Annotated in this window: 35 protein-coding genes and 1 pseudogene (1 of these 36 cut by a window edge); 23 read left to right on the forward strand and 13 right to left on the reverse strand. The window is 72.6% G+C overall.

What is annotated here, in order from left to right; genetic code table 11:
- The 9 genes from ACFYXA_RS10655 to ACFYXA_RS10695 all read left to right on the forward strand — a co-directional run.
- Positions 1–829: the 3' end of a hypothetical protein gene (locus ACFYXA_RS10655; protein ID WP_389030691.1), read on the forward strand. 4,301 nt of this gene lie to the left of the window's left edge; only the last 829 of its 5,130 coding nucleotides appear in the window; its start codon lies beyond the left edge, outside the window; it ends in the stop codon at positions 827–829.
- 52 nt (positions 830–881) lie between these two features.
- Entirely contained in the window at positions 882–2,081 is a 1,200-nt protein-coding gene (locus tag ACFYXA_RS10660) for an AAA family ATPase (RefSeq protein ID WP_389030694.1), read from the forward strand.
- A gap of 4 nt (positions 2,082–2,085) precedes the next feature.
- On the forward strand, positions 2,086–5,964 hold the full coding sequence (locus ACFYXA_RS10665) for a DUF5682 family protein (protein ID WP_389030697.1): 3,879 nt from the start codon (positions 2,086–2,088) through the stop codon (positions 5,962–5,964).
- Positions 5,961–7,802 carry a hypothetical protein gene (locus ACFYXA_RS10670; RefSeq protein ID WP_389030700.1) on the forward strand — a complete coding sequence of 614 codons (1,842 nt, stop codon included), beginning with the start codon at positions 5,961–5,963 and terminating at the stop codon, positions 7,800–7,802. The genes ACFYXA_RS10665 and ACFYXA_RS10670 overlap by 4 nt, the downstream gene beginning before the upstream one ends.
- A gap of 76 nt (positions 7,803–7,878) precedes the next feature.
- The gene (locus tag ACFYXA_RS10675; RefSeq protein ID WP_389030703.1) at positions 7,879–8,448 is read left to right on the forward strand and encodes a DinB family protein; all 570 of its coding nucleotides are present in this window, start codon (positions 7,879–7,881) and stop codon (positions 8,446–8,448) included.
- 142 nt (positions 8,449–8,590) lie between these two features.
- Positions 8,591–10,102, forward strand: a complete 1,512-nt coding sequence (locus tag ACFYXA_RS10680) for a hypothetical protein (protein ID WP_389030706.1) — start codon at positions 8,591–8,593, stop codon at positions 10,100–10,102.
- 120 nt (positions 10,103–10,222) lie between these two features.
- Entirely contained in the window at positions 10,223–11,500 is a 1,278-nt protein-coding gene (locus ACFYXA_RS10685; protein WP_352247054.1) for a MoxR family ATPase, read from the forward strand.
- 86 nt (positions 11,501–11,586) lie between these two features.
- Entirely contained in the window at positions 11,587–12,807 is a 1,221-nt protein-coding gene (locus tag ACFYXA_RS10690) for a VWA-like domain-containing protein (RefSeq protein WP_389031684.1), read from the forward strand.
- A gap of 105 nt (positions 12,808–12,912) precedes the next feature.
- A complete protein-coding gene (locus tag ACFYXA_RS10695) occupies positions 12,913–13,815 on the forward strand; it encodes an amidohydrolase family protein (protein WP_389030709.1) in 903 nt (300 codons plus the stop codon).
- A gap of 31 nt (positions 13,816–13,846) precedes the next feature.
- Here the strand turns inward: ACFYXA_RS10695 and ACFYXA_RS10700 are convergent, their stop codons facing one another.
- Positions 13,847–15,277 carry a cytochrome P450 gene (locus ACFYXA_RS10700; RefSeq protein WP_389030713.1) on the reverse strand — a complete coding sequence of 477 codons (1,431 nt, stop codon included), beginning with the start codon at positions 15,275–15,277 and terminating at the stop codon, positions 13,847–13,849.
- A gap of 420 nt (positions 15,278–15,697) precedes the next feature.
- On the opposite strand from ACFYXA_RS10700, the gene ACFYXA_RS10705 reads away from it, so the two are divergent.
- A complete protein-coding gene (locus tag ACFYXA_RS10705) occupies positions 15,698–16,882 on the forward strand; it encodes a type III polyketide synthase (RefSeq protein ID WP_389030716.1) in 1,185 nt (394 codons plus the stop codon).
- A gap of 102 nt (positions 16,883–16,984) precedes the next feature.
- Here ACFYXA_RS10705 and ACFYXA_RS10710 read toward each other — a convergent pair whose 3' ends face one another.
- The 3 genes from ACFYXA_RS10710 to ACFYXA_RS10720 all read right to left on the reverse strand — a co-directional run bounded on the left by ACFYXA_RS10710 (position 16,985) and on the right by ACFYXA_RS10720 (position 21,271).
- Positions 16,985–19,174, reverse strand: coding sequence for a SpoIIE family protein phosphatase (locus tag ACFYXA_RS10710; RefSeq protein ID WP_389030719.1), 2,190 nt, complete (start codon positions 19,172–19,174; stop codon positions 16,985–16,987).
- 169 nt (positions 19,175–19,343) lie between these two features.
- Positions 19,344–20,285: an SMP-30/gluconolactonase/LRE family protein gene (locus tag ACFYXA_RS10715; RefSeq protein ID WP_389030722.1), complete on the reverse strand. Its 942-nt coding sequence runs from the start codon at positions 20,283–20,285 to the stop codon at positions 19,344–19,346.
- 206 nt (positions 20,286–20,491) lie between these two features.
- Positions 20,492–21,271: an MBL fold metallo-hydrolase gene (locus ACFYXA_RS10720; RefSeq protein ID WP_389030725.1), complete on the reverse strand. Its 780-nt coding sequence runs from the start codon at positions 21,269–21,271 to the stop codon at positions 20,492–20,494.
- Positions 21,272–21,408: 137 nt separating this feature from the next.
- Between ACFYXA_RS10720 and ACFYXA_RS10725 the strand changes: the two genes are divergently transcribed.
- Positions 21,409–22,326, forward strand: coding sequence for an AraC family transcriptional regulator (locus ACFYXA_RS10725; RefSeq protein WP_389030728.1), 918 nt, complete (start codon positions 21,409–21,411; stop codon positions 22,324–22,326).
- A gap of 53 nt (positions 22,327–22,379) precedes the next feature.
- On the opposite strand, the gene ACFYXA_RS10730 is transcribed toward ACFYXA_RS10725, so the two are convergent.
- On the reverse strand, positions 22,380–23,105 hold the full coding sequence (locus ACFYXA_RS10730) for a class I SAM-dependent methyltransferase (protein ID WP_389030732.1): 726 nt from the start codon (positions 23,103–23,105) through the stop codon (positions 22,380–22,382).
- A gap of 197 nt (positions 23,106–23,302) precedes the next feature.
- Between ACFYXA_RS10730 and ACFYXA_RS10735 the strand changes: the two genes are divergently transcribed.
- Positions 23,303–23,575 carry a hypothetical protein gene (locus ACFYXA_RS10735; RefSeq protein ID WP_389030734.1) on the forward strand — a complete coding sequence of 91 codons (273 nt, stop codon included), beginning with the start codon at positions 23,303–23,305 and terminating at the stop codon, positions 23,573–23,575.
- Positions 23,576–23,609: 34 nt separating this feature from the next.
- Here ACFYXA_RS10735 and ACFYXA_RS10740 read toward each other — a convergent pair whose 3' ends face one another.
- A complete protein-coding gene (locus ACFYXA_RS10740; protein ID WP_389030737.1) occupies positions 23,610–24,404 on the reverse strand; it encodes an SDR family NAD(P)-dependent oxidoreductase in 795 nt (264 codons plus the stop codon).
- Positions 24,405–24,750: 346 nt separating this feature from the next.
- Between ACFYXA_RS10740 and ACFYXA_RS10745 the strand changes: the two genes are divergently transcribed.
- Complete coding sequence (locus tag ACFYXA_RS10745) at positions 24,751–25,227, forward strand: hypothetical protein (protein ID WP_389030740.1); 477 nt, start codon at positions 24,751–24,753, stop codon at positions 25,225–25,227.
- A gap of 25 nt (positions 25,228–25,252) precedes the next feature.
- Here ACFYXA_RS10745 and ACFYXA_RS10750 read toward each other — a convergent pair whose 3' ends face one another.
- A complete protein-coding gene (locus ACFYXA_RS10750; protein WP_389030743.1) occupies positions 25,253–26,392 on the reverse strand; it encodes a PucR family transcriptional regulator in 1,140 nt (379 codons plus the stop codon).
- An 87-nt stretch (positions 26,393–26,479) separates the two neighbouring features.
- Between ACFYXA_RS10750 and ACFYXA_RS10755 the strand changes: the two genes are divergently transcribed.
- From ACFYXA_RS10755 to ACFYXA_RS10770, 4 genes are all read left to right on the forward strand, one after another.
- Complete coding sequence (locus tag ACFYXA_RS10755) at positions 26,480–27,535, forward strand: ferredoxin reductase (RefSeq protein WP_389030746.1); 1,056 nt, start codon at positions 26,480–26,482, stop codon at positions 27,533–27,535.
- Between the two features lie 7 nt (positions 27,536–27,542).
- Positions 27,543–28,661, forward strand: coding sequence for an acyl-CoA desaturase (locus ACFYXA_RS10760; protein ID WP_351088866.1), 1,119 nt, complete (start codon positions 27,543–27,545; stop codon positions 28,659–28,661).
- 353 nt (positions 28,662–29,014) lie between these two features.
- Positions 29,015–29,671: a hypothetical protein gene (locus ACFYXA_RS10765; RefSeq protein ID WP_389030750.1), complete on the forward strand. Its 657-nt coding sequence runs from the start codon at positions 29,015–29,017 to the stop codon at positions 29,669–29,671.
- A gap of 45 nt (positions 29,672–29,716) precedes the next feature.
- On the forward strand, positions 29,717–30,178 hold the full coding sequence (locus ACFYXA_RS10770) for a DUF5958 family protein (RefSeq protein WP_389030753.1): 462 nt from the start codon (positions 29,717–29,719) through the stop codon (positions 30,176–30,178).
- Here ACFYXA_RS10770 and ACFYXA_RS10775 read toward each other — a convergent pair.
- On the reverse strand, positions 30,124–30,678 hold the full coding sequence (locus ACFYXA_RS10775) for a hypothetical protein (RefSeq protein ID WP_389030756.1): 555 nt from the start codon (positions 30,676–30,678) through the stop codon (positions 30,124–30,126). The genes ACFYXA_RS10770 and ACFYXA_RS10775 overlap by 55 nt on opposite strands.
- Before the next feature lie 549 nt (positions 30,679–31,227).
- Between ACFYXA_RS10775 and ACFYXA_RS10780 the strand changes: the two genes are divergently transcribed.
- The 4 genes from ACFYXA_RS10780 (at position 31,228) to ACFYXA_RS10795 (ending at position 34,333) form a co-directional block, all read left to right on the forward strand.
- A complete protein-coding gene (locus ACFYXA_RS10780) occupies positions 31,228–31,767 on the forward strand; it encodes an ArsR/SmtB family transcription factor (protein ID WP_389030759.1) in 540 nt (179 codons plus the stop codon).
- Positions 31,764–33,062, forward strand: a complete 1,299-nt coding sequence (locus tag ACFYXA_RS10785) for an MFS transporter (protein WP_389030762.1) — start codon at positions 31,764–31,766, stop codon at positions 33,060–33,062. Before ACFYXA_RS10780 ends, ACFYXA_RS10785 begins: the two co-directional genes overlap by 4 nt.
- Before the next feature lie 237 nt (positions 33,063–33,299).
- Positions 33,300–33,800, forward strand: coding sequence for a DUF1772 domain-containing protein (locus tag ACFYXA_RS10790; RefSeq protein ID WP_389030765.1), 501 nt, complete (start codon positions 33,300–33,302; stop codon positions 33,798–33,800).
- An 80-nt stretch (positions 33,801–33,880) separates the two neighbouring features.
- Positions 33,881–34,333 carry a hypothetical protein gene (locus tag ACFYXA_RS10795; RefSeq protein WP_389030768.1) on the forward strand — a complete coding sequence of 151 codons (453 nt, stop codon included), beginning with the start codon at positions 33,881–33,883 and terminating at the stop codon, positions 34,331–34,333.
- A 101-nt stretch (positions 34,334–34,434) separates the two neighbouring features.
- On the opposite strand, the gene ACFYXA_RS10800 is transcribed toward ACFYXA_RS10795, so the two are convergent.
- Positions 34,435–35,025 carry a TetR family transcriptional regulator gene (locus ACFYXA_RS10800; RefSeq protein ID WP_389030771.1) on the reverse strand — a complete coding sequence of 197 codons (591 nt, stop codon included), beginning with the start codon at positions 35,023–35,025 and terminating at the stop codon, positions 34,435–34,437.
- A gap of 121 nt (positions 35,026–35,146) precedes the next feature.
- Between ACFYXA_RS10800 and ACFYXA_RS10805 the strand changes: the two genes are divergently transcribed.
- The gene (locus ACFYXA_RS10805) at positions 35,147–36,277 is read left to right on the forward strand and encodes an FAD-dependent oxidoreductase (RefSeq protein WP_389030774.1); all 1,131 of its coding nucleotides are present in this window, start codon (positions 35,147–35,149) and stop codon (positions 36,275–36,277) included.
- Here ACFYXA_RS10805 and ACFYXA_RS10810 read toward each other — a convergent pair.
- The 4 genes and pseudogenes from ACFYXA_RS10810 to ACFYXA_RS10825 all read right to left on the reverse strand — a co-directional run.
- Positions 36,268–36,444: a hypothetical protein gene (locus tag ACFYXA_RS10810; protein WP_389030777.1), complete on the reverse strand. Its 177-nt coding sequence runs from the start codon at positions 36,442–36,444 to the stop codon at positions 36,268–36,270. The genes ACFYXA_RS10805 and ACFYXA_RS10810 overlap by 10 nt on opposite strands.
- A 164-nt stretch (positions 36,445–36,608) precedes the next feature.
- Entirely contained in the window at positions 36,609–39,422 is a 2,814-nt protein-coding gene (locus tag ACFYXA_RS10815) for a SpoIIE family protein phosphatase (RefSeq protein WP_389030780.1), read from the reverse strand.
- Between the two features lie 34 nt (positions 39,423–39,456).
- Positions 39,457–39,996 carry a hypothetical protein gene (locus tag ACFYXA_RS10820; protein WP_389030783.1) on the reverse strand — a complete coding sequence of 180 codons (540 nt, stop codon included), beginning with the start codon at positions 39,994–39,996 and terminating at the stop codon, positions 39,457–39,459.
- A gap of 1,175 nt (positions 39,997–41,171) precedes the next feature.
- A pseudogene (locus ACFYXA_RS10825) lies at positions 41,172–41,297 on the reverse strand (ricin-type beta-trefoil lectin domain protein); the annotation flags it as partial.
- A gap of 594 nt (positions 41,298–41,891) precedes the next feature.
- Here ACFYXA_RS10825 and ACFYXA_RS10830 point away from each other — a divergent pair.
- Positions 41,892–42,447 (forward strand): acyl carrier protein (locus tag ACFYXA_RS10830; RefSeq protein WP_389030785.1); only part of this gene is annotated, 556 nt, incomplete at its 3' end.

Genomic DNA, 42,447 nt, shown 5'->3' on the forward strand with positions numbered 1-42,447 from the left:
CCTGGCCGCGCTGCGCCGCCGCGTCGCGGACCCGGGACTGCTGCTCGACCTCGACGTCTCCTGGGCGGAGAAGGGCGGTTCGACGGCGGTCGGGCTGCGCAAGGCGTACAGGCTGAGCGACGGCGGCGGTTCCGGCGCCGACGGTCTGACCCCGCTGGGCGAGGCGCTGGTCCTGCGTCCGTGGTACGGCGAGCAGGAAGCGGTCCTGGTCCGCCCGGCCGCGCTGTCCGGGCCGACGGACCCGGTGTTCGGGCTGGTGGAGGGGCTGGTCGGGCCCGGGCGTGGCATGGGCCTGCGGGCTCTGCGCACGATCCTCGACGACGAGCTGGCCCGCGCGTGCGCGGCCGGAACCGGTGGCGGGGAGTTCGCCGGGCACGCCCATGACCCGACCGTCAGCGTGCCCGGGCTGGTGACTGAGGTCGCCGAGGCGCACCGACTCGGCGAGGACGCGGCGGCGCTCTACCTCCAGCTGCTGGCCCTGCCGGATCCGACGGACCGCAACTGCGCCCGCTGGACAGGCTGGAAGCCCGCGCGGCTGAAGAAGGCCCGGGCCGAGCTCGCCGCCACCGGCCTGGTCGTGGAGGCCAGGCGGCCGCGTGCCGGGCGCACTCTTTTCCTGCCCTGCGGCTGGCGCGATCTGAAGGCTCCCGCGCTGCCGGTGGAGATCTGGAAGGAAGGCCTCTACCCGGTCTTCGGCCCGGCGCGCGCCGTCCCGCTGCTGCCGGTGCCGGAGCTGTTCGAGCGGGCGTGGGCCCGCGTCCGGTCCGGGGACGCCCCGGCGTACGAGGAGCTCACCACCCGCGCCACCCGCAAGGGCCGACGCCGATGACGTCCGTCCCCCGCACCCGTCCCGCCCGCCCTACCCGGAAGAACCCGCGCCGATGACCACTGTCCCCGCCTCCCTGTCCGACCCGGGCTCCGCCTCCGAGTCGGCGTCCGCCCGCCAGATCGTGCCGCCCGAGGAGCGGTACGCCGACGAGCTGGCCTTCCTCGCCGCGTACGACGACGGACCGCGTCCGCCGGCCTGGCGGCTGACCCCGCGCGCGGTGGTCACATTCGTCATGGGCAGCGACGGCCGGGCCCTGAAGCTGCCCGACGGCGCGCACGCTCCCGAGGGGGTGCCGCGCCGCCTCGTGGTCGAGGGCAAGTTCGTCGGTGACCGGGCACTGGTCGAGCGGTGTGTGGTGACTCTGGCGGGCGAGCGGGGCCTGCTGCTCGTCGGCGAGCCCGGCACCGCGAAGTCGATGCTGTCGGAGTTGCTGTCGGCCGCGGTCTGCGGCACCAGCGGCCTGGTCGTGCAGGGCACCGCCGGCACCACGGAGGACCAGCTCAAGTACGGCTGGAACTACGCCCTGTTGCTCGCGCAGGGCCCCAGCCGTCAGGCGCTGGTGCCCTCGCCGGTCTTGACCGCGATGCGGCGGGGCGGCATCGCCCGGGTGGAGGAGGTGACGCGCTGTCTGCCCGAGGTGCAGGACTCCCTGGTGTCGCTGCTCTCCGAGCGGCGCATCGCCGTTCCCGAACTGTCCGGCACGGACGACGCGTTGGCGCACGCGGCTCCGGGCTTCAATCTCATCGCCACCGCCAACCTGCGGGACAAGGGCGTCTCCGAGATGTCCGCGGCCCTCAAGCGGCGGTTCAACTTCGAGACGGTGGGCCCGATCTCGGACCTCGACTCGGAGACGGCGCTGGTGCGCGGTCAGGCGCGGGCCTCGGTGGAGCGGGCCGGGGCGCCCTTCCAGGTCGACGACGCCGTCCTGGAGGCCCTCGTCACCGCCTTCCGGGACCTGCGCGAGGGCCGGTCCGCGGAGGGGTGGGAGGTGGAACGGCCGTCGACGGTGATGAGCACCGCCGAGGCCGTGTCCGTCGCGGGCGCGCTGGCGCTGGCCGCGGCGTACTTCCCCGGCGACCGTGACGTGCTCGGCCTGCTGCCCGGGCATCTGCTCGGCGTGGTCCGCAAGGACGACCCCGCCGACGCGGCGCGGCTGCGCGGCTACTGGGACGGCCCGGTCCGCCGGCGCGCCGAGCAGGGATCCGCCACCTGGCGCACCCTGTGGGACCTGCGCACGGTCCTGGAGGGCTGACGCCGTGTCCCTCTCCCCCGCCCCTGCCCTGTCCGGCCCCGGCGACGGCGCCGAGAGCGGGACCGGCACGCCCGCCGGGGCCCTCCTGACCCTGACCGGCACGCCCGCCGATGTGCTCGCGACCCTGACCGGCACGCCCGCCGAGGCGCTCGCCGCTCTCACCGGGCCTGACGCGCCGTATCTGATCGGCGTGCGGCATCACGCGCCCTCGCTGGCCGCCGCCGTGCCCGCGCTGCTCGACGCCGCGGAGCCGGACGTGCTGCTCGTCGAACTGCCCGCCGAGATGCAGGAGTGGCTGCCGTGGCTCGGACATGAGGAGACGGTGGCCCCGGTCGCGCTCGCCGCGGCTCCCGGGGGCGGGCGGGGTGGCGAAGGGCCGGCGTTCTATCCGTTCGCCGACTTCTCGCCCGAGCTGGCCGCCGTGCGGTGGGCCGCCCGGCGCGGGACGCCAGTGGTCGCCTGTGATCTGCCGCTCGCCGACCGGGCCTGGCAGGAGGGCCGGCGGCATTCCGCGTCCGGGGGCGGGAGGCCGGGGCTCGCCGGGGCGTTGCGGGCCCGGTTGACGGGGCGGCCGGGCGACGATCTGTGGGACCGGCTCGTCGAGGCGACCGCCCCCGGCTCCCCGCCCGAGGCGTTGCGCCGGGCGGCGCTGCTCACCGGGTGGGCGCTGCGCGCCGACGCGGTCGCGCAGGGCGGGGTGCCCGGGGTGGATCTGCGGCGCGAGCGGTGGATGCGGGCCCGGCTGGCCGAGGCGACGGCGGGCGGACAGCGGGCCGCCGCCGTGGTCGGGGCCTTCCACGCCCCCGCGCTGGTGGGACCGGTCCCAGGGGACGCGGCGCCGCAGGCGCCGGACGCGACGGGCGGTTCCGCGTGGACGACGTCGCTCATCCCCTACGCCTACGCCCTGCTCGACGAGCGGTCCGGCTATCCGGCGGGCATCCGGGACCCGGAGTGGCAGGACATGGTGCTGCGCGCGGCCGGCGAACCGGCGGCGCTGGAGGAGGCGTTGACACGGGCGGCCGTGCGGGTGTGCGCGGAGCTGCGCGCCCTCGGGCACCCGTCGGGCCCCGCCGACGCCCGCGAGATCGTCCGCCTCGCCTCCGACCTCGCCCGGCTGAGGGGCCTGCCCGCCGCCGGCCGGGGAGAGCTGGTCGAAGCGGTGCAGACGGTCCTCGCCCAGGGTGAGCCGTACGGGCGGGGCCGGGCGGTGGCGCGGGCTATGGAGCGGGTGCTCGTCGGCAGCCGTACCGGGCGGCCCGCGCCGGACGCGCCCCGCAGCGGTCTCGCCCCGGCGGTCGAGGACGAGGTGGCGGCGCTCGGACTGCCCGGGCCGGCGCAGGGCGGCGAGGGACGGGCCCGTGATCTGCGCCTGGACCCGCTGCGCTCCGACCTGGACCGCCGCCGCGAGCTGCTGCTGCGCCGGCTGACGGTGTGCGGGGTGCCGTACGGGGAGGCCAGGGAGGTCGTCGGCGCGGGCGGAGCTGAGGCGCTCACCTCGCGCTGGGAGGTGCGCTGGACGCCGGCCACGGCCGCGATGCTGACCGCCGCCGGGATGCGCGGCGTGACCCCGGCGCAGGCCGCCGAGGGCGTGCTGCGTGAGCGGCGGCGCGCCGAGCGGGACGAGGGCGGACCGACGGCAGCGCAGGTGTTGGCGGGACTGGCGGGCGCGGCGGAGTGCGGGTTGGGCGCGCTCACGGACGAACGGCTCGACGACGTCGCCGAAGTCCTGCCGCCTGCCGGCACCCTGCCCGAACTCCTCGCCGGACTGGCCCTGTTGGACCGACTGCGGGCCGGCCACTTCGCGGGGCTCGATCCTGCGGAGCGCGCGGACCGGGTGGCCGACGCGGCCGAGTTGCTCACCGCGGCCGCGGTCCGGCAGGTGGACGGACTGACGGGGTCCGAGGACCGGGCCGACGCCCATGCCCTGCTCGATCTGGCCCAGCGGGCCGACCGGTCGGGCGGCATCCGGCTCACCGATGCGCTCGGCCGGCTGGCCGCCGACGGCTCGCCGCTGATGCGCGGGGCGGCCGGCGCCGTCCGGGTCCTGCTCGGTCACGAGGACGCCCGGGACTTCGGTGAGCGCGTCGCCTCATGGGTCGACGGGGCCGTCGACCCTGACGCGCGGTCCGCGCTGGCCGCGCGCCTCACCGGGCTGCTGACCGTCGCGGGCCCGCTGCTTGAGGCGGCCGTGCCCGCGCTGGAGCCGCTGCTCGACCGTATCTCGGAGCTGACGGACCGGGAGTTCCTCGACCGGCTTCCCGCTCTGCGGGGCGGGTTCGACGCGCTGAGCCCGGCCTCCCGCGACCGCCTCCTCGCCGCCGTCGAGGAACGTCTCGGCGGCACACGCGTGACCGACACGGAGGGCGTCGACCCGATCGCGCTGGCCGCCTGGACCCGGTCGGACCTCACGGCTCGCGAGGCGCTGCGTGAACTGGGGCTGTTGCCTGCCGGGGGCGCTCGGGGCGAGGGCAGGGCGGGAGCGTGGGACACGCCCCGGGCGGACGCGACACAGGCGGGCGTGATCCAGCCGGACGCGGCCCAGGTCGACCGGATCCAGGCGAGCGCGGCGGCCTCGGTCGCGGCTGACGCAGGGGCGACCGTCGGAGTCGGCGGGGACGCAGGAGGCGGGGTTGACGCCGAAGCCGGGAGCGGCGCCGGAGCCGCGAGTGACGTCGGAGCCGGGGTCGACGTCGGGTCAGGCACCGGCACGGCATCCGGCCGCCGGAGCGACACCGGGGGCGTCTCCGCCCTCGCCGTTCCTCCGGAGGACGAGCGGCTCCTCGCCCCCGCCGACCGCTGGCGGCTCGTCCTCGGTCGGCGGGGGGATGCGCTGCCGCCCGCCGCCGCCTCGTTGGCGACCGCCCTCGACGAGTTGTACGGCAGCGGGCGCGGCGAGGGCAGCCGGGGCGAGCCGTCCGGCCCTGGCGGGCGCGGTGGCCGCGAGGCGCCGTATCCCGGCGTGCGGGAGTGGTCGCAGGAGCTGGCCGCGCTGTTCGGCCCCGGCATCCGGGAGGAGGTGCTGGCGGCGGCCGCCGCGTCGGGCCGCAGGGACGTGCTCTCCGAACTGGACGCCGACAGCGTGCGCCCCTCCGTGGACCTGCTGCGGGCCGTGCTGCGGCACGCGGGCGGACTGCCCGAGGGGCGGCTGGCGGCGCTGCGTCCGCTCGTGCGGCGACTGGTCGAGGCGCTGACGCGTGAGCTGGCCACCCGTCTTCGGCCTGCCCTGCACGGCACGGCCCTGCCGCGCCCCAGCCGGCGCCCGGGCGGCGGCCTGGACCTGCCCCGCACCCTGCGGGCGAACCTGGTGAACGCGCGCCGGGGCCCCGACGGCAGGGTGCACGTCGTTCCCGAGCATCCGGTCTTCCGCACCCGCGCCAAGCGGGCCGCGGACTGGCGGCTGATCCTGGTGACGGACGTGTCGGGGTCCATGGAGGCGTCCACGGTGTGGGCCGCGCTGACCGCCTCCGTGCTGGCCGGGGTGCCCACCCTGTCGACGCACTTCCTGGCCTTCTCCACCGAGGTCATCGACCTCACCGGGCACATCGACGATCCGCTGTCGCTGCTCCTCGAGGTCAGCGTGGGCGGCGGCACGCACATCGCGGCGGGGCTGCGGCACGCGCGTGAACTGGTCACCGTCCCCTCGCGAACCCTCGTCGTGGTCGTCAGCGACTTCGAGGAGGGCTATCCGCTGGGCGGACTGCTGGCCGAGGTCCGCGCGCTGGTCGGCGCGGGCTGCCACGTCCTGGGCTGCGCGAGCCTCGACGACACTGGCCGGCCGCGCTACTCGACGGGCGTCGCGGGCCGGCTCGTCGCCGCGGGCATGCCGGTCGCCGCTCTCAGTCCGCTCGAACTCGCCCGCTGGGTAGGGGAGAAGATCGCATGAACCCGGGCCTGCCTCCCGTCGACCCGTCCGTCACCGCCGAGCTCGTCGGGGCGCTGTCGCCGCGGCTGCGCAAGCGGCTGGACGCCGGCGTCGCCAAGCTCGCGGCGCGGCCGGTCGTCCGCGAGGGCGACATCGTACGGATCGCCGTCGACGACGACACCGAACTCGTCCTGCACACGGCGGGCGGGGCGGTGAACCGCGCGGACGCCATCCGCTGCGGGTGCCTGCTCGCCCCGGACTGCCTGCACCGCGCGGCGGCGGCCTCGGCCGCACCGGTGGCCGTCGACGACGACGCTGCGGCCCCCCTGAACGCCCCCAGCGCAGCCGCGGCCCCGGCCGACGAGCAGGCGAACGCGCCGCGAGGCGACACCGAACCGCCGCTAGGTGAGGCGGGGCCGCCACAGACAGGGGGCGCAGCACCAGCCCCCGACACCGCCACGCCCGCTCAACTCGCCGCTGCCCGCTCGGTGTTCGAGGCGACGGCCGCCGTCCTGGAAGCCGGGACGGATGGTGCCGGGGCCGTCCTCCAGGCGGAGTTGCTGCGCGCCGCGCACTCCGCACGGCTCGCCGGACTCCCCCGGATCTCCGCCTCGGCGGTCGCCGTGGTCACCGGGGTGCGCGCGGCCCGCTCCGCCGACCCCGCCTACCGGCTCGCCGACCTGGCGGACACCGTGTGTGACGCCCTTGCCGTCGCCCACCGGCTGCCGGCGGCCGCCGGGGCGGACCTGGCCGGGCTGCGCGGCACCGCACGCCAGCCGTACCGTCCGGACGGCTCGCTCCGCCTGTACGGGCTGTTCTCGGAGGCCGTCCTCACGGCGACGGGGTACGCGGGCGCGGTCACCTGGACCGCCGACGCCGACGGCCGCCTCTACACGGTGTCCGACGTGGCGCCGGGCGGCCCCGGCCGGGCGACCGGCGCCGCCGACCGCGCCGTACGGATCGGAGACACCGCCCTGACCCCCCGTGAGCTGTCCCGTGCCGGACTCGCGGTGTCCGGTGCGACCGTCTCCCCCACGGGCCGGCTCGGTGCCGGGGCGGGGGTGCGGGCGGTCCGCGCGTCCGGTGCGTCCTGGCACGAGGGGCCGACGGCCCGGCTGTGGGCGGTTCCCGTCGCCCAGCAGGTCGGCCGGGCCCTCGCGGGCGGGCCGGAGGCGCATGGCCTGCTGTTCCTCGACGTGACCCTGGCGGGCACGGTCCGGGAGGCGACCGGCGAGTGTCTGCTGGCCGACTGCGAGGGACTGACGCTCCGGTTGGCGGCGGCCCACGACGATCCGGCCCTCCCCCACCGCGACAACCTGCGTCTGCTCGCCGCCGCGCGGGGCGCCCGGTTGCGGATCGTCGCCAGGCTGACGCCCGGCCCGCTGCCCCGCGCCCTGCTGCTCGCCGTCGAGCACCCCGCCGACCGCGCCGCCCGGGTGGACCTGGGCCTTGACCGCCTCCAGCACGCCGACCTGCCCGCGTCGGAAGGCGCCGTCCCCGTGCCCCTGCCCGCCCCCGCAGCGGACGAGGCGCCGCTGCACCTCCTGCGCCGCCGGGTGCACCAGACGGTCTCCGGCGGACGCCGCGTCCTGGCCCTCCCCGGCGGCGGCGCGGGCGGCGACGGCGGCCGGCTGCGCCGCCTGGGCCTCGCCACGGCGGGCGACTGTCTCGACGGGCTGCACGCGGCCGCCGCCGACCGTTCCCGCGACGCGTTCGGCCGCCTGCTCCCGGCGGACACGGACCGCTTCGCCCGCGCCTGGCTGGCCTCCGCCGTCTACCTGCGGGAGGTGGAACGGGCGCTGTGCGCGGAGGCTTGGAACGCGTCCGGAGAGACGCGTTCCTCCACCCTGGCCGTCTAGGTCACAATCTGACCTATACGGCTCCTACTGTGGTGCTTGTCCACGGAACGACACCGCCGACGAGCCGGAGATCACGATGAACGCGAACCAGCCCCTCGCCCCCGACACCACCGGCCAGGACACCGCGGCCCCGGCCGCCGCCGGCGAGCGCGCCGACCTGCTGGCGGCCCTGGCCCACCACCGGAACTTCCTCCGTCTCACCACCCGCGACCTCAGCGACGAGGACGCCGGGCGGCGCACCACCGTCAGTGAGCTGTGTCTGGGCGGGCTCATCAAGCACGTCGCCTCGGTCGAGCGGAAGTGGGTGGACTTCATCCTGGAAGGCCCGTCGACGATGGGCGACTTCGACCAGATGACCGAGGCCGACTGGGCACGGCGTGCCGACGAGTTCCGGATGCTGCCCGGCGAAACGCTGGCCGGGGTGCTGAAGGAGTACGCCGAGGTGGCCCGCCGCACGGACGAGCTCGTCGCCACCCTGCCCGACCTGAGCGTGTCCCATCCGCTGCCGGTCGCCCCGTGGTTCGAGCCCGGCGCCCGGTGGTCGGCCCTGCGGGTGCTGCTGCACATCATCGGCGAGACCTCCCAACACGCCGGCCACGCCGACATCATCCGTGAGGCCCTGGACGGCTCGAAGAGCATGGGCTGAGCAACCGGACAGCCGACAACCGGGCCCGGACGCCCGGACGTTAATCGAGTGACAGGTCACGCGGACGGGCACTACGCTCGCCCGCGATGACCACTCACTCCGACATCAGATCGGGGGTCCCGTGCGCGCAAGGTGAGCGCTGATGCTCACTTCGACCGCGGACGGGGATCCCCGCCTTTCGTTCTGGCTGCGCGTGCGCGAGTTCGCCGTGCCGCCCTCCATGATCGAGACCGCCACCGCCCGGCGGCACGCCGGGGACTGGGCGGGCGCGTGCGCCGCAGCCGGCGTCGACGTCGATCTTCAACTCCGCGCCGTGGCGCGCGCCCACGGCCGGGAACTCACCGCCCGACTACGGGCCGACCTGCGGAACCTGGCGCCGGACCTGCTGCGCTGGCACATGCCGAGGATCGCTCCCGACGGCCTGCTGCGCCCCGGCCTGACCCTCACACTGGCGCGCTACGACGTCGACGACGACGGCACGGGCCACGGCAGGCCCCGCCCGCTGCACCTCGTGGCGCGCACGCCGCCGGCCTGGGCGGACGCCGGTCAGCGGATCAGCCTCGCCCTGTGGGACGGGACCGGCCGCACCGCCGGCGTCGGCCGCCACCCGCACCCCCGTCCGCACCGGCGTCACCGCCTCGACCTGCACCGTCACCTGTGGGACGCGCGCAGGACGGACGAGCTGAGGGCACGGTCGGGGGCGGACCGGCCGGAGACCGGCCCCGGTGAACCACAGCTCCAGCTCCTGAGTGCGCTCCCCGGCCCGCCCGGTCCCCCTGAGCTCCCGCCTCACCCCGATCCGTGGGACGCCCCGCCTCTCGCCGGTCCCCCGCAGGATCGTCGCCGGACTGTCCGCCGGTGGGCCGACGAGGCGCAGATCCTGCTGCGCGCGGAGGGCCGGACCGCCGGCGTCGGCGCGGTCGTCGTACGGTCCGGGGCTCGGCAGCGGCTGCTCCTGGAGCTGCTCGCGGGCGGCAGCGGGCCTCCCGTCCCACGGATCACCGTCGCGTCCAAGGACGCCGTCGGCGCCGGGTTGCCGGTCCTGCCCGAGGCGGCGACCTGGGAGCTCCCTGATCTGGCGCTGCTGCGCGCCGGTGCGATCGAGGCGGACCGGCTGCACCCGCTGGTCGCCTCGGCGCTGGTGCCGGGCCACATGCCGCCGGCCGAGCCGCGCCCGTCGCCGGACCGTGCGGGCGCGCCACGGCTGGTGGAGTGCCGGGGAGCCACGCACCGGATCGGTCTCGTCGACGGGGCGCTGGCCCCGCTCGACCACGATCCGGACGAGCTCAGGCGGGAGGAGCTGCTGGTCGCGCTGACCGGCACTCCGCTCCCCTGTCTCCAGGCCGTCGACGAGGCGCACCGCCGCCCGGACTGCCTCACCGGCGTCCGCGAACGGCTCGACCACGGTGACATCGCCGGCGCGCTGGCCGTCGTGGAAGGTCTGCTCGGCCCGGACGCGGTGGTGCGCGGCGGCCCCTTGCGGGACGCGCTGGAGGACGCCGCCCTGCGGCGGATCACCTACGGGCTGTACCGGGCGGGCCTCTCCGACCCCCAGCCGGCCCGCTTCCGCAACGACGACCGCGGCAAGCACCGCCGGCGCAACACCCGTTCAGGCCGCAGCCGTTCACACCCGGACGGCCGCGCCTTCTACTGACCCGCGCCGGCTCGCCGGGCACGACGACCGGCCAATCCGGCAACTATCCATTCTGTTGCTAGTTCTGACGCCCCGTCACTCCTTGTCATTCCTCTCCGAGATACCCGAAGGTGATCACCCATGCCCGCACGCACCCCGTTCGCCATGGACTCCGTCCTCCTCTCCGCGCCCGCCGATGCGTCTCAACTCGACCTCGCCGACTCCCTGTTGCGTCTGCTGCGCGACACCGGGACCGAACCGCGCCCCGACGACCAGCTGGAAGCACTGACGCTCGCCGTGGCGGCCGATCTGCCCGTACTCCTGTGGGGTGAGCCGGGCATCGGCAAGACCGCCGCGCTCACCCAGCTCGCCTCGTCCCTGGATCTGCCGTTGACCACGGTGATCGCGAGTGTGCACGAGCCGTCCGACTTCTCGGGACTGCCCGTCATCGGGGACGATCCCGCGGAGCAGGGCGTCCCGATGGCCCCGCCGGACTGGGCCGTACGGCTCGTGCGGGCCGGGAAGGGGCTGCTGTTCCTGGACGAGCTGTCCACCGCGCCGCCCGCCGTCCAGGCCGCCCTGCTGCGGTTGGTGCTGGAACGCCGGATCGGCGCGCTGCGACTGCCGCCCGGGGTGAGGATCGTGGCCGCCGCCAACCCCCGGTCCTCGGCTGCCGACGGATGGGAGCTGAGCGCGCCGCTGGCCAACCGGTTCGTGCATGTGCAGTGGGCCCACGACCCTGAGGTGGTGGTGCGCGGGCTCGGCGGGACCTGGCCCCGGGCGACCCTGCCCCGGCTGGACCCCGGGAAGCTGGTGGACGCCGTGGACTTCGCGCGGCGCGCGGTGTGCGGGCTGCTGGCCACCCGCCCGACCCTGGTGCACCGGCTGCCCGGCAGCGAGACCCGGCGGGGCGGCGCCTGGCCGTCGCCCCGTAGCTGGGAGATGGCGATGACCCTGGTCGCCTTCGCGACCGCGGCGGGCTCCTCCCGGGAGGTCCTGTCCCTGCTGGTGCGGGGCGCCGTGGGCGACGGTCCTGGGCTGGAGCTGCTGGCGAGCCTGGACCGGATGGACCTCCCCGACCCGGAGACGCTGCTCGCCGATCCGGCGGGCGCCGAGCTGCCCGAGCGGGGCGATCTGCGGCAGGCCGCGCTCGACGGCGTGGTGGACGCCGTGCGGCGGCGTCCGGACGAGCAGCGCTGGGACGCGGCGTGGGCGCTGCTCGTGCGGGCCGTGGAGACGGGCGCCCCCGACCTGGTCGTCGTCCCGGCGACCACCCTGGCCTCCCTGCGCCAGGGGGACTGGAACGTGCCGGAGTCGATCGAGCGGCTCGCCGGTGTGGTGACCATGTCCCGGCGCGCGGACCAGGCGGCGACCCGCACGGCGACCCGCGCCGCCGCGGCCGCGAAGGCGGGACGGTGAACGCGGACACGCGCGGCGAACGCGAAGCCGGCACGGCGGACGCGGCCGCACAGGAAGGCGCCTGGACGCCGGGCCCACCGGGAGCCCTGGACCTCGACAAGCTCTTCGCGGCCCGCCTGCACGCCGCCCGGGTGCGTCCCTACCTGGCGACGGCCCTGTTCGCGCTGCACACGGTGGAGTCCCGGCAGGTGCCCATGATGGCGGTCGACCGGCACTGGCGGTGCTATGTCTCGCCGGCGTTCGTGGACCGCACGCCCGTGGAGGAGCTGGCCGGGGTGTGGGTGCACGAGGTGTCGCACCTGCTGCGCGACCACCACGGGCGTGGTGACCGGGTCGCGCGGCAGCGCGGGCTGACCGGCCCGGGCGAGCGCCTGCGGATGAACATCGCGGCGGACTTCGAGATCAACGACGACGTGTTCGGCGACGGGCTGCTCCGGCCCGAGGGCGCCGCGTTGCCCGAGCTGCTGGGGTTGCCCGGCGGGCAGCTGATGGAGGACTACCTGCGCATGTTCCGGCTCGGGCCTCGCCTGAAGGACCTGGCGTGGCTGGACTGCGGGAGCGGCGCCGACGGGCGCGAACGGGCGTGGGAGCTGGGCCCGGACGGGGCGCACGGCCTGAGCGAGCAGCAGCGGGACGCGGTGCGCTTCCGGGTGGCGCAGGGCATCACCGGGCGTCCCGGTTCCGCGCCGCGGGGGTGGCGGCGGTGGGCCGAGGAGGCGTTCCATCCGCCGCAGCCGTGGCGCGAGTTGCTGGGCGCGGCCGTCCGCTCGGCGGCGTCCGCTCCGGGCGCGGGCGAGGACTACTCCTACGGGCGGCCCGCGCGCCGCTCCTCCGCCCTGCCCGGCGTGGTGTTGCCGAGTCTGCGGCGGCGTCCGCCCCGGGTGTCCGTGATCATCGACACCTCGGGGTCGGTCAGCGACTCCGAGCTGGGCAGCGCGCTTGTGGAGGTCGCGGCGATCTCCCGTGCCGTGGGCGGCCGTCGTGACCTGGTCTCCGTCCTGTCGTGCGACGCCTCGGCCCGGGTCGTGCACCCGCTGTGCGAGGGCGAGGGGATCCCGCTGGTGGGCGGTGGTGGGACGGACCTGCGCTCGGGGTTCGCGAGGGCGCTGCGGGCGCAGGCGCGCCCGGACGTCATCGTGGTCCTGACCGACGGCCAGACGCCCTGGCCGAGCGCACAGCCGCCGTGCCGGACGGTGGTGGGCCTGTTCCCCCGGCCGCTGTCGGCCGGCTCCTGGGACGAGGACGACCCGGACTACATCCCGGACGGGCCGCCCCCGTGGGCACGGGTGGTGGAGATCGGCGGTTGACGGGAGCCGGCCCAGGGCCCTGGTGGACGGGGAGGGGGGCGGCTGAGACATCCTGGGGGCTGACGACGTCCACGGTGCGCTGCGCGCCGTTGCGGAAGGAGCGTCTTGACCAGCGTCGACGTACACCAGCATCTGTGGGGCGCCGCCTTCCTGGCGGCGCTGCGGGCCCGTGACGAGCCGCCGTTCCTCGACGGCTGGACCCTGCACCTCGCCGGGGAGGCGCCCTACCGGGTCTCCCCCGCCGACCACGACGTGGCCCGGCGCGCCGAGCTGGCCGCCGGCGACGGGCTGGGCCGTGCGCTGGTGTCGCTGTCCTGCCCGCTCGGCGTCGAGTGGCTGCCCGCGGACCGGGCGCGGCCGCTCCTGGACGCCTACCACGAGGACGCGGCCGCGTTGCCGGAACCGTTCGGGGCGTGGGCCGCCGCGTGCGTCAGGGACGTCGACGCCGGGGCGACGGCCGCCGTCCTCGACCAGGGTTTCTCCGGTCTCCAGCTTCCGGCGAACGCCCTTGCCGACGCGGCGGGTTACGCGCGCTGCGCCCCGCTGCTCGACCTGCTCGAGGAGCGCGGCCTCCCGCTGTTCGTGCACCCGGGGCCGGCGGCGGGCGGGTCGGAGGGGCCGCCCTGGTGGCCCGCGATGGTCCCCTACGTCCAGCAGATGCACGCCGCCTGGTTCGCCTTCCGCGCCTTCGGCCGGCCCCGGCATCCGCGGCTGCGGGTGTGCTTCGCCCTGCTGGCGGGGCTGGCCCCGCTGCACGGCGAGCGCTTCGCGGCCCGGGGCGACGGCAGCCTCGCCGACGCGGATCCGGACGTGTACGTCGAGACGTCGTCGTACGGTCCGGCGGGCGTCGACGCGGTCGTCCGCGCGCTCGGCGTGGACGCCGTCGTCCAGGGCTCGGACCGGCCGTACGCGAGCCCGCCCCGCCATCCCGGCTTCGGCCTGGGCGGCGCGGCGGCGTACGCGTTCCGCGTCGCCAATCCGCGCCGCCTGCTCACGGGCGGGGCGTGACAGACCGCCAGAAGCCCGAAGTCCCGCCGGATCAGCGGCCCGTGCGGATCAGTCCTGTCAGGTAGCGCCACAGGGAGGAGCGCTGCCTGGCCGACGGGTCGGCGCTCATCGTCCCGGTGGGCTCCGCCGCCGACTCGGCGCCGGAGTCCGCGCCGGACGCCGCATCCCGCGCCGGCGGCGCCACGGACTGCGGGACCAGCTCGTACCGCACGGGGAGCGAGCGCAGGCCCCGCATGAACGGCGAGGACCGCCAGGGCAGTTGATCCGCGGGGAGCGCCAAGTCCAGGTGGGAGAAGCGCTCGAAGAGCCGGCCCACCCCGACCGCCGCGACCGTCGAGGCGAGTTCGCGTGCCGGGCACTGGCGCTGACCCGCGCCCCAGGACAGGTGCGCCCGGGTGCTGACCATGGTGCTCGCGGCCATGCCGTCGGCGAAGAGCGGGTCGGCGTGGGCGGCGGCGGAGGACACCCACACCGGATCGCCCGCGCGGATCGTGTAGTTGCCGAGCGGGGTGTCCTTGGCCGCGAAGCGCGGCACGAAGTTGACCAGGGGCGGCTTGCGCATGACCACCCGGTTCATGGACTCCCTGACCATCCCGGCGGAGAGGCTGGCCCGCACTCCGCCCTCGCCCGAGACGACCTCGACGACCGTGTTGGAGATGAGGATGCCGACGTGGTCGGAGGTCATGCCCAGCAGCATGAACAGCTCACGGGCGAGCGCGTCCAGGGACAGCTCGGGGTGGGCGGCGAGCAGATAGGAGGGGAAGTCGTCCCCGGGCTTCTCCAGCTTGGCGGCGGCCAGTTCGGTCAGCGTCGCCAGCAGCCGCTCCAGGGCGGGTTCGGCGTCCGGGCCGGCGTCCAGCACCCGCCACATGTCCATCAGGGCGTCGTCGCCCTGCGAACCGGGGAAGCCGAGCAGGTGACTTGCCACCATCAGCGGCAGGGGGCGGGAGAACTGGGCGGACAGGTCCGCGAGGCCCGTACCGCCGGCCTGTCCGACGAGGGTGATCAGATCGTCGGCGTAGGCGGTGACGGCCGCCTTCAGCCGCTTCGCCTGGGCGTTGCGCGGGTCCTGGAAGGGCTTGAGGGCCGCGTCCCAGGCCGTGCGCAGCGGCCGGTAGCCGGGGCCGCCCTGGATCAGGATGTGGTTGACCTCCAGGGACGGTCCCAGCGGCCAGTCGGCCGGCACCTCGCCCTGCGTCCGGGCCCGCCAGTTCTCCAGCCCCTTGGGCCAGGCGTCGTCGTCCTGGAGGACCTGGAGCGCCTCGCGGTAGCCGATGACCAGCCAGGCGGGCACGCCGAGCAGATCGACCGGCGCGACCGGGCCGTGCCGCTGCCTGAGCCGCTCGTACACGAGCGAGGGGCGGGTCTCGTAGTCCCGGGTCAGCAGGGGCTCAGGGCTCAACTCCTCCAACCGCGCCTGATCGAGGTCCACGGACCCGCCGTCGCCCACCCCTGATGCCATCGTGTCGCCGTCCTCCCGCACGCCCCGTACCGACACACGTTCGGTCGGTAGCTGAAATCGGTGGGGACACTACCCCAGGTGGGGCGGGAAGTTCAGCGCAGGGCTCCCCTGGCGTCACCGGCGATGAAACCGCGGCCGGAGAAGGCGAAACACCGGGGCCCGCCGGCCGCCCCGGCTGACGACAGGTCAAGCGCTGCTCACAGCAAGCATTTCACCGGTGTGCGCCGCGTCACACATCGGGAGCCCGTCTGAGTTGTGTGCATCACAGCGTAAATGTCCTTTTACGGTCCATGCTCGAAGGCAGATGGCGACTGCCCAAGTCGAGTTCGCCGGCGACCCCTTGGGCGCGCGACCCGGAAGTGACCCAGCGCACAGCACTCGTGACCTCCCCACCGGTTCCCCCTGGAAAGGTGCCCCACCATGGCCGCTTATCTCTGTCCTCCCGCCGTGATACACGGCGAGCACGCCGTGCGGACCAGCCAGATCGTCGCGGAGGTGCGTGACCGCCATCCGCACGCGGCCTGGGAGCCGCGCATCGACGGCATCGCCGCGAGCACCGGCATCGAGACGCGCGGCTGGATGCTGCCGCTGGAGGCCGCCGTCGCACCGGGCGAGGGCGGCGCCCTGCGGGCCGCGGACATCGGGCCGGCCCAAGAGGCCCTGGCGAACGACGGGTTCAGCCGGCAGGACGTGGACCGCGTGATCGCCGCGCTGGAGGCGGTCCCCGCGCCGCAGACCGTCCAGGAGCGCACCGCGCCGGCCTGGGAGGCAGTGCGGTCCTACGGCGAGCGTGCGGCGCGCGGGGCCCTGCAGATCGCCGGGCTGGACACAGCGGACGTCGACTGCCTGATCACCAGTCACTCCACCACTCCCGCTCTGCCCGGACTGGACATCGCCCTGGCCAACAGGCTCGGCCTCCGCGACGACGTGATGCTGCTGCCGGCCACGCAGTGGGCCTGCATCGCGGGCACCCGCTCCCTGGCGCTCGCCGCCGAGCTCGTGGCCGCGGACCCCGACCGGGTGGTCCTGGTCGTGATCTCCGAGGCGCTGAGCACGACCTACCAGCCCGCGGACGACACTCTGGAGTCCCTGATCGTCCGTCTGCTGTTCGCGGACACCGCGGTCGCCACGGTGGTCACGGGCCGCACCAGACGCGAGTCGGTGCTGCGGCTGGACGCCGCCTGGCACCACACCCTGCCCGGCACCCAGGACCTGCACCGCCTGGAGACGCGGGCGGACGGCACCCACTTCGTGATGGACCGGCGGGGACCGCGCGCCGTGCAGGAGACGGTCACCGCGATGTGGGAGTGGCTGCGCCTCCGGTACCAGGACGACCCCGACTCCTGGCACCCCGACGTGCTGCTCGCCCACCCCGGCGGGACCCGGGTGCTGGAGTACATGGAGCAGACCATGCCGGACGCCTGGCCGTCGGGGCTGCTGGACCACAGCCGGGACAGCTACACGAGCGGCAACCGCGGAGGCGCCGCCGTGTTCGACATCATGCGGCGGGCGCACGACGCCGGGCAGAAGCCGGGCAGCCGCGCCGTCCTCTACGCGGCGGCGCCGGGCCTCACCGCCACCGCCCTGGAAGGCGAGTGGCTGTAGAGCCGCCCGCAGCGGAACCACGCCTGAGGCCGGGCGTCCGGGCGTCGCCGCCCGATCCGGTGGCACCCGCCACGCCTACCGCGGCCTCACCCCCCGGTCGCGTCACCGCGCGACTTCCGCCCAGACCACCTTGCCGGTGTCCGTCCACCGCACCCCCCACCGGGTGGTGAGCCGGTGCACGACGTGCAGGCCGCGGCCGCCGTCGTCCAGGAGGCCGCCCCGGCCCAGGTTCGGCCTGCCGTTGCCCGTGTCGCCCACCTCGCACAGCAGGCCGTGCCCGGCCCTGATCAGCCGTACCGTGACGGGACCGGTGGCGAAACGGACCGCGTTGGTGACCAGTTCGCTGACCAGGAGCAGCACGTCGTCCCGGGTGTCGGCCCTGGTGCGCCAGGTCCGCAGCAGCGCGCAGACATGCGCGCGGGCACGTGCGGGGGCGTCGTCGCGGGCGGGCAGCCGCCAGGTCGCGGTGTCCCCCTTGCGGTAGCCGATCGTCCGCGCGAGCAGCAGGGTCACGTCGTCGCGCTGCCTGGCGGGCACCAGCGAGGAGACGACGTGCCGTGCGGCCTGCTGGAGGGAGTCCCAGGGGTGCACCCCCGACACGGTGTCCGTGAGCCTCGCGATGCCCTCGTCTATCGACAGGGCACGGTCCTCCACGAGACCGTCGGTGAAGAGGGCGAGCAGGGAGCCCGGAGGTGCGCCGAAGGTGTGCACGTGGAACGGCTCGCGGAGCGCGAACTCTGCGCCCAGGCCGGGGTGGGGGCGGACCGGGAGCGGGCCCGCCTGCCCGTCCGGGGTGATCAGGACCGGGGGGAGGTGGCCGGCGCTGGACAGCACCATCTGGTGGCTGACCGGGTCGTAGAGGGCGATGCAGCAGGTCGAGCCGAGGGCGCTGTAGCCGGCCGTCAGCCCGGACTCGGTGTCGTCCAGCAGCGTCACGGTCTCGTCCAGGTGCTCCAGCACCTCGTCGGGAGCGAGCCCCGCGGACAGCAGGGCGCGGGCCTCCATGCTCAGCTGGCCCATGGTCGCCGCGGCTCCCAGGCCGTGCCCGACGACGTCGCCTACGACCAGCGCGGTACGTCCGTCCGGCAGCGGGAAGCTGTTCACCCAGTCGCCGCCGACTCCCGCGCTGTCGGGGGTGGCGGGCTGGTAGACGCTGGCGATCTCGATGGTGTCGCCGCCGCTCCGTGGCAGGAGCCGGCGCTGCAGGGCGAGCACCTGCGTGTGCTCACGCTGGTGCTGACGGGCGAGGTCGACGTGATGGGCGGTCCTGGCGACCAGTTCCTGAAGGTCGAACAGCTCGCTGTCGTGGAAGGGCGCGTCCGCCCGCCGCCAGATCTCCGCCACGCCCAGGACGACGGGCGGCTCGCTGTCCAGGACCAGCGGCACGCACGCCAGGGCCGCCGACCGCTCGCCGGGCACCAGGGCACGCACGACGCGTGGGCTGCCGAGGACCCGCTCGACCGCCTCCCGGTCGGGGATGACGATGGTCTGCGGGGCGTCGTCCCGCCGTATCGCCTGCGCCAGCAGCCGGCTCGCATCGCCGGGCAGGTCGTCGCCCGGCGTCACATAGCCCTCGGGCCACACACGGTCCGGCACCAGCGCCGCCCGCCGCAGCCGGATGCGCCCCTGCCGCTGCCCGGTGACGCCCTCGCCCGTCCACACGGTGAAGTCGAGGTCGACGGCGGCCACGTCGCCCCAGGCCAGCAGGGACTGCGCCAGCGACTGCGCGGTCTCGCCGATGTCCAGCGAGGTGCCGATCGCGGTCTCGGCGGCGTACAGGTGGAGCCGCCGGGCCATGGCGATCAGTGAGACGGTGAGGCCCTCGTGCGGCGGCGCGGCGGGCAGGATGCTCATCGAGACGACCAGCTCCGAACCGTCGCCGCGCCGCAGGCGCTGGATCCGGGCGACGTGCGCCTCCCCCGTCTCCAGTACCTGCCGCAGCCGACGGGTGACCGTCGGCACGTCACCGGGCGGCAGGAGATCGACGAAGGGACTCCCGGCCAGGACCTCCAGCCCCGCGAAGACGGGGGCCTCCAGGTTGCAGCGCGTGATCCTCAGGTCCCTGTCCATGTTGACCGCGCCGAGGATCTGGTCCTGGTTGACCGCGCCGAGGATCTGGTCCTGCCGGCCGCCCGACGGACCGTCCGACGCACGGCGGCAGTTCGTGCGGTCGCCCTGCGCGTCGGCGGGGCCGACCGCCGCTGCCGCCCCGCCGCGCGGGATGTAGCGCCCCAGGGCGCTGCTGACCAGGTCGAACGCCGAAGAGGACGAGGGAGAGGGTGTGGAGTCCATACGGCTCTCTCAGGCATTCCCCGGCGGGGGCGGCGCCGGGGCCGTACTCAGATCCGTGCGACGGGCCCCGAGATCCCTGACCGCACACCTCATTGAATAACACCTGAGGTCGCTACGCCCACACCAGCACGGTCGGCGCGGAGCCTCCCGACGACGAGAGGCCGCACTGTCAGCGGTCGAGGCGCGCGGTGAGGAGGTTGGGGTCCGCACCGGTGAGGTAGGCGGCGCTGGGGACGTAGACCTTGTCCGCGTGGACCGCGACGGAGGTGGGGGTCCGCAGGCCGTCGGCCGCGGTGAGGACGGCGGTGTGCGTGCCGTCGGGGCGGACGAGGTCGACCTCGTCGTCGTCGCGGGCGGCGAGCAGGGTGTCGCCGCGGCCGGTGAAGGCGAAGTCGTCGATCGACGGCATGCCGGTCGCGCGGACCTGGATCGCGCCGGCCGTGCCGTGCGCGGTGATCGGGATGCGCAGGACGGTGCCCTTGTCGAGGTTGGTGACCCAGACCGCCCCGCCATGGAGCTTCAGCCCGTTCGCGCCGGCGAAGGTGCTGGGCCTGAGAGCGTCGCCCTCGGCCCAGACGGTTGCCCTGCCGCCGCTCACCGGGAGCCGGTGGACGACGCCGTGCACGGAGTCGGTGACGTAGACGCGGTGGGTGCGCTCGTCGAGGGCGAGACCGTTGGGCAGACCGTCGGCGGGGAGGGCGGCGACGCGGTGCGGGCGGCCTCCGGGACGTACGGCCCAGACGCCGGTGAGGTCGGCGGTGCCGGTGGCGTAGGTGACGTAGAGGGTGCCGTCATGGGCGCGGGCGATCCCGCCGACGAACGCCTTGCCCAGGTTGGGGGTCTGGGCGTGCGCGGGGGCCGGCAGGGTGGCCAGGACGTGCGTCCGGCCGTCGGGGCCGATCCGGACGATCTGCCGGGCGAAGGAGAAGGTCAGGTAGGCGGATCCGTCGCGGCCCACGGTGATGTTCTCGGGCTGCTGCCCGCCGGCCAGGTCGAAGTGGGCGGTGACGCGGGGGCGGGAGAGGGGCTCGGTGGCCGCGGTGGCGGTCGCGGCTGTGCCCAGCAGGGCGAGCGCGGTGGCCAGGACAGTGAGGGAGGAGCGGGCGTGCATGGGCGGTTCTCCTGGATCGGGGGTGGGGGGATGCCCTGCCGTCAGGGGGTGTTGCCGGCCGGCGACAGGGGGCCACGTGCTGGATGCAGGGGGCTGAGCTCGGGGTGAGGCCGAGGCTCGGGGCGATGCTGGGGCTCAGCCGGAGGCTGGGGCTCAGCCCGAGGCTGGGGCTCAGCCCGAGGCTGGGGCTCAGGGGAGGCCGAGGCTCAGAGCGCCGCGGGGAAGAGGGAGCGGTTGGCGATGTCGATGATGAACGGGCCGACGAGCGACGGGTAGCGCTCCACGATCGCCTGCTTGTAGGCCTCGCCGTCGTCGCCGAGAAGTTCGCGGGCGTCGGCGAGGTAGCGGCGGACGTCCGCGTAGATCTCGGGACCGGTGGGCAGACCGTGGCCGGCGAGGATCGTGTCGTAGCCGGGCCGGGCGGCCAGCAGGTCGAGGGCCCGCTCCCAGCCGGTGATGTCGTTGTTCCCGAGGTAGAGGTGGACGTCGTTGTAGACGAGGTCCTGGGCGACCAGGACGCCCTGATCGGGCAGGCTGACGAGGAGTTCGTCGGCGGCCTCGCCGCCGGAGACGGCCTCGAAGACGAAGGGGACGCCGTCGATGATCTCGGTGACCGGGGTGAGGTCCACGGTCGGGGTGAAGTCGGCGAGGGGGATGACCTGACCGGTGGGCAGCCGGCTGTCGCCGCGCGCGATGATCTGCTCGCGCACCTGGGGCAGAGCGTGCACGGGGACGCCGAAGCGGGCGGCGCCGTTGTAGTGGTCGGGGTGGGCGTGGGTGACGATCAGCCGGTCCAGCGGCTTGCCGAGACCTTTCGCGTAGGCGACGACCTCGTCGGCGTAGGCGGGCAGCAGCTGGGCGTCGATCGCCACGATCCGCGCCGAGGTCTCGATGAGCTGGGTGGTGGTGTGGAAGGTGTCGGCCGGCGACATGTAGCTGTGGATGCGGACCGCGCCCTTGTCGAGGACCGTGACCGTGCCGTTCATGGGTGCTCCTTGTGGTGGAGGGCGGCCCTTCGCCGCTCGATGTCCTCCACTTTCACCGGTGGACCCGCAGGCAGGCGAGATACGCTGCAGACAGGCCATGGTGAATCGAGGACATACGAACATCGGAGAGCGTGATGGTGCCCGCGAACTCTGAGGACGGGACCGCTTCACCCGAGGAGGGCCCGATCCTGCGGCTCGACTTCAATCCGCCCGAGGAGCACGTCCCCGGCTTCGAGATCATCGACCTGGCCACCCTGCACGAGCGGCGCCGCCGCCGGCGCAGACGGCCCGACCTGGTGCACCGGGTCGACTTCCACACCCTCACCCTCATCACCGAGGGCGAGGGAGAGCACGCGGTCGACTTCGTGACCTACCCCTGCCGCCCAGGAACGCTGACCTGGGTCCGCCCGGGCCAGGTGCAGAGTTTCACCCGGCCGGGCACCGCCAACGGCACGCACCTGCTGTTCACCCCGGCCTTCCCGCCCCACGGCAGCAGCGCCCACCGGCTGGTCAACGAGTGGTACGGCCCCTCCCACTGGCAGTTGGGCGCGCGCCCCGAGTACGCCGTACTGACCACGCTGCTGGGCCAGTTGCGGACGGAGTACGCCCGGCCGCGGCAGACCGTGTCGGCAGAGATCCTCCAACTCCTGCTGGCCACCGTACTGTTGCAGGTCGACCGGCTGCCCCATCCGGACGGCGGCGGCGACCCGCACGCCGGCGGCGAGGTGTACGCCCGTTTCCGCGCCGAGTTGGAACGCTCCTACGCCACCACCCGCCGCGCCGCCGACTACGCCCACCGCCTCGGATACGCCGTGAAGACCCTCACCCGTGCCTGCGCGGCCGCCACCGGACAGCCCGTCAAACACGTCATCGACGGCCGCGTCGCCCTGGAGGCCCAACGGCTGCTCGCGCACACGGACGAACCCGTGGCGGCCGTCGCCCGCCGCCTCGGCTTCCCCGAACCCACGAACTTCGGCAAGTTCTTCACCCGTCACACCGGCGTCACCCCGGGCGCCTTCCGCCTGACCCACCAGGGCGGCGGCGCTCGCCCCTAGGCCGCGCCGAGACGGTCGGCGAGGCGGTCTTCGGGGCGTTACGTGAACGTGGATCAGGAGCGTCGCGCGAGGAACACGAACTCCTTGCCCGGCCGGTCGGGAGCATCGCGGACCTCCTGCACCGAGAAGCCGTGAGCGATCAGATCCGTCTCGACTTCCTCGCGCTCACGAAAGCGCAGGGTCGAGTCCGACGTCAGCACCTGCCCGTCCGCTGCGAAGGCGTAGGTCCAGCGGAAGGTCACCAGCGGCCCGCTCACCTCGATCAGCCGGACCCAGCTCTCGACCGGGCCGACGCCCGCAATCTCCGTCACCCGGTAGGAGTTGTCGCGGGTCCACTCCTCCCAGGCCCGTCCCGCCGGATCCCGGGTCTCGAAGACCAGGTGCCCGCCCGGCCGCAGCGCTTCGCGGGCTCCCCGCAGCGTCCCCTGCCAGACGTGCGGATCGACGATGGCCTGCGCGACGTTGGCCGTCATCGTCGCGAGGTCGACTCGCAGGGGCGGGAGGTCGGTCGCGTCACCGCAGATCCAGCGCACCCGCTCACCGCCCGGCTTGGCCCGGGCGACGTCGACGGAGGCCTGGGCGGGGTCGACGCCGACGACCTCGATCCCGCGGTCGGCCAGGAGCAGGGCGAACACCCCTGTGCCGCAGCCGATGTCGAGGACCCGGCGCGCCCCGAAGTCCTCCGCCATCCGGAGGTAGGCGTCGAGGTCCCCGCGGTCGGGGTCGAGCGGATCGTAGATCGCGGCGAGCCGTGGATGCCCGAAGCAGTCGTCAACCATGCGGCTCTCTCAACTCCCGTTAGGTGGAGGGGGCTTCACCGATGCCTGCAGTCTCATGACATGGCGTTCACGGGCACCCCGCACTGCTGTTTCCGCTGACCGGGAGACGCCGAGGGCGAGCCCGGACGCCGCCGCTTCTTTTGGTGTGCCTGGCGCACGAACCATCTTCCCACCGCTGCCCATCACTTGCTGAGGCAGTGACGGACCGGGACGAGGCCCTGCCACTCGCGGTGGCGTTTCCCGCGCACAGCCAACGCGATGACGAGCCGCCTCTCGCCACCGACGCAGAGGGGGTCCGTGAGAGCAACGGGCTCCTGGTCGTCCTCTACAACTCCGTGCAGTACCTCGCCTCGCGTGATGTGAGGGAGCAACTCTTGGACTGCTGGCCCATCCTCGTCGACCTCGACCGCGGAGACGTGCGATTCGGGACCCTGGACGAGCGACATCTGTGGGGGAACCCGAGCGCCTGACGGCTGTCCCGCAACCACAGATACGGGGCAGTCCTCAGGCGCGCACGTCTGCGTACCTGGTCGCAACGCGCGGCTGGTTGCCACCCGTGACCAGGGACGTCTCCGCGGCCAGCAGGGCGTCGAGGGCTGCGGTCTGGTCCTCCAGGCCGGGGGTACAGACGGTCTCGCCCAGGTGGAGCCCGGCGAGGCTGGCCGAGGCGACGTCCTCGGGGGTCATCGCCCAGGGGACGTCGTGACCGGCTCCCTGGTTCCACTCCGTGGCCACGACACCGGGGAGCAGGAGCTGCGTGCGGACGGGAGTGCCGGCGAGTTCGCCGGTCAGCGTCCGGGTGAAGGCGGCGGTGGCGGCCTTGGCGGCCGCGTAGAGGGTGCGCCGGGGTGCCCGCGCGTCGGCCAGGCCCGCACTGAAGGCGAGCAGGGAGGCCACGTTGATGATGGCGCCTTCGCCGGCTTCGAGCATCGCGGGAAGGGCCGCACGCACCAGCTGGACGGGGGCGACGGCGTTGAGGGTGAACAGGCGGTCGATGTCGGCCGGTTCGACGTCGACGAGCGGGGCGTAACCGCCGGCGCCCGCGTTGTTGACGAGCAGCCTGACGTCCCCGGCGGAGAGACGGTCGGTGACGGCGGTGATGCCGTCGCGGGTCATGAGGTCGGCCGGCAGCACCTCGACGGCCACGCCCCGGGAACGACGCAGCTCCTCGGCGAGCGCGTCGAGCCGGTCGGCCCGGCGGGCCACGAGCACCAGGTCGTGATCGTCGGCCAGCAGCCGAGCGAAGGAGGCGCCGATTCCGGAGGAGGCACCGGTGATGAGGGCGAGGGTGCGAGTCATGCCAGCAGTGTGCCCAGGCGTTGGGCCACTGTCAAACGCTTGATACCCATAAAGCCTCATCTAGCACCGCTTCGTGGCGGCACTCGCCGCGGTAGGCCTCAACCGGGCCCGGCTGCTCGCCTGCCCTCTGGCCGCGTTGCCCCTCGCGGGGGGCGGGATCGACCCTGGCGGTCGTCGGCCTGATGTGCCCCGGGGTGGCTCGCCGAGCAGGGGCGGTCGGGCCGGGCGGGGCTGGCGCTCGGGGCCGCGGCCGCGCTCAAGCGGACGGCGTGGCCCGCGCTGCCCGTGGCGCTGGCGCTGATCGCGGCCCGCCGGGGCGGTCGGCCCCGCGCTGCGGTACGCGGTCGTGGCCCTGCCCACCGCGACGGCGGCGGTGCTGCGCTTCACCCTCGCCGACCCCGCCGGCTTCTACCGGAGCGTCGTCGCCTTCCCGCTGGGCCTCACCGACATCGCCCCGCCGGCCGCGAGCCCGCTGCCCGGGTTGCTGCTCTCGACATACGTCCCCGGCGGCAGGGTGACCGCGCTGGCGCTCCTCGCGGTGAGTGCGCTGCTGATCGCCGTCTCGCTGATGGTGCGGCCGCCGGTGACGGCATGTGCGGCGGCCGTCCGGCTCGCGCTCGGTCTGGGCCTGGCGACGGCGCTGATGCCTTCCACCCGCTTCGGCTACCTGGTCCATCCGCTGACGCTCGGGGCGCTGGCGTACCGGACGCGGCAACGCGGCAGCACCACTGCCACCCCCGTCCCGTCACTCCTTCCGGGGAAGAGGTCGCCGTACGACGCACGGTGCCGGCCCTCGCACGCTGAGCGGTCGGCCCGTCCGTAGGCGTCGGCGGACGAGGCAGTACTCGTCAGCCGCCCCGAAGACCGACCGCCAGCGTCAGTTCGAGGACCCGGTGTGGCGATGCGAGATCCGGAAACAGCTCCCGCAGCTGCGACATCCGGTACCGGACCGTCTGGGGATGCACGAACAGCGCCGCCGCCACCTCGTCCCGTCTGCCCTGGTGCAGCAGCCACGCCCGCAGCGTCTCCTCCAGCCGCCGTGCGGTCGCGTCAGGCAAGGCCCGCAGCGGTGCGAGTGCTCGGGCCCGCAGGTCTGCGAAAGCGTCCACGTCGGCGCTCAGCACCAACTCGGGCAGGTGTTCCTCGGTGTCGCGGATGTCGGAGCAGAGGGAGCGCGCGCGTACGGCTCGTGCGTACGAGGCGGACGCACGGGTCCATGGGCGGGCCGGGCCGACCACGGCGGTGCGGTCGGTCAGTCGCCGCAGGAGATGTGGTCGGTCGGCGTCGGGGACGAGCAGCACACCGGTGGCGTCCGGCAGGTCGTCGAGGACGAGGGTGCTCGGGTCGAGCGCGCGGTACGCAGGCCGGGCCTGGGCGGCGGGCAGCAGGACCGCGGTCAGCGAGACCGGGGGCTGCCACCCGGCCCGTTGCGCGGAGGTCAGCAGCACGTCCGGGCTCGCGCCGGCGAGGAGGTCGCGGGCCAGGTGTTCCAGGTGGCGCTCGTGGTCCCTGCCCTGGGCGGCCAGTTCGTCGGCGTGGCCCGCGGCGCTCGCGGCGGAGAGCTCGTCGATGTATGCGAACGTCAGCTCGGCGAACTTGGCGACCTCGGCGGCGGGCAGGCCCGCGGGTACGGCGCCCGCTGCCAGGCATCGCCAGGCCACGCGGGCGCCGACGCGGTACGCGCTGAGCAGGGCGTCCATCGAACGGCCGTCGCGCACCTCGCCGCGGCCCAGCTCGTAGGCCGCGTCACCGGCGTCGCCGCCTGTGGCGTTCCCGCTCGCGAGGTCGAGGTAGTGCCCGAGGGCGGTGCGGACGGCTCGGCGGATGGTGCCGCCCATGTGGCCCGAAAGGGCGTTGGCGTAGGGAGGGACCTCGTCGATGATCGCCTGGACGACCTCGTCGGCGGTGGTCTTCAGCTCGGCCCGCAGTGCGGTGACCGTCGTCTCATCGAGAGCCAGTTCGCTGGCTCTCTGGATTGCTTGGCTCACGTTTTTGTTCCCTGCGAACAATTCAGTCGGCCAGATTTACGTCCTGCGGTCAGGACTTTACGCCCTGAGGCGCAGCAAGCTGGGGTCATGACGAGTGCAGCCCTCCGCAGCAGGGCGTGGAAACTGCTGGAGATGGTCACGACGCCGCTGCTGCCGTCGGACTACCTCGACCTGGTCAGCCCGCTGCGTGCGGGCGCCGACCTGCGTGGGCGCATCGAGGCCGTGCACCCCGAGACGGATGACGCCGCGACGGTGGTGATCAGGCCGGGACGGGGCTGGCGCGGCCACACGGCCGGTCAGTACGTGCGGGTCGGGGTCGACGTCGACGGGGTGCGCCTGTGGCGTGCCTACTCCATCACCTCGCCGACGAACCGCCGGGACGGCCGCGTCACGATCACCGTGAAGGCGATCCCGGACGGCAAGGTCAGCAACCACCTGGTGCGTAGGGCGAAACCCGGCACGCTGATCCAGCTCGACCAGGCGACCGGCGACTTCGTGCTGCCGCGGGCCAAGCCCGCCAAGGTGCTCTACCTGACGGCCGGCAGCGGCATCACGCCTGTGATGGGCATGCTGCGCGACACCGAGTTCGACGACGTCGTCATGGTCCACTGCGCGCCGCAACCGCGCGACGTGATCTTCCGCGAGGAGCTGCACGAGCTGGTCGCGGACAAGAAGCTGCGGCTCACCGAGGTGCACACCGACACGGACGGCATGCTCGACATCGCCCGTCTCAAGGAACTCGTGCCCGACTGGGCCGAGCGCGAGACCTGGGCGTGCGGGCCCGCGGGCCTGCTCGACGCCGCCGAGGAGCACTGGACCGGGCACGGCGTCCAGGAACGCCTGCACACCGAACGCTTCCGCCCCAGCATCGTCGTGGCCGGCGAAGGCGGCGAGGTCACGTTCAGCACCACCGGCAAGACCGTCGACGCGGACGGCGCCACGCCGTTGCTGGACGTCGGCGAGGAGGCCGGTGTGCTCATGCCCTCCGGGTGCCGCATGGGCATCTGCTTCGGCTGCATCACCCCGCTCAAGGCGGGCGCCGTCCGCGACCTGCGCACCGGCGAGATCACCGAGGCCGAGCCGGGCGTCCTCATCCAGACCTGCGTGTCCGCCGCGGCGGGCCCGTGCGACATCGAACGGTAGGAGCACCTTGACCGCCATCGACCCCACCGCCCACCTGACCGCGGAGCAGATCGAGGAACTCGGCCGCGAACTCGACGCGATCCGCGACGAGGTGATCGCCGGCCGCGGCGAGAAGGACGCCGCCTACATCCGCAAGGTCATCTCGGCGCAGCGCAAGCTGGAGCTGGTCAGCAGGGGCGTGCTGCTGTTCTCGCTCTTCCCGCCCGCGTGGGTGATCGGCACCGCCGGTCTGTCCGTGGCGAAGATCATGGACAACATGGAGATCGGCCACAACATCCTGCACGGCCAGTGGGACTGGATGCGGGACCCGAAGATCCACTCCACCACCTGGGAATGGGATCACGTCTCGCCGGCCGACCAGTGGAAGCACTCGCACAACGAGCTGCACCACACGTACACCAACGTGATCGGCAAGGACAACGACCTCGGCTACGGCATCATGCGCGTCGACGAGGACCAGAAGTGGCACCCGTTCCACCTCGGCCAGCCGCTCTGGAACTTCATCAACGCCTGCTTCTTCGAGTACGGCATCGCGGCCTACGACCTGGAGCTCGGCAAGAACCTGCACAAGCGCCGCCGCAAGAACCCGGAGTTCCGCGCGCGGGCCAGGGCCGTGGGCCGCAAGATCCGCAAGCAGGTGCTCAAGGACTACGTGATCCACCCGCTCCTGTCGGGCCCGTCGTTCCTCCCCACGCTCGCCGCCACGTTCACCGCGAACCTGGTCCGCAACCTCTGGTCCCACTCGGTGATCATGTGCGGGCACTTCCCCGAGGGCGTGCAGGTCTTCGAGCGCCGGTCGATCAAGGGCGAGACGCGCGGCCAGTGGTACCTGCGCCAGATGATGGGCTCGGCGAACATCAGCGGCAGCAAGGCCATGCACTTCATGACCGGCAACCTGTCCCACCAGATCGAGCACCACCTGTTCCCGGACCTGCCGAGCAACCGGTACGCCGAGGTCGCGGTGAAGGTGCGGGCACTGTTCGAGAAGTACGAGCTGGAGTACGTCACCGGGCCTCTGCCCAAGCAGGTGTTCTCGGCGTGGCGCAAGGTCTTCCGCCTCTCGCTGCCGAACAAGAAGCCCGCCGTCAAGACGCCGAACCGCGAGCAGGAGCTTGTCGCGGCCTGAGGTATCGGTGACGGGCTCCACACAGGACACGGACGTCCCGGGTCACCGAGACTGACGGCGAAGGTCCCATTCTCCCCCCGCCGATCCGCGGCGATATCCGGCCCGCACCGGACTGCGGCCAGCGGGGGTCCGGGGGGCGGCGACGGCCAATGCAGTTGCCCTCCGGCCGCCCCCTGGAGCTACTGTGCCGCCTCCCCCGGCTCCTACCGCCTCCCGCCGTGCGCGAGCGCGTGACCGGTCAGGTTGCGGCGTACGGGACACCTCGCACACCGCCGACGGCAGCGCGTACGGGGGGGCCGGGCCCGGTCCAGCGCTCTCTGGCTACAGGCACGCCGAAGGCACGGGCAGACGGGGTGGTGGTGCCGGAGGCCGGCCTCGCCGGCGTGTGTGTCTTCGACACCACGGTTGTCGGTGAGGGGAGTGCCGCGGCCAGTCAGCGAAACCTCTCGAACTTTCCTGACGGCGGCGCGCGAGGCCGGCAGAAGGCGCTGCCGGTCCGGGGCCTTGGGGGAGAAAAGCAGGTGCTGAACTCTGAGCCGCGCAGGCAGGATGCCAACATGTCCACGGAAGTCAGCGGGATCATCGAGTGCCGACCAGGTGCCCGCCTCTGGGGCCCCGACGACGAGGACTCCGTGTGGCACGCCGCCATCGACCTCTTCCTGCTCAACAACGGCAACGCCTACGACGCCCTTGCCTGCCTCTTCGGGATCCGCAACTCCTTCGGCTTCCGCCCCTTGGCCGAGGGCCGCGGCTTTCCGAGCGACGCATCCGAGGGGCTGCGAACCGAGTACGCCGCCTACCAAGGCTCGGCCGATACACATGGCACAACGCACATCACCTGGGCCGAACTCGCACGCGTCGACTGGCGGGAAACAGACACCTCCGGCTCAAGGAGCCGCGAATCGGTCGCCGGAGACGAAACGCACTGGGGGCCTGTCTGGAGCGTGATGCGCACACTCAGCGAACTGCACGGACCGGACCATGTGCGACTTGTTGCCTGGTTCCACTGAACCCACCTGCGCAGCGAGGCGCTGCTTGTCCGACGGAGGGCAGTCGTGACCGAACGGGACGTCATGCTCAACGAACTCGCGCAAGGGTTGCGCCCGATGTCACAGGGCATCGAATGGTTCAGCGCACTCGGCCCGGAGGAACAGTCTGAGGTGCTGTTGCTTCTGCGCCACCACTGTGTCCAGGCGCGCGCCGTCGCCGAGGACGCACCGGAGAGTATCCGCCGTGCCGGTCTGCGCCCGACGCACACACCTGCGGTTCTGATCGCACGCGGCCGAATCGAGCACCAGCTGGGGAAGATCGCCGCTCTCCTCCCCCTCGACGAACGCCGCAAGGCGTTCCGGCTGCTGGTCGCGGTACTGGCGATCGCCGACGGACGACGGCGCTCACCGCAGCAGCGGGCCGGTTATGGCTCCGCCCGCGAGGAGCCGGACGATGCCCAGCGACGGGATTATCAGCGCTGCCAGAGAAACGCGGCCTTGACGCAGGGGAGGCAGGTGAAGACGTAGCCACGGCCTCCGCCTCCGAAGTTCGCCGAGGTGGCGAAGTCTTGTCCCTCCTCCAGTTCCGCGGCGAATGTCATTCGGGCGCTGCAGGAAGGGCAGACGGGGGTCTCGTCGCCCTGGAGCCAGTCCGGTTCGCCGCCCAGTCGCCCCAGAACCCGTTCGAGGGCCGGTATGTCCTTGGGGTGCAGGCGAAGAGCGGTGACCGCACCGAGATCCGTTTCACCCTCGGCCGGAACGGTGGCCGGGGAGAGCCGCTCGCCGTCGAAAAGGAAGGCGGCATTGCCTCCGGCAGTGGCGCTCCAGTCGTCACACATACCCGGGTCGTTCTGGCAGAAGAACACCGCCGCCACGCCAAACGGCAGCGGCAGGTGCGCGAGGAACTGCATGGCCCCATCGCACTCGCGGCACAGGGGCCATTCGAAGCCCTCCGGAACGAGTGGGACGCCGCCGGTGCGAGGGACGGGCGCGTCGGCGGTGGTCTTCCCGTCCTGGATCAGCAGCATGCCGCCAGGTTACGTCCTGCTTCGAAGACCAGGACAAAGGGTCAGGAGCTTCCTCGTTCCTTCGTTCATCGGTTCGCCCCGGCAAGATCCGCCGGACAGTCCCGAGAGGGACCGCGAGCGTCACTTCCACAAGGTCTTGCCTGGATCATGCACCGCCCGAAGCGTGCGCACGGCGCGAGCGCCGCCGATATCGCCTGATCCAACCCAGTCTTGCCACAACTCGTAGCAGGTGCCCGAGCTCCGGCCGCACCTGATCGACGGATGCCTCACCGCCACAGGCGCGGCCATCAACCCACCGACTCCACCCTGAAGATCTCAGAAGCCCGAGATGAGCGCGAGCATCCTTGTCCGCGAGACCGGATGGGCCGGCAAGAACGCCCGTCCGAGCTCCCGTACTCGCTCCCTGGGGATCCTCATTCCGCGCTGCCAGCCGATCCTGGCCACGCGGAAGTCGCGACCGCCGGCCAGCTCGACGAGCTGATCGCCAGGCCCGCCGCCCCTCCCTCAATCCCCTTGCACAATGGTCAAGAATCGTTGACCATTGCTCGCATGCCTACCGAGGATCTTCCCGAGACGTTTCACGTCACCACGGACGACCAGCTGCGCGCCGTCTCCAATCTCACGCGCCACCGGATCATGGCCGTGCTCCGCTTCGAGCCGGCGACGATCACGCAGATCGCCGAACGGGTGGGCCTTGCGAAGGGGAGTTCCAGCTATCACGTGCGGCTGCTGGAGCGGGCCGGCTTGGTGAAGGTGGTGCGGACGCGGAAGGTGCGGGGCGTCACCGAGCGGTACTACGCGATGGCCGCACGGTCGATCGCGCTGCCGGATCCGGGCGAGGGAGGGCCGGATGTGCTGATGCGGCACGCGGTGGCGGACCTGGAGGCGTCGCCGGTGGACGGCGAGCGGCACGTACGGATGGCGCATCTGCGGCTCACCGAGGAGCAGTTCGCGCAGCTGGGGGCGCGGCTGGAGGCGCTGGCGGACGAGTACCGGGAGCTGTCCGATCCGTCACTGCCGGACGCGTCGCTCGTCTTCGCACTGTTCCACCCGGCATCCCGCCCTCAGGCCGACGGGGCCGCCAAGTGACTACCTCAGGCGTTCGGAAGTTACCGGCCGGGTTCGGACGGCTGTGGACTGCGCAGACGGTGTCCTCGCTCGGTGACGGGGTGTCGCATGCCGCGCTGCCGCTGATCGCTCTGACGTTGACGCGGGAGCCGATGGCGCTCGCCGTCGTCACGGCCGCCGGGACACTGCCGTGGCTGCTCTTCGGGGTGGTCGGCGGGGCGCTGGTGGACCGCTGGGACCGTCGGCGCACGATGTGGGTCGCGGACGCGGTGCGTGCGGTGCTGCTCGTGATACCGGCGGCAGCGGCCGCGCTCGACGCGCTGAGCATTCCGCTGCTCGCGGCCGTCGCCTTCCTGCTCGGCCTGGGCGGACTCTTCTTCGATACGGCCGCCACGGCCTATCTGCCGGATCTGCTCGGCCGCGGCCCCGCACTCCTGGAGCGCGCCAACTCCCGCTTGCGCGGCGCCCAGACCGCCATGTCCGGCTTCGCGGGTCCGCCTGCGGGCAGTGCGCTGCTCGCGCTCGGACGGGCGGTCCCGCTGATCGCCGACGCTGTGTCGTTCATGCTGTCCGCACTGCTCGTACGGTCGCTTCCTGCCCTTCCCCGGCCCGTGCCGGAGGTCCGCGAGTCATTGCTTCGTCAGGCGCGGGCGGGGGCCTCGTACGTCTTCCGGGACCGCGTGCTGCTCGGGCTGGCGCTCCGCCCGGCGGTCGGGAACGTCGCCTTCATCGCCGTGGAGACCGTCCTCGCCCTCTTCGCGCACGACCGCCTCGGCATCGACACCTACGGCTTCGGCCTGCTTCTCACGGCGGAGGCCACCGGCGGCCTGCTCGGTGCGGGCATCGCCTCCCACCTCGGCCGACGACTCGGCACCGGCACCGCACTGACCTGCACGGCCGCCGTCGAGGGGCTCGCCATCCTGGGACTGGCCTCTGCCTCGAACCCGTACGTGGCCGGGCCGGCGCTCGCCGTCTGCGGGGCCGCCATGGGCGCCACGATGGTGCTCGGGCCCTCCCTCCGGCAGGCGATGGTCCCGGCTCACCTCATGGGCCGGGTCGCCTCCACCTCCCGCATGCTGGCCATGTGCGCCGCGCCCATCGGGGCCTTCCTCGGCGGCTGGCTGGCCACCGCCTACAACCTCCGCACCCCGCTCTACGCAGCCGCCGCCCTCCTCCTGGCGATGACGGCCGTCACGGCATCCATGACCAGCAACCGCCGGGTCGAAGCAGCGCTGCGTGCCGCCGCACCGGCCGACGGCCCGGACCACCCGGCAGCCAACGATCCCACCCAGGTGACTGCGCCCAACTCGTTGTGACGAGGGCGCAGGCCCTGGCCGTGGCCGCCGGCACTGAACATCTGGCTCGCCGGCGGCGGCAAGTCGGCCTCCGCCCTCCGCGACGAGATCGACGAACTGCTCATCAAGCCCATCCGGTCGTCATCGGCACCCGACGTCCCGCTGTCCGAAGGCACGTTCGCCCTGACCGATTCCTGCCGACCGCGCGCCGCGACTCCGACCGCGGCGTCAGCGTCGTCACCTACACGAGGAAATGACATGAGAGCACTCGCCACCCCCTCACTGCTGGCGGCCACCGTGGCCACAGGGCTGATGGCCGGTCTTTTCGCCGCTTTCTCCTACGCCGTCATGCCCGGCCTGCATCGCAGTGACGACCGCACGTTCGTCACCGCGATGCAGCAGATCAACAAGGCGATCCTCAACGGATGGTTCATGACGTGCTTTTTAGGGGCGATCGTGGCGCTCGGCGTTGCCGCCGCCGCCCTTTGGACGCACGGCGACCGGAGGGCCTTCGCGTTCGTCGTCGCTGCCCTGGTGCTGTACCTGGCGATGTTCGTCATCACCGCGGCCGTCAATGTGCCGCTCAACGACAAGCTGGCCGCCGCCGGTCGGCCGGACCGCATCCGCGACATCGCCTCCGTGCGGGAGCATTTCGAACCCGGCTGGGTCGCCTGGAACATCGTCCGCGCCGTGGTCTCCACCGGCGCCTTCGGCTGCTTGGCCTGGGCCCTGGTCCTGCATGGTCGCTCCTCCCGCTGAGTGCGCTTGGCAGCAACTGAGCCCGGGACCTGAGCATTCCTACTCAGGCCTCGGGCCACCGTTCACGAAAGTCTGTAGGCATGAACACGCCTTACGCAGACCCCCGGCCCATCGTGCCGCGCGTATCCGGAGCGGCTGTCACCGGCGCGGTGCTGGCCTATGGTGCCTGCTGGTTCTTCGCTTGGGTCAACCATCACCAGGAACAGGCATGCGAGACGACGGACGGCTTCTGCTTCACCTGGTGGGGTTTGACCGTCGTCCCCCTCACGTTCACGACGGCACTGATCATTCTGATCGCCGTCTACAAGCGACTGGGCATCAGGCCAAGGATCGCGGTCATCCCGCCGACGCTCGTACTGGCGCCGATCCCCCTCGCCGCCGCGCAGACAAACGCCGGCTGGTGGGCTGCCGCCCTCACGGGCGGAGCGTGGGCGTCCCTTCTCGCGCTGGCCGCCTGGCGCCGCTACAGGATCCTGGGGCTCTCCGCCGCAGCCGCACTCCTTCTCGCATCCCTCGTCGTTCTGTACCGCTGATCAACTCCGAACACGGAAGGCCTCGCTGAGGGTGTGAGACACCGGTTGCGCACGCCGTCAGCTCGGGCGGATTCCGCCGGCGAGGTCGTCGCGCCGCGGTGTCACCCGCCCTGCCCGGGGTCGAGCACGGCCTGGATGGCCGGGGCGAGCCCGCTTTCGATGTCGTCCGGTGTCAGGGTGGTCACTGCCGGGAGGCGCAGCAGATAGCGGGTGAGCCCGAGGCCGAGGAGTTGCGCGGAGACCAGGCCCGCGCGCTGTGCGGCGACTTCCGGGCCCAGGGCGGCGGCAAGCGTCGGGGCGACCTGCGCCGCGAAGATCTCGTGCATGCGCGCCGCGGCCTGCTCGTTGGTGACCGCCGAACGCATCAGGACGAGCAGCGCGTCGTCGGCCGGGTCGCCCTCCCAGCGTTCGAGGAAGTGCCGCACCAGGAATTGGGCGAGCTTGTCCGCCGGGACGCCCGTGAGGTCGGGCAGGCGCAGGTCGATGGCGAGTGTCGCGTCGAAGAGCTGGGCCTTGTTCCCGAAGTAGCGCATGACCATCGAGGGGTCGATGCCGGCGTCGGAGGCCACGGCTCGGATGGTGGTGCGCTCGTAGCCCTGGGCTGCGAACCGTTCGCGTGCGGCGCGCAGGATCGCGGCCTTGGTGCGATCCGAGCGCCTGTCGGTACTGGTGACCTCGCCGGGTTGCGTCATGCCAACGACTGTAGGCCAACGTGTGTTGACTTTCCAGCGCGAGGTCGCGCATCATGTCAACGAACGTTGGCCAACAGTCGTTGGCAAACAACTGTTGACTCGCCTCTTGGAGGAAAGCGACATGAACACCACCACACTCCCCGACCGGACGGAGGTCGCCATCGTGGGCGGCGGCCCGACCGGGCTCGCGCTCGCCGTCACGCTCGCTTCGGCCGGCATCGACTTCGCCGTCCTGGACCGGCTGGCCGAGGGGGCGAACACCTCGCGTGCCGCCGTCGTCCACGCCCGCACCCTGGAGGTCCTGGACGAGCTGGGAGCCTCCGAGTCGCTGATCGCGCTAGGCCTCCAGGTCACCCGGTTCGCCGTCCGCGACGGCGCCCGCAGACTGCTCACCGTGCCGTTCGACAGGCTGCCCACGCCCCACCCGTACACGCTCATGGTCCCTCAGTACGAGACCGAAAACGTGCTGCTGCACCGGCTGCGCGCGCTCGGCGGGGACGTGCACCGCCCCTACGAGGTCGCCTCCGTCGTCCAGGACGAGGACGGCGTGACACTCACCATGACGACCGGCCGAACGCTGCGCGCCGCGTACGCCGTCGGCGCCGACGGCATGCACAGCACCGTGCGCCAAGCGGCGGGCATCGGTTTCACCGGCAACGCCTACGCCGAGTCCTTCGTCCTCGCCGACGTGGTGATGGACTGGGCCCCGGGTCCCGCCGAAGTCTCGCTCACCTTCGACACCGCGGGCCTCACCGTCGTCGCCCCGCTCCCGGGCGGCCACTACCGGGTCGTCGCCACCGTGGACGACGCGCCCGCCGCACCGGACCTCGCCTTCGTCCAGAAGCTGCTCGACGAGCGCGCCCCCGGCCAGGCCAAGGTGACCCGGCTGGCGTGGTCGTCACGGTTCCGGGTGCACCACCGGGTCGCCGACCGCTACCGGGCGGGACGCCTGCTGCTGGCCGGTGACGCCGCCCATGTCCACAGCCCCGCCGGCGGGCAGGGGATGAACACCGGCATCCAGGACGGCTACGCCCTGGGCCGGGCGTTCGCCGACGGGCAGCTCGACGGTTACGAGGCGCAACGCCGTCCCGTCGCCCAGCGCGTGGTCGCCTTCACGCACCGGATGACCCGCGTGGCGACCACGCGCAACCCTGTGGCACGCGGGGCACGCAACATGGTGCTTCCCCTGCTCGGCCGCACAGCCCTGCCCCGGAAACTCGCCACCGAACTCGCCGAACTCAACTACCGGTAGCCCATGCGTTGTTCAGGCTGCCGCTCCTCGAAGATCAGCACGTCGTGACCGGTGTCCCAGAGCAGGATCAGCAGTGCGCGTACGGACGCCTGGTCGACGTTCTCGACGATCAGTACGGTGCCGTCCGCGCCGGGCGTCGACACATGGTCGAACCTGGTCCGGATCACGTCCAGCAGGGTGCGGGAGACCGGTCTGCGCAGCGTCGGTCAGTAACGGGGGCGGATGGCGACATCAGCGCAAGTGGAGCCGCGGCTCCTGGCCGACGAGGTGAAGCCATCGGTACCGGCGAGCGCGCCTTCGGTGCAGAACGGGCGTGCAGCGCCGTCTGGACTCAGAGGACGGGATCATCGAACTGCTCGAAAAGAACCTCGGCCGGTGTGCTGGCCTCGGCGGTGGACGGGCCGCCGCCAAGAGGTTGTTCGGCCCAGATGACCTTGCCACCGGATGTGTACCGCGTTCCCCATCGCTGAGCGTGCTGGGCCACAAGGAACAGCCCCCGCCCACCCTCGTCCGTGGTGGCCGCCCTGCGAAGACGCGGCGAGACACTGCTGCCGTCCGACACCTCGCAGGTCAAAGAGCGCCCGTGCAGGAGTCGTACCCTGATCGGTGGTGATCCGTACCGGATCGCGTTCGTGACCAACTCGCTGATGATCAGTTCCGTGTTGAACTCGATCTCCTCCTCCTTCCACTCACGCAACTTCTCCCTGCAGTGCGCCCGAACCGAGGCGACCGCCGCAGGGTCCGGCTGCACGTCCCACTCCGCCACGCCCGGCGGCGGGAACATCCGGGTACGCGCGATCAGCAGTGCGATGTCATCGGAGGGGTGTCTCGGCACCATCGCATCGACTACTGCCTGACAGGTCTCCTCGGGCGTGCGTTCCGCCCCGGCTCGCTCCAACGTCCGACGCAGCCCGGTCAGCCCGACGTCGATGTCGCGGGTGCGGTCCTGCACCAGCCCGTCGGTGTACAGCACCAGTCGTGAGTCCTCGGGCAGGTGCAGTTCACGGGTTTCGAAGGGGTAGCCACCCAGTCCGAGTGGGGGAGATGCCGGCACGTCCGCACAGGTGACGGTCCCGTCGGGGTGCACCACTACCAGGTCGGGGTGTCCGGCACGGGCCGCCGTGCACGCTCCTGCTATCGGGTCGTAGATCGCGTACAGACACGTCGCTCCCGTCACCCACTGCCCCTCGTGCGCTTCCGTGGCCTCGCCGGTTCTCTCCTCGTCGTCCATACGCACGACCAGGTCGTCCAAGTACCCGAGCGCCTCGTCCACGGGGAGGTCCAGCGCGGAGAGGTTCTGTACGGCGGTGCGCAGCCGCCCCATCGTCGCCGCGGCGTGCAGTCCGTGACCGACGACGTCACCGATCACCAGCGCCACCCGCCCGCCCGGCAGCGCGATGAGATCGAACCAGTCCCCGCCCACCCCTGCCTCCGCCGGCAGATACCGCCAGGCCACCGCCAGCGCATCCTGCTCCGGCTGCCCCCGCGGCAGCAGACTCCGCTGCAACGTCACCGCCATCGTGTGCTCGCGGGTGAACCGTCGCGCGTTGTCGATGGCCACTGCCGCCCGCGCGGCCAACTCCTCCGAGAAGGACAGGTCCTCCTGCTCGAACGCCGGCGAGTCCCCCATCCGGTAGAAGTTCGCCACGCCCAGCGGAACACCTCGCGCCTGCAGGGGCACGGACACCAGCGAATGCACCCCCAGCTCCAGCGCCCCGCGCGTGCGGACCGGGTTCTGCTCCTGCCACGCCCGCGCGTGTCGCAGGTCCGCCTCCAGCACCGCCAGGCCCCGTTCCAACGCCCGCATCTGCGGCGTCGCCGGGTAAAGCGGGACCTTTTCGCCCACCGGGTACAGCGGCAGAGCCTGCTGCTCGCCGCTGATTGCCGCACGCCGCAGCTGTCGCCACTTCTCCGCCGTCGGCTCATCGCCTTCCAGCACCGCATCCAGCAGATCGACCGTGACGACGTCGGCGAACCGCGGTACCGCCACCTGAGCCAGGTCCTGAGCCGTACTCACCACATCCAGCTTCGTCCCGATCCGCACCCCCGACTCATAGAGCAGATCCAGCCGCCACCGGGCCGCCTTCGCCCGCCCCGACACCACCGCGAGTTCCGTGGTGTCCCGCAACGTCACCACGCTGCCTCCTCGGGCCCGGTGCGGGAACGTGGGCCGCTTGTTCACCGCCAGCAACCGGCCCTCCACCACGTACACCTCGTCCGTGACCGCCTCCCCCGACGCCAGCATGCGCGTGATCTCCACCGGCAGATCCAGCTCCCGCACATGCCGTCCCTCCACGTCCACCGGCAGATTCAGCAGCCGCTTCGCCTCATCGTTGGCCAGCAGCAACCGTCCGTCGTCGGTGATCAGCACCCCTTCCCGCACCGCGTGCAGGACCGCGTCGTGGTGCTCGTACATGCGCGTGATCTCGGCCGGGCCCAGGCCATGGGTTTCCCGCTGCAGCCGCCGGGACACCAGAACCGTCCCGCCGGCAGCCAGAGCCAGCGCGGCCGCACCGGTGCCCAAGGTGATCGGCAGCTGCGGCACCCACAGTCTCGCCACGTTCCTGACCGTGATCCCGGCGGACACCAGGCCGACGACCTCGCCGCCGGCATCGGTCACGGGGACCACTGCCTGGACGGCCGTTCCCCGACCCGCCGGCAGGGGCGGCCCGCCCGCCTCCTCGACGGTGGTGCGGCCTTCCAGCGACGGTTGAATGGTGCCGACGAACTTCTTCCCGATCTCTTCCGGGTACGGGTATGTATAGCGAATCCCGTTGGTGTCCATGACGACGATGAAGTCCACTCCCACCTTCTTGCGAGCCGCTTCCGCACGCGGCTGCAGCACCGCCGTCGGGTTGGGGCTGCGCAGCGCCTCGGCGACGCCCGGGGCTCCCGCGAACGCCTGGGCCGCGACGACCGATTCCCGACGCCCATGCTGCAGCGCGTCACGGGCCGCCTGAAGCACGACAGAGATCACCCCGGCCGCGACCAGCAGCACGACGATCAGGATCTCGATGAGGAACACCCGCCCGGCGATGCTGCGCGGGTTCAGCAGGGACTCGCGACGATTACGCGGCTGCCCGGCAAACGGATGGCGCGACCGCTTCCGACGTCGCCGGGAAGGTCCCTTCGCGATTGCGTTCATGGCGTCCGCTCCGGTTCGGCGAGACATCACCAGCCTATGCGCGCGTAGGCACGCCCGTCGCTACGGTGCTGGGACGGCTCGCCTGCGTCGCCCGCGAATGGTCTGCATCGCAGCCGCCGACTTCTCGCACCCCGACTGCGTGGCTGTGCAGTGGCTGCCCGAACGGATCGACCTGGTGCGCTACCCGGATACAGTCGCCCTGGAGGAGGGCTTCACGAGGGACATGGGCAGAGCCGAATCGGACTCCCCACGTGCCCGATGCCGCGCCAGTAAGTGCAGGCCATGAAAAACGTAGAGCGCACCGCGGTGCCGGCGAGCCCGGCTCACCACAAGCGGGCCTGGGGGCGTACTCGACGCGGAGGTACTTGGCGTTTCGTTCGCCGTAGGCGGCGCGGAGGACAGGTTCGGCGGCGCCCGGGTCGTCCAAGCCGACCGCGATGAGGCCGGTGCCGTCGAGGCCGAGCTCACGCATGGTGAAGGTACCGTCCCAGCGGGTCATGTCCTCGCTGACGCGGTCGAGGAGGGCGTAGAGATCCTTCTCGTTGATGTCGCGGTCGTGGAGGCGTACGGTCACGCCCTTCTCGGCGGCCTCGCAGACCGCGGTGTCGAAGGGCCATGCGTCCCTCCGGTTCTGCGCCCCAGGTGCGGTCGCCCGGGTGGGGACCGCGATCGGTACTGAGACGGCCGAGAAGGGCGCGGCGTTCGGCCGGTGGTCCGGAGATCTCCACGCCTTCCCCGCTCTCACCCCTTCCGTCGCGTTCCAAAGGTCGTGCGGGGGTTGCGCCTCTTCAGCCTCGCGCCCCTCCGTGGGTCGCGGGCAGCCGGGGTCAGGCGCCAGTATCCGTACGGGTTGTGGAAGAAGTCGTCGTCCTCGAACCGTTCGCACTCCACACGGTTCATGATCCAGCGCGTGGCGTCCTGCGCGATGCGGAAGCCCTCGCCGTTCTGGACGCCGTGGTCCGGCTGCTCGGTCAGCAGGTAGTACGACGCGATCTCCATGGTGGTCACCCACTCCGACAGCAGCTCCGGCTCGGGCGTCGCGGTGCTTCCGGGGGCCAGCTCCACGTCGGCCTCGCCCAGGAGGTGCATGCCGCAGCTGTAGTAGACCTCCCCGTCGTGGATCACCGGCACGACCCACGCCCGGATGAGGGCGCCGACCAGGTCGTCAGCGGTCTCGGCGGCCGCCGCCTCGCTCGCGAGGGCCAGCCACCGCTCCCGACCGCAGGCCACCCCGCTGGACTCGTTCTTCACCGCGGTGGCTCCATTGGCCAGCAGGGCCGCGGTGACGGCCAGCGCCCGGCGGGACACGTCGAGGCCGGTGGCCTGGGAGACCGGCGGTGACAAGACATAGGCGACCGAGTCGTGCGCGTCCACCGCGGCCCAGTCGTCGTCGCAGAACGCGTCGACGCCGGTGGCCCGGCGGGAAGCCACCGCGACGTCGAACGCGTCACGCATCCGGGGGTCAGGCTCCCGCTGGAGCTCGTCGAGCGTGAAGTCCCCCGCGCCCGCCTCCTCGACCACCCGGCGGATGACATCGGGATCCAGGCCCACACCGACCGCGCACAGCACGTGCCTCGGCGTCACACCGGACGCCGGGACCACGAAGCGCGTGCCCTCGATGACGTGTCCTTGCCACACCTTGCTCATCTGCTCAGCATCGCAGATGTGCGTACGACGTTGTGATCTCTGTGGCACCAACAGGCTTTGTCGAGCAGCCCGTTCACGCGGTTCCCCTCGTCCCCGGGAAGGGTTGTCCTGGCCGTTGCAGGACCACAGGACGAGCTTCGGGCCGTTGGCGTGGTCCGCGTTGTAGGCGTCCAGGCAGAGACCGGAGCTGACGTTGACGATCGTGCCGTCGCTGTCCACGTTCCATCGGTGCAGCGTGTAGCTCATGGAAGGGCCCAGGCCTGAGCATCAGCCAACTCCCCCGATGCAGAGCGCCGTTCGAACCCCGCTGACTGCCAACTCACCACGCTGGAAAACCTCTACCACCACGCGAGCGCGACCGCATCGCCCTTCCGTCAAAGATCAGGACAGCGAGTCAATGATCCGCAGGCCCTGACTTTCCGGCATTGGGCTCATAGGCCAGGTGGAAACCCCGTCCCCAGCCGCACCCGCTCCCGCCTCTCCTCCTCGGCGGGCGTCAGCTCGCCCCCATTGCACGTACCGCGCACAGTCGTACCCTGGGAAAAGACCATGGTTTTCTGTTCTGGCGGCCACTGTTCACAGCTGTTCACAGCGGCGGTTGCTGATGGGGAAGGAACAAGGAATGTTGTCGATCTGGACGGCCGCATCAGCCGTTGAGTAAGGCAGCCAAAACCGCCACGGTCAAGGTGGGCGATCACATAGGCGATCACATAACTGTGTTCCGGCCCCAGCTCCCATAGCAGTCCATGCAAGTGCGTGGATCTCGTTCATATGGTTCAGCGCGCTGCATCGACCGCTCTGATTTGGCAAGGGACCCAACTTATGGGGAACTCTTACGACGTCCTGACCACTGATCCGGGGGACTCCCTGGCCACTCTCGCCGAATGCGAGCAACGCTTCGCGGGAGTGCTGGCCGACATCGTGGGCACCGATCACGTATCGGTCGACAGTCACTTCTTCGACGACCTCGGCGCCGACTCGATGCTCATGGCCCGATTCTGCGCCCGAATACGCAAGCAAGCCGACCTGCCCTCGGTATCCATGCCGGACGTCTACAAAAACCCGACGATCCGAAAGCTCGCAGCCGCCCTCACCAACGATGCCCTCACCGCTGACCCGAGGGACAACACGGCCACCCTCGCCAAATGCGAGCAAAGCTTCGCCGGAGTACTGGCCGACATCGTCGGCACCGACCACGTATCGGTCGACAGTCACTTCTTCGACGACCTCGGCGCCGACTCGATGCTCATGGCCCGATTCTGCGCCCGAATACGCAAGCAGCCCGACCTGCCCTCGGTATCCATGCCGGACGTCTACAAAAACCCGACGATCCGAAAGCTCGCAGCCGCCCTCACCAACGATGCCCTCACCGCTGACC

Source organism: Streptomyces sp. NPDC002566 (assembly GCF_042889585.1).
Lineage (GTDB): Bacteria > Actinomycetota > Actinomycetes > Streptomycetales > Streptomycetaceae > Streptomyces.

Bases quoted from the DNA above. Each gene is read 5' to 3' on its own strand.
- ACFYXA_RS10720 (WP_389030725.1), bottom strand. From the start codon at position 21,271: ATGAACGGCACGGTCACGGTCCTCGACAAGGGCGCGGTCCGCATCCAC.
- ACFYXA_RS10680 (WP_389030706.1), top strand. From the start codon at position 8,591: ATGCTCACTTCGACCGCGGACGGGGATCCCCGCCTTTCGTTCTGGCTG.
- ACFYXA_RS10780 (WP_389030759.1), top strand. From the start codon at position 31,228: ATGCCTACCGAGGATCTTCCCGAGACGTTTCACGTCACCACGGACGAC.
- ACFYXA_RS10685 (WP_352247054.1), top strand. From the start codon at position 10,223: ATGCCCGCACGCACCCCGTTCGCCATGGACTCCGTCCTCCTCTCCGCG.
- ACFYXA_RS10705 (WP_389030716.1), top strand. From the start codon at position 15,698: ATGGCCGCTTATCTCTGTCCTCCCGCCGTGATACACGGCGAGCACGCC.
- ACFYXA_RS10795 (WP_389030768.1), top strand. From the start codon at position 33,881: ATGAACACGCCTTACGCAGACCCCCGGCCCATCGTGCCGCGCGTATCC.
- ACFYXA_RS10755 (WP_389030746.1), top strand. From the start codon at position 26,480: ATGACGAGTGCAGCCCTCCGCAGCAGGGCGTGGAAACTGCTGGAGATG.
- ACFYXA_RS10740 (WP_389030737.1), bottom strand. From the start codon at position 24,404: ATGACTCGCACCCTCGCCCTCATCACCGGTGCCTCCTCCGGAATCGGC.
- ACFYXA_RS10775 (WP_389030756.1), bottom strand. From the start codon at position 30,678: ATGCTGCTGATCCAGGACGGGAAGACCACCGCCGACGCGCCCGTCCCT.
- ACFYXA_RS10675 (WP_389030703.1), top strand. From the start codon at position 7,879: ATGAACGCGAACCAGCCCCTCGCCCCCGACACCACCGGCCAGGACACC.
- ACFYXA_RS10790 (WP_389030765.1), top strand. From the start codon at position 33,300: ATGAGAGCACTCGCCACCCCCTCACTGCTGGCGGCCACCGTGGCCACA.
- ACFYXA_RS10815 (WP_389030780.1), bottom strand. From the start codon at position 39,422: ATGAACGCAATCGCGAAGGGACCTTCCCGGCGACGTCGGAAGCGGTCG.
- ACFYXA_RS10670 (WP_389030700.1), top strand. From the start codon at position 5,961: ATGAACCCGGGCCTGCCTCCCGTCGACCCGTCCGTCACCGCCGAGCTC.
- ACFYXA_RS10800 (WP_389030771.1), bottom strand. From the start codon at position 35,025: ATGACGCAACCCGGCGAGGTCACCAGTACCGACAGGCGCTCGGATCGC.
- ACFYXA_RS10710 (WP_389030719.1), bottom strand. From the start codon at position 19,174: ATGGACTCCACACCCTCTCCCTCGTCCTCTTCGGCGTTCGACCTGGTC.
- ACFYXA_RS10660 (WP_389030694.1), top strand. From the start codon at position 882: ATGACCACTGTCCCCGCCTCCCTGTCCGACCCGGGCTCCGCCTCCGAG.
- ACFYXA_RS10715 (WP_389030722.1), bottom strand. From the start codon at position 20,285: ATGCACGCCCGCTCCTCCCTCACTGTCCTGGCCACCGCGCTCGCCCTG.
- ACFYXA_RS10700 (WP_389030713.1), bottom strand. From the start codon at position 15,277: ATGGCATCAGGGGTGGGCGACGGCGGGTCCGTGGACCTCGATCAGGCG.
- ACFYXA_RS10805 (WP_389030774.1), top strand. From the start codon at position 35,147: ATGAACACCACCACACTCCCCGACCGGACGGAGGTCGCCATCGTGGGC.
- ACFYXA_RS10730 (WP_389030732.1), bottom strand. From the start codon at position 23,105: ATGGTTGACGACTGCTTCGGGCATCCACGGCTCGCCGCGATCTACGAT.